The sequence below is a fragment of the Rhodovulum sp. HP10 genome (assembly GCF_047553435.1).
GTDB lineage: Bacteria > Pseudomonadota > Alphaproteobacteria > Rhodobacterales > Rhodobacteraceae > Rhodovulum.
The window spans coordinates 1,407,892-1,465,562 of sequence record NZ_CP180201.1; the positions used below are offsets into that span (position 1 = coordinate 1,407,892).

Consider the following 57,671-nt stretch of genomic DNA (forward strand, 5'->3'; position numbering starts at 1 on the left):
GTGATCGGCCTTCGAGACGTCGAGATCGGGATGGAAGGCCGCCCCTGCGCTGTCCTGGACGCAATGCACCGGCCACAGGATCTGCGATCCATAGGGCATCTCGACCACCTCATAGGGCTTGCAGCCCTCGCGGCTCTCGGCAAACGAGCTGTGATCGGCCGGGTGCCAGTCCTGGGTGAACACCCGCAGCTGGAACTCGTCCAGAAGGGCGTTGACGCGCGGAATGATATCTTCGCCGCCGGCAACGGCAAGCGCGCCGCCGGTGCAGAAGTCGTTCTGGATGTCGACGACGATCAGGGCTTCGTTCGCGGGTCGCATGAGCGTTCCTCCGGTCTCGGTCGATCAGGGGTTAAGGGGCTGGTCCCGTCAGGTCAATGCCCTGCTCTTGCCACAGTCCCGTTGCCTGCGGCCGCGCCCGGCCATGGCTCCCACTCGCGCCTGAAGCGTAGCAGGCGCGCCCCGCATCTGTCGATGGTTGCGGCCGCCGGCTGGACGCAAGCCCGGAGACGGTTAGATTTAAGCTGGTGACAAGCTTGCGGAGCCCTGCCGATGCTTCATCTCGTGACGCCGTCCACCGTGACCAACCGGGCCATCATGCGGATCCGGAAAGTGCCGCGCCAGTTGATCGGGCACGGCATGGGACTGTTGCCGCATGGCTCGTTCGGGCGCGGGATCTTCTGGCGCATGGCGACCGAGATCTCCTTCCTGCGCTATTGCGCCGCGCTGACGCCGTTTCCCGTGGCGATGCTGCTCTTTCCCGAGGCAGCGCTGCCGATCGGGCAGTTCCCCGCCTTCATGTTCCTCGTGGTCTATCTGGTCGAATCGCGGGTGCTGTCGGTCGACAATGCCGAACGCCGCCACCGGCTGATGCCCGAGGAAGAGGCCGAACGCGGCGCCGACATCGCCCGCGCCCGCGGGCGCCAGATCCTGACCCGGATCGCGGCACGGCGCGGCCTGCGCAGCGGCGACCTGCATCTGGTGATCGAACAGTCCTCGCTGGCGCGCATCCCGCCGATAACGCTGGTCTCGCTGCAAACCGCGACGCCCGAGCCGCAGATCCTCGAGCTGGACGAGGAGGAACGCCAGCTGATCCGCGACACGCTGTTCGACGCCGAGTTCACCGAAGAGCGGATGCATGTGACCAGCCTCGCGCTGGGCCGCTTCCTGCATGACGTGACGCTCGACGCCCGCAGCGTCTCGGCCCATGCAAGGCTCGAGGCACTGGCCACGGCGTGACGCCCCGCCTGCCCAACCGGCCTGGACGGACCGACGCCCCCGAAGCGCTGCCGATCCCCCATTGCGGTTTCCCGATGCGCCATTCCGCAGGTCCGCCCCGCCTGCATGGCCTTTCGCGTCTGCTGTTCCGGCAGTGGCGGCGAAGAGGGGCGGTGACGACGGATGCCGCCCGGAAACAACGCCCTTCAGAAAGCGGTAACCACTTAACCTGAACGAGATAGCCGCCCGCCGGGCCCGGACATAGGCTGAATTCGGCGAGGACCGCCCGCAGGGCGGCGGTCGGTCTCTTGCAGCGGCCCCTAGAGACGGAGCGAAGGATGGTCACCATGGTAAGTCTTCTGGGTGTCATGGCTGTCGGCGCCGATCGCGGCGCGGGGGCCTTGCCTCATGGCGAAGACGGAGCCGGCGACAGGGCCGGGCCGGATCGAGCAACCGACGCCCTGATCGCGGTGATGGACCTTCACGCCGCCCTGGGTGAACCCGCGCCCGAAATCGACGGCATGTCGCGTGCCGACGAGTTGCTGTTCTCCTGGCTGTCCGGCGGCCCGGATATCGACGATCTGCCCCCCCTCCCCGATCATGCCGGGGATCTGCTGGCCGGAGATGACGGCCACGATCCGGCCCGGGCTGGGCCAACCGCGGGACCGCGCCTTGCCGAGGCTCTTCCCGGTGCCGGGACCGGGCTCTTCTCGGTGCAGGATCTGTTCGAGGACGGAACGCCCCTGCCCACGGTGATCGACGATTACGACCAGAGCACCGATGCGCTCTTCGTGGTCTATGACAGTGCCGCCCATCCCGCCCCGGTCCTGTCGATCGATGCGACCGAAGTCGGGGACGGGGACGCCTTGATCCGCATCGACGGACAGCCCTTGGCCATCGTCATCGGGGCCGGAGACACGTTGCGGCTCGGGCATCTGAGCCTGGTACCCGATACCATGCTAGCGGAGGTGTTGGCCGCCGGAGCGTGAACCGACCTCCCCGGGCCGAGGCGGACCGGGCCATGGGCGCCCGCATCGCGCGCCCCGCAGGTTCCGCTTTCAAAATCCGCGAGAATCCCCTATATGCCCGCATCCGTCCCGCGCTGGGGCGGCCTTTCTCCAAGGGCCCTGCTGGACGACATCCCGGCTTGCGCCATCACCTTCTCAGACAAGGAGACCCCGATGTCGATCACTGCCGAAGAAAAAACCCGCCTGATCAAGGAATTCGGATCGAAGGACGGCGACACCGGTTCGCCCGAAGTCCAGATCGCGATCCTGACCAGCCGGATCACCACGCTGACCGAGCATTTCAAGACCCACAAGAAGGACAACCATTCCCGCCGTGGTCTGCTCAAGCTCGTCGCCCAGCGCCGGAAGCTTCTGGACTATCTCAAAGGCAAGGAAGAGGCCCGCTATCAGGACCTCATCAAGCGCCTGGGCATCCGCCGCTAAGACCGGCGCATGGCCTGAAACGGAAACCGCGCCCCTCGGGACGCGGTTTTTTTCATGTGTTTTCTCATGTCCCGAGACGCGGTTGCCCGCCCGGGTCAGCTGGCCAGTGCAAGACCCGTCAAGGTGCCGTCATAGTTGAATTCGGCCGCGAAGGCATGGGTCATCGGCGTTTCGCGGAAGCCGAGATCGAGCACCACCACGTTGTCGTCGCGGGTCCAGACCGAACTGAGATCGAGCGCGGTCCAGAGCGCCTCGGCATCGATCCCGGACGGCGCGGCATCGCCGAACATCGCCCGGAAGACCTCGGGCGCGTTCTCATGCAGCCATGACGGAACATTGGCCGCCACTTCCTCGTAATTGTCGAGGAAATGCTCGCGCGCCTTTTCGATATGCCGTGGCAGCCTGTCGAGAAACTGCGCCAGCGCGGCCATCGCCTCGCGATCCTTCAGCGTCGCCAGCGCATCCAGGCTGGCCGGACGCACGATCCCGGGACCCACCGGCAGCGTGGCCTGGCCGTCTTCCAGCGAAATTGTGCCGAATGCTTTCGTTTCCATGGGGTTAACTCCTGTATGCTCGCGCGGATATGTCGATGGTCCCTGATTTGCGGCCAGCATCCATGAAAATTCGATCTGCTCCAGACCTGAACTGGGCATATCCGGGTTTCGGCCCGTGCAACCCGGCACGCAATTCACCAGGACGGTCAAAAAGCCGGGACTGCCCCTGTCCATTAACGACTTCGTCCTTTCCAAACGGCGCGATTTTCCTTATGCCGCACGCATCTGAGACGTTGTGCCCGGACCCCGGCACTCGCGAACGATAGGAGGGGTCGGCGGCAATGGGGCCGCCATTTCAAACGGGAGACCCGGGAGGGCCCGGGAGTGCTCCCTTGCAGGATACGCTGAATGTTCAACGTGACGACCAAATCGATGCAGTGGGGGGAAGAGACCCTCACGCTGGAGACGGGCAAGGTTGCCCGTCAGGCCGACGGGTCCGTGATCGCCACCCTGGGCGAAACGACGGTCATGGCAAACGTGACCTTCGCCAAGGAACAGAAGGAAGGGCAGGATTTCTTCCCGCTCACCGTCCATTACCAGGAAAAATACTATGCTGCGGGCAAGGTGCCCGGCGGCTTCTTCAAGCGCGAGGCGCGGCCGTCCGAAAAAGAGACGCTGACCGCCCGCCTGATCGACCGTCCGATCCGTCCGCTGTTCGTGCCCGGCTTCAAGAACGAAGTTCTGGTGATGTGCACCGTGCTGTCCCACGATCTGGTCAATGACCCGGACATCGTGGCGATGATCGCCGCCTCCGCCGCGCTGACCATCTCGGGCGTGCCCTTCATGGGCCCGATCGCCGGCTGCCGCGTCGGCTTCGTCGACGGCGAATACGTGCTGAACCCCGATGTCGACGACATGCAGGGGCTGCGCAACAACCCCGATCAGCGCCTCGACCTGGTGGTCGCCGGGACCCGCGATGCGGTGATGATGGTCGAATCCGAAGCTTACGAGCTGACCGAGGCCGAGATGCTGGGCGCGGTGACCTTCGCCCATGAGAACATCAAGCCGGTCTGCGACCTGATCGTCAGCCTGGCCGAAGCGGCCGCGAAGGAACCCTTCGACTTCACCCCTCCGGACTATTCGGCGCTGTACGACGCCGTGAAGGCCGCCGGCGAAGACAAGATGCGCGCCGCCTATGCCATCACCGACAAGCAGGCCCGCGTCGCCGCGGTGTCTGCCGCCAAGGACGAGATCAAGGCCACGCTGAGCGAAGAGCAGCTGGCAGATCCGAATCTCGGCTCGGCGATGAAGAAGCTGGAATCGACCGTGCTGCGCTCGGACGTGGTCAAGCATGGCCGCCGGATCGACGGCCGCGCGCTGACCCAGGTGCGCCCGATCGAATGCGAAGTGGGCCTTCTGCCCCGGACCCATGGCTCGGCGCTGTTCACCCGCGGCGAGACCCAGGGCCTGATCGTGACCACGCTGGGCACCGGCGATGACGAACAGATCATCGACGCCCTGCACGGCAACTTCCGCTCGAACTTCCTGCTGCATTACAACTTCCCGCCCTATTCGGTCGGCGAAGTCGGCCGCGTGGGCAGCCCCGGTCGCCGCGAGATCGGCCATGGCAAGCTGGCCTGGCGCGCGCTGCAGGCGGTTCTGCCCGCGCCCACCGACTTCCCCTACACGATCCGCCTGGTCTCCGAGATCACCGAATCGAACGGGTCCTCCTCGATGGCCACCGTCTGCGGCGGCTCGCTGTCGATGATGGATGCGGGCGTTCCGCTGAAAGCCCCGGTGGCCGGTGTGGCCATGGGTCTGGTGCTGGAAGAGGATGGCGAATTCGCGGTCCTGACCGACATCCTCGGCGACGAGGACCATCTCGGCGACATGGACTTCAAGGTCGCGGGCACCGAGAAGGGCATCACCTCGCTGCAGATGGACATCAAGGTGGCGGGCATCACGCCTGCGATCATGGAGAAAGCCCTGGCCCAGGCCAAGGACGGCCGGATGCACATCCTCGGCGAGATGGCCAAGGCGCTGACCGAAGCCGGCGATTTCTCGGCCTATGCGCCGCGGATCGAAACCATGACCATTCCCACCGACAAGATCCGCGAAGTGATCGGCTCGGGCGGCAAGGTCATCCGCGAGATCGTGGAAGTGTCTGGCGCCAAGGTCGACATCAACGACGATGGCGTGATCAAGATCGCCTCGGCCAATGGCGATGCGATCAAGAAGGCCTATGACATGATCTACTCGATCGTGGCCGAGCCGGAAGAAGGCAAGATCTACAAGGGCACCGTCGTCAAGATCGTCGATTTCGGCGCCTTCGTGAACTTCTTCGGCAAGCGCGATGGCCTCGTCCATGTCAGCCAGATCGAGAACCGCCGCCTGAACCATCCTTCCGACGTGCTGAAGGAAGGCCAGGAGGTCTGGGTCAAGCTTCTGGGCTTCGACGATCGCGGCAAGGTGCGTCTGTCGATGAAATGCATCGACCAGGCCACCGGCGAGGAAGCCCCCAAGGAAAAGGAAGCCGAAGCCGACGAATAAGGGCTTCGGAATATCCGGAAGAAAGAGGCGCGGTCCGCGAGGGCCGCGCCTCTTTCCGTTTCGGTCCGGACCGATGCCGGGCTTTCCGGCCCGGGCAGGATCGGGTTTTCCCGGCAATGCTCCGGCTGAACATCCTGACCCGGACCATGCCGACACGATCTGTTCAGGCCCTTTTCACGGCCCTTTTCACGGCGCGAGCCCCTGTCGGCGGGCATGCCGGACGGATGCAGCGCGGATCTCCCGCCGGGCACGTCCTGCATGCCATCCCAGCCCTCCCGGAGAATCCCCGGATCACAGCCAGCATGATGCTCTCTGCGGGTATGGCCGCAGACGGGCGCCGGACCATGGCCTGCGCCGGATCACCGCCGCGATACGGAAGGCGTGGCGGAAAGGCCCCGGTCTGCTAAGAGAGGGGCCGGGCCCGAGGCAGAGGGGAGCGACGCGCCGCAGGCCAGAGAGGCAAGAGGATCGGCAAGGGGGCACCTGCCGGAGACGGAGAGAACAATGCGTATCGATTATGATGCCCTGTCGCAAACGCTTGCGGCGCTGACCGAAGGCGAGACCGACACGGTGGCGCTCATGGCGACCATGGCCTGCGAGCTGCACCATGCCGATGACCGCTTCGACTGGACCGGTTTTTACCGCAATGTCGGTGCCGAAATGCTTAAGATCGGGCCCTATCAGGGCGGGCATGGCTGCCTGACAATCCCGTTCTCGCGCGGCGTCTGCGGCGCGGCAGCCCGCAGCGGCGAGGTTCAGATCGTCGACGATGTCCTGGCCTTTCCGGGCCATATCGCCTGCGCCTCGTCCACCCGCTCGGAGATCGTGCTGCCGGTCCATGACAGGACGGGCGCGCTTCTGGGCGTGCTCGATATCGACAGCGACCGACCGGCCGCCTTCGACGCGACCGATGCCGACGGTCTGGCCCGGCTCCTGGCCCAGACCTTCGCGCGGCGATGAGCCTCGGGGCCTGGGCCGTCTTCGCACTGTTCTGGGCGCTCTTCGTCACCACGCCGGGCCCGAACGCGGTCAACTGCATCACCAATGGCATGACCCACGGGCTGCCGCGCGCGCTTTGGGGCGTGGCGGCGATCCTGACCCAGGCGGCGCTGTTCCTGACCCTGTCGGCGGCGGGCATCACCGCGCTGATCGCATCCAGCCCCACGGTCTTTGGCTGGGCCAAGCTTGTCGGCGCGGCCGTGCTGATCTGGCTCGGGCTGCGGGGCTGGCGCAATGCCGCCATCGCGGTTGCCCCGCGCCCCGCCTCGGGCGCCTCAATCTATGGCCGCGCCTTCCTGATCGCGACGGTAAATGCCAAAAGCGTCGCGGGCTACCTCGCCGCCTTCTCGCAATTCGTCGAACCGGGCGTGCCGATCGCCCGGCAGATGACCGCCATCGTGCCGACCGCACTAACGCTGACGGCGCTGTCCTACAGCACCTATACCGCGCTCGGCGCCTGGCTCGGCAGGCTCGCGCTCGGGGCGGTGATGAATACCCGGCTCCGGCAGGTGCTGGCGGCCTGCTTCATCCTGTACGGGTTCCTTCTTGGCGCATCGGCGCTTTGAACCGCCCGCCGCGCGGCCCCGGCCGACCACGCCCGCCCATCGGCAACCCCATCCCGGTCAGGCCTTCCCGCCGCGGCCTTCCGCAACGGCCTCGCCCTTGACGATGCCATCCGGGGTCCAGAAAACGTCGCTCTTGCGCGCGGCACGGATCAGCGCCTTGTGACGGCGCATCTTCTCGGGGTCGGCATAGCCGCGCGGATGGTCGAGATGGATCAGCGGCGCGGAATAGCGCAGATGCACGCCCGTCACCCCGGCATTGTTCAGCCGCACACCCAGATGCTTGTCCTGCCCGCCATATTTGATGGTCTCGTCATAGCCGTTGATCCTGAGCAGATCCGCCCGCCAGACCGAGGCATTGGCGCCGCAAAGCGCCCGCGTCACCGGCGAGAGCCGGTCGAGCACGGCCATGACCGGCACCGGAAACGGCCGGGTCTTGAGCCAGGTCGACAGCTTGCGGATCGCGCGATGTTCCGACAGCCAGCGGCGATCGAAGACGGTGCCGTCCTGCACCAGCCCGGGGGTGACGGCGGCGGTGGCCTCGGCATCAAGTCGGATCAGGCTGCCGGTCGCGAAGCGCCCCGGCCGGGTCAGCGCCAGATGCCGCCCGACGAAATCTGGATGGATCAGCACATCGCCGTCGATGAAGACGATGATATCGGCTGTTGAGCTGGCAATGGCCTTGTTCAGGATCGCGCCCTTCTCGAAGCCGCGATCCTCGTGCCAGAGATGGCGGAGGGTCAGCTCGGGATGGCGCGCGGCGAAGGCGTCGATCACCGCCTTCGTCTCGGGGCCCGAGCCGTCATCGGCGACGCAGATGCTGCCGGGCGCGACCCGCTGGCAGGCCACAGACTCGAGGCAGAGCGCCAGCGACCGCGGATTATTGTAGGTCGAAAGGATCAGTTCGGATCGCATCGCGGGCCCCCGGGGACGTGACGCCCCCCAGATAGGCGCTCCCCCCGGCAAAGCCAAGCGGGAGGAGCGGCCGGGCTCAGCCAGCCTGCTTGACCTTGCGCAGATAGGGGAAGATCTCCTCGACCTCGCCGAACTTCGCGCGCGCCTCCTCGGTCGAGACCGAGAGGCCAACGATCACGTCCTCGCCGGGGCGCCAGTTGGCGGGCGTGGCGAAGGGGCCGGTCTTGTTGGCCTGGATGGCGTCGAGAACCCGCAGGATCTCGTCGAAATTGCGCCCCACGGTCATCGGATAGATCAGCATCAGCTCGATCTTCTTGTCGGGATTGATGATGAAGGTGGTCCGCACCGTGGCGGAATCGTTCGGCGTGCGGCCGTCGGGCAGATAGGCCTCGGCCGGCAGCATGTCGTAAAGCTTGGCGACCTTCAGCCCCTCATCGGCGATGATCGGGAAGGAGGCGTCGCAACCGGCATGGGTCTCGATATCGGCCTTCCATTTCGCATGCTCTTCGACCGGGTCGACCGACAGGCCGATGATCTTGGCATTGCGCCTGGCGAACTCGCCCGTGAGCCGGGCGGCGGCGGCGAATTCGGTGGTGCAGACCGGGGTGAAATCCTTCGGATGCGAGAACAGGACGGCATAGCTGTCGCCGATCCAGTCATGGAAGTTGATCGGACCGTCGGTCGTCTCGGCGGTGAAATTCGGGGCGGTGTCGTTGATGCGCAAGGACACGGGCGGGGCTCCTTTCGAAATGAGAAACGCGTTCCGCTCTTTAGATAGGTTCCAGTTGCTGCATGTGCATCCCCCTTTTTGCTGCAACTGCAAAAGCGACATGTCGCAGGGGTGTCAGAACGGCGCCCGGGAGGTGAAATTCATGCCTGCGCCGCCATCGGGATGACGCAGCCGCAGCGCCTCGGCATGCAGCATCAGCCTGGGCGCCTCACGCGCATGGCCTTCGGCATAGAAGGGATCGCCGAGGATCGGATGGCCCAATGCCAGCATATGCACCCGAAGCTGATGGCTGCGCCCGGTTTTCGGAAACAGTCGAACCCGGGTCGCGGTCTCTTCATGGCGGACGACGCGCCAGTCGGTGATGGCCGGGCGGCCGTTCTCGGGGTCGACCATCTGCCGCGGCCGGTTCGGCCAGTCGACGATCAGCGGCAGATCGACGGTGCCGGTCTTGGGCTCGAGCCGTCCCCAGACCCGGGCGAGATAGGTCTTCTTCGTCTGCCGCTTTTCGAATTGCAGGCCCAGATGGCGCTGGGCATGGGGGGTCAGCGCAAAGACCATGACGCCCGACGTGTCGCGGTCGAGCCGGTGCACGAGCAGCGTCTCGGGAAAGACCGCCTGCAGGCGCGCCAGCAGGCAATCGGCCAGATCGGGCCCCTTGCCCGGCACGGAAAGCAGGCCCGGGGGTTTGTTCACCACCAGAAGCTCATGGTCTTGATGCAGGATCTCGAGCGGCGTGTCGGGGGGCGCATAGCTGTCCATGCGCCGCGCGGTAGCCGGTTCGGTCCGCCGGTGCAAGTTCCGAGCGCCGGACGGACGAGACACCGGAGATCGCGGCCGGTCCTCTCCTGCGCCGCGCAAGGGCTCGCGCCCCTGGATGGCCCCTCCGTGACATCCGGAATTGCGTCACGCGACGGTCGGGTCTCGCGGAATGGCCGCCCGAAGCGTCTTGGTCTGATCTTCCTGACCTGACGCATCTCGCGGGTCTCACGCCCCGACCCTGCCCTCGTGCCGGTCCTGTCACCTGGACCAGACCTTGTTGCGGAGCCCAATTTCGGAAGGCGCCCCCTTGCCCTTTCCACGAGGAATGCGGCTGCTCGCTCAGGCGGGACGCGTCCCGCGGACGGGACTTTGGGCGGGACTTTGGGCAGGGGCTTTGCAGGCGCCATGCTGTCCCTGCCGGGCCGTGTCGGGGCTCTTTCGCCTCTGGAGCTCTTTCTCGGCTTTGAGGATGTGACCGCCCCCCTGTAACCGGGCGATGAAATCGCTTAAGGCCTCAGGATACGGAGCAGCCGAGAGCCAGTAGCGCGCCCGGTGGCCGGGCGCAGGCGACCGACTGCAGGCGGCCTCAGACGTCGGACCCGCCGGTCCCGGAAGCCCCGCCGATACGGGTCATGAAATGCCGGATGATCAGCGCATAAAGCGCCGCGCACATCGCCAGAGTTGCGAAAAGCTGCAGGATGACGAGGATGGGCGCCTGCGACAGCCCGGTCAGGACGATGAGGTTCAACAGGATGCCGACCCCGAAGATCATCAGGAAGAACGGCGGAATATGGCGGATGGCCTTCATGGGTCGCGAGCCTCTTTCTGTAGCCTTCCCGCAGCCTAGAGCGAAGCGCCGGGCAGGCCAAGGGGAGGCGGCATGCGTCTGACCGCGGAATTCTGGGTGCAGGCCTATCTGGCGCGGCTGAGGCTCGAGGGCATTCCGGCCTTCGTGGTGGCGCATGGCGACGACACGGCCGGGGCGGTTCTGGTAAAGCTCAACACGCTCGACGGGCAGGCCCGCGCCTTTCAGCGCGCCTTCGATCTGAGTTCGGGCGAGCGGCGCTGGATGGAGCTGGCCGAAGGCGACGAGGCCGGGGTCGATGCCGCCATCGGGCGCCAGCGCGGCTTCGATCCGGATCTCTGGGTGATCGAGGTCGAGGACCGTGGCGGCCGCCATCTGCTGGATGCCGACGGGCTTGCGTGACGGCACCGTTGCGTCATGGGTATTTTCGCCAAGAAGAAGACCGAAGCGGGGGTGAGGCGGTGATCGAGTGGCGTGACGAGGGGGTGGTGCTGGCGATGCGTCCGCATGGCGAGAGCTCGGCCATCGTCGATCTGTTCACCCCCGGCCATGGCCGCCATCCGGGCGTGGTGCGGGGCGGTGCGGGGCGGCGGCTGGCGCCGGTGCTGCAGCCGGGCGCGCAGCTCTCGGTGGTCTGGAGGGCGCGGCTCGAGGATCATCTCGGCGCCTTCGCGGTCGAGCCGCTGCGCAGCCGGCTCGGCCATGTGATGGGCGACCCGGCGGCGCTGGCCGGGCTCGATGCGGTGACGGCGCTTCTGGCCTTTGCCCTGCCCGAGCGGGCGCCGCATCCTGCACTTTACGCCCGCTCGGTCGCGCTGCTCGATCTTCTGGGCGAGGGCGGGGACTGGCCGCTGGCCTATCTGCGCTGGGAAATGGCGCTGCTGGAGGAGATGGGATTCGGGCTCGATCTCGGCCGCTGCGCGGTCACCGGCGCGCGCGACGATCTGGTCTTCGTCTCGCCGAAAAGCGGCCGCGCGGTCAGCCGGGCGGGCGCGGGCGACTGGGCCGACCGGCTGCTGCCGCTGCCGCCCTGCCTGATGGGCCAGGGGGCGGCGCTGCCCGGCGAGATTGCCGCAGGGTTGCGCCTGACCGGGCATTTCCTTTCGAAACGGCTGGCGCCCGCGCTGGGCGACCGGCCGCTGCCCGGGGCCCGGGCGCGACTGGCGCGGCTGCTGGCGCGCGCATCGGGTTGAGCGGTGCATTTGCTTTCCCGGGGCGCTGTGCTATCGACGCCGCCGAACGGATGTGAAGGGGCGGCCCGCATGGACGATCTCAGGCAGAAATATCTTGGCGCGATTGCCGATGCGGCCGACGAGCCGGCGCTGGAAGAGCTGCGGCTGCAGGCCGTCGGCAAGAAGGGCGAAGTCAGCCTGAAGATGCGCGAATTGGGCAAGATGACGCCCGAAGAGCGCCAGCAGGCAGGCCCGAAGCTGAACGCGCTGAAGGACGAGATCAATTCGGCGCTGGCGGCCAAGAAGGCGGCGCTGGCAGATGCCGCGCTGAACGAGCGGCTTCGGGCCGAATGGCTGGACGTGACGCTGCCCGGGCGGCCGCGGCGGCAGGGCACGATCCATCCGGTGAGCCAGGTCACCGACGAGATCACCGCGATCTTCGCCGATATGGGCTTTTCGGTCGCCGAGGGGCCGCAGATCGAATCCGACTGGTTCAATTTCGACGCGCTGAACATCCCGCCCGAGCACCCTGCCCGGCAGGAGCATGACACCTTCTTCATGTCCCGCGCCGAGGGCGACAACCGTCCGCCGCATGTGCTGCGCACCCATACCTCGCCGGTGCAGATCCGCGCGATGCAGGAGACCGGCGCGCCGATCCGGGTGATCGCGCCGGGCCGGGTCTATCGTTGCGACTACGACCAGACCCATACGCCGATGTTCCATCAGGTCGAGGGGCTGGCGATCGGCCGCGACATCTCGATGGCCAACCTGAAATGGGTGCTGGAAGAGTTCTGCCGCGCCTTCTTCGAGGTCGAGGGGGTGGAGCTGCGCTTCCGCGCCTCGCATTTCCCCTTCACCGAGCCTTCGGCCGAGGTCGATATCCGTTGCTCCTGGGCGGGCGGCTCGCTGAAGATCGGCGAGGGCGACGACTGGATGGAGATCCTCGGCTCGGGCATGGTCCATCCCAAGGTTCTGAGCGCGGCAGGCGTCGACCCCGCTGAGTGGCAGGGCTTTGCCTTCGGTATCGGGATCGACCGGCTGGCCATGCTGAAATACGGCATTCCCGATCTGCGCGCCTTCTTCGACAGCGACCTGCGCTGGCTGCGCCATTACGGCTTCTCGGCACTCGACGTGCCGACGCTGCAGGGCGGTCTGAGCGCCTGATGCGGGCGGCGCGGCGTCAGCGCCGCGCCCGCACCCCATCGAGCAGCCGGACCGCCTCGTCGTCCCCGACCGGAGCGAAATCGGCGTAATGGGCGGCCGTGCCGCGGAAATCGCGGGGGGCGTCCAGAAAGATCAGCCGGTCGGTCATCCCGCGCATCTTCCAGACCACCTCCTGCGGGCCGACCGGGACCGCCAGCCAGATCTCGAGCGGACCGCGATTGTGCAGCGCCCGCAATGCCGCGCGGACCGAGGCACCGGTCGCAAGCCCGTCGGCGACAAGGATGGCAGTGCGGCCCGAGACCTTTTCGGGCGCGCGGCCGCCCAGAATGCGGCAGCGCGCCTCGGCGATATCGGCAAAGCGGGCCTCGACCTCGGCTGCGAGATCGGCCTGGCTCAGTCCTGCGGCGGCAAGGATATCGGCCTCGAGGACGACCTCGCGCACGGCGCCATCGACCACCGCGCCCACCGCGCGCTCCGGATCGCCCGGCATCCCGATCTTGCGCACGAAGGTCAGATCGAGCGGACAGCCCAGCGCCTCGGCCACGGGGGCCGCGACCGGCACGCCCCCCGGGGGCAGCGCCAGCAGCACGGGGTTTTCCGGGGCCGCAGCCAGAACCTTTTCGGCCAGCAGCCGTCCGGCCGCCTTGCGGGACTGAAACATCGCCTCGTCCTCCCTTGCGCGGTTCAGCGCCGGAGCGTGCCGCCCGTCGCCTTCTCGACCTTGGCCACGATCTTCTGGCCGACCGCCTCGATATCCTTCTCGGTCAGGGTCTTGTCGGTCGGTTGCAGCCGTACGGTGATCGCCAGCGACTTCTTGCCCTCGCCCAGCGCACCGCCGACGAATTCGTCGAAGACCCGGACCTCCTCGATCAGCGCCTTGTCGGCCCCGGCCGCGGCATTGACCACGTTGATCGCCTCGACGCCCGCATCCAGCACGAAGGCGAAATCGCGTTCGACCGCCTGCAGGTCAGAGACCGTCAGCGCATCCCGCGTGGCACTCTTGCGCCGCGGCATCGGCGGTTCCTCGACGAAGACGGTGAAGGCGACCGCTGGGCCCTTCACGTTCATCTCGGCCAGCACCTTCGGATGCAGCTCGCCGAAGGTCGCGAGCACCTTCTTGGGCCCGAGGCAGATCCGCCCCGAGCGGCCCGGATGCCACCAGCCCGGCGCCTCGCGCAGGATCTGCGCCCTGGCGGGGGCGCCGATGGCGGCCAGCACCGCCTCGCAATCGGCCTTGGCATCGTAGAGGTCGACCGGCCGGCGCGAGCCATGGGGGTCGCGCGGCGCCGAGGCCCCGACCAGAAGCCCCGCCGCCTGGATATGCTGCTCGCCCGGCTCGGCGCCCTGGAAGGCAGGGCCGACCTCAAAGAGCGCCAGATCGGCAAAGCCGCGCGCCTGGTTCCGCGCCGCAGCCTGCAGAAGACCCGGCAGCAGGTCGGGCCGCATATGGCTCATCTCGGAGGAAATCGGGTTGTCCAGCGCCATCGCATCGCTGCCGCCGCCGAACAGGGCTGCACTGGCCCGGTCGACGAAGGAATAGGTGACGCATTCATTATAGCCAAGCGCCGCGCAGGTCCGCCGCGCGGCCGAGGACCGGCGCTGCATGGGCGTCAGGATCGCGGTCGGCACGCCGGGCTGCGGCCGCGCCATCGGCCGGCCCTCGAGCCGGGTCAGCGAGGCGACGCGGGCCACTTCCTCGACCAGATCGGCCTCGCCCAGCACATCGGGGCGCCAGGACGGCACATGCGCCATGTCGCCCTCCATCCGGAAGCCAAGGGCCGTCAGCGTGGCGCGCTGGGTCTCGGCCGGGATCTCCATGCCGACAAGGCTTTCGACCCGGTCGGTATCGAGCCGATAGGCCCGCGCCATATCGGGGACAGCCCCCGCGATCACCACATCGGAGGCCTCGCCGCCGCAGAGATCCAGAATCATCCGGGTCGCGGCCTCGATGCCCTCGGGCGTCCAGGCCGGGTCGATGCCGCGTTCGAAACGGTAACGCGCATCCGAATTGATCTTCAGCGCGCGGCCGGTCATGGCGGTGCGGATCGGGTCGAAATAGGCCGCCTCGAGGAAGACATCGACAGTCTCTTCGGTACAGCCCGTCGCCTCGCCGCCCATCACGCCGCCCAGGCTCTCGACACCGGTCTCGTCCGAGATCACGGTCATGCCGGGCTCCATGACATAGGTCTTGCCGTCGAGCGCGAGGAATTCCTCGCCGCCCTCTGCGGCATGGACCCGGAGCCCCCCGGCGAGCCTGGCGATGTCGAAGACATGCAGCGGCCGGTTCATGTCATAGGTGAAGTAGTTGGTGATATCGACCAGCGCCGAGATCGGCCGGAGCCCGATCGCCCTCAGCCGCTGTTGCAGCCATTTCGGCGACGGTCCGTTCGTCACGCCGCGGATTGCACGGCCATAGAAGACCGGGCAGGCGCGCGCCTGGATCTCGGGGGCGATCGTCACGGCAACTGGACAGGGGAAGCTGCCCGCAACCGGCGCGACCTCGACCGGTTTCAGCCGCCCGATCCCGCGCGCGGCCAGATCGCGTGCAACGCCATGGATGCCCAGCGCATCGGGACGGTTCGGCGTGATCGCGATCTCGATCACCGGATCGACCTTGGCCGGATCGTTCGCCGCCAGCCAGTCGACGAAGCTCTGCCCGACCTCGCCCGAGGGCAGCTCGATGATGCCGTCATGCTCGTCCGACAGCTCCATCTCGCGCTCCGAGCACATCATGCCATGGCTCTCGACGCCGCGGATCTTGCCGACCTGGATGGTGATGTCGAGGCCCGGAATGTACATGCCGGGATGGGCGATCACGACGGTGATACCCTCGCGCGCATTGGGGGCGCCGCAGACGATCTGTTTCTCGCCCTGCCCGGTCGCGACCTGACAGACGCGCAGCCGGTCGGCATCGGGATGCTGCTCGGCGCTGAGCACCTTGCCGATGGTAAACTCCTGCAAGGCCCGGGCCGGGTTCTCGACGCCCTCGACCTCGAGCCCGAGGTCGGTCAGCGCATAGAGGATCTCGTCGAGCGTGGCCTCGGTCTCGAGGTGCTCCTTCAGCCAGGACAGGGTGAATTTCATCGTGGATGAGCCTTCTGGGGTCGCGGGTCGGGCCTGTCTCTAGCCCAAAGGGCGCTCTTGCGAAAGGGCCAAGGCCCGACCGGGCATGGCGTCGCAGCCGGGCAGCATCGCATCTGGGCTCCCGGCCCCTCTGGCCGATCCGTGCCGGCGCCCGCCCCTGCCCCGCCCCTGCCCCAAGGGCCAGGCAGCGGGATCTCGTCCCTTCCCGGTTCCCGCACCGCCGGGCGCGGCGGCGGCACCGCAGAGAACCACCTCTTCCATGCCATTCTCCGGTCATTTTCCCCATCTACGATTACCGGACGGTAAGAAATGGCGTCTAGCCTCGCCGACATGTCAGCAGGAGACAGGACGGCATGAAACTGCACTCCCAACTGCGCGGCGACGCTCTTCACATTGTCGTCGACGAGGAGAGGATCGATTCAGCGGTCGCCATCCGGTTCAAGGAAGCCGTGCGCGAACAGGCGGCCGATGGTCCTGCCCGGGTCGTCCTGGATCTCGGCCGCGTCGATTTCCTGGACAGCAGCGGCCTTGGGGCCGTGGTCTCGGTGATGAAACTGATCGGACCGGAGGGCAAGCTCGAGCTGTGCAACCTCACGCCGAATGTCGACAAGGTCTTCCGCCTGACCCGCATGGACCGTGTCTTCACCATCCATGACGACCCGGATACCGCCTTCCCCGAAAGGCAAGGCATCGCATGACCCTGTCGCGCGCGCCCCATGGCGAGGCGCCCCCGGCGGCAAGGAACGCTTCGTCCCGTCGGACCGCCGAAAGCCAGCCTCCGCTCATGGTCGAGGCCACCCCGCTTGGCGTACGGGCCGCCCTTCTGGAAATGCGGGCACGCTTCGGCCCGTCGATGCCCTTTGACGGCTCACTCAGCATGGCCGAGACCGTGCTGGCCGAGGTGCTGAACAACATCGTCGAACATGCCTATTCCAAGGATCGCCGCGGCCCGATCGAGCTCCGTCTTGTCCGCGATGGGGTCTGGCTCCGGGTCGATGTGCGCGATTACGGTCGCCCGATGCCCGATGGCAGCCTGCCCGAGGCAGAGAGGACAGGCGCGGATATTCAGGCCGAGACCGCCCCGGAAGGAGGGTTCGGCTGGTTCCTGATCCGCGCCTTCGCACGCGACCTCGACTACAGCCGCAACGGCCAGCAGAACCGGCTGACCTTCTCCGTGCCGTTGAAAGAAGAAGGCTAGACCGCAGCACAGGCCGCAAAAAAACCGCCAAAACTCCCCCTGCGGGCCCAACTCCGATGAGACACTGCAATCGTAGCTGCAATTGGCTTCCCTCGGCGTCACGTTCAATATCAGCCCCCACCCAGAACGTGGCGCCGAGGTCTTTCCCGATCGGTCCTTGCCCCCAGTCGCGCATGATCAGAAGGCCCCCTTCCCCATGAAGCCCGGCCTGGAGAAGACAGCGCATGAGGGTCGTTGCCGCATCGAGGATTTCAGGCCTTTCAAGGTCGTTGCGCCAGATCTCTGACCGTCGGGGGGTCCCATCGTGGCACCACGCGGTCAGACGAAAGACACAGGCAAACCAGCCCCCACCCGTCATCGCAGTCCGGTCCTGTTATCTCGCTTCGCGGCGCAGGCGCGGGTCAAAGGCGATCCGTTCGGGCAAGCAGACATCCTGGCGCGCGTCGCATGATGGCAGCGCCCTGCGCTGTACTTGGCTGCGACGATCCGTTTTGTCCGTGGGCCAGGGGCTTCGGCGAATTGCCGCCAATGCAGACTGCTGGAATGCGGCCGGCTTGCTGCATCTTGCCCCTTCCCCACCGGCCCCTCTCACGATGGACAATGAGGCACTGACCGCCAGTGGCTCGGGGAGACAAGCGAATGGCATCGCGTTCCCGGGCTACAGTCGATCGCAGGCCCGCAAGCATGCTGCGGCGCCCCGACAGGCGCGGCGCAAGGTCCAGCGGCGATGGATCCCTCCCATTGTGCCCTCCGGACGCGGCCGTCCCTGGCCGAAACGACGACAGCCCGACCGCCCCGGTCCCGCCAGAGCAGGTCCCCGGAGAAGGTCGCTGGCGGCCATCAACGGCAGAACCGCCGATGGCGCCGAAAACGCTCGACGCGGCCCGGCACCTCACGAGCGATCTTGGGAAGAGGCCTTTCTCGATGGCACCGGCCGCATAGCGCCACATGGACGCTGACGGCATCCTGCCCGGCGCGATGACAGAGCCCCGGGCAGGAGCGTTTCAATCGCGCATGACCGCCATCACGGCGCGGCCGATATCCTGCAGGGCACGGTTACGTGTCTGGGCATCGGCATCGACATCCGAGACGAAGATGGTGACGATCCAGGGGGAGGCGTCGACCGGTGTGACCAGCGCAACGAGGTTGCGCGTATGGGTGCCGCTGCCGGATTTGTCGAGGATCACCCAGCCCTCCGGCGCCTCGGCGCGCAACAGATTGCCGGTCACTCCGCCCTGGCTCATCCACGCCGCCAGCTGAGTGCGCGAAGACCGGGACAGGACATCCCCCAGCAGCAGCCCGCGCAGGGTTTCCGTCATGGCCGCCGGGGTCGTGGTGTCGCGCAGATCGGCGGCGTTGAAGGTATTCAGCGCGGGTTCGGTGCGGTCCAGCCGGCTGATCCTGTCCCCGGCGCTGCGGAAGAACCGGGTCACGGCCTGCGGACCGCCCAGATGCTCGGTCAGCAGGTTTGCGGCCGTATTGTCGCTCATGTCGATCGCGGCGAGGCAAAGCTCGGCGATGGTCATTTCGCCACCAGCCCGTTTCTTCGCGACCGGCGCATAGTCCAGAAGGTCCGATTTCCGGACCGGCAGTTCGGTTTGCAGCGACAGCTCTCCGGCGTCGCGACGGGCCAGCACGGCCCCGCAAAGCGGAACCTTCATCGTGCTGTTCATCAGGAAGCGCTCGTTCTCACGATGCGTCCAGGACAGCCCCGAACCGGTATCCACCAGCGAAACGCCGACGCGGGCGCCAAGTCGGCTTTCCACCCGTTCGACGGTATCCGCGAGCGTTTCCAGAGAGGTTTGCGCAAGGGATGCGGAGGCCAGAGACAGGCCGAGAGTGAGCCCTGCCGCGACACGCGACAGGACGGATGCGGTAAAGCGCATGGGATCGTCCTTTTTGAGCTTCGCGCCTGAGGCGCTCGGGGAAAGACATCATGTGATGTCATGACGAACCTCATATTTCGGCTTGAACTTCGGCTTCAAACGACAAATCTTATAATCGGACATTAGAACAGGTAATGCCATGGACCGCCCTGACCTGCCGCTCAATGCCCTGCGGGTCTTCGAGGTCGCGATGCGGCAGGGCAGCTTCACCAAAGCCGCGATCGAGTTGCGCGTGACCCAGGCCGCGGTCAGCCACCAGATCGCGCGGCTCGAGGATCTGCTCGGCGTCGTGCTGTTCCTGCGCACCTCGCAGGGGCTGGTCCCGACCGACGAGGGACGTCTGCTGTTCCCGGTGCTCGAACACGGGTTCGATGCGATGGCGCGGGTGCTGGAGAGACTTGGCGGGCGGCGCGATATCGAGGTGCTGAAAGTCGGCGTGAACACGACCTTCGCGCTCGGCTGGCTGATGCCGCGGCTGGCGGCCTTTGCGCAGGCACATCCCGAGATCGATCTGCGGATCTCGACCAACAACAATCGCGTCGAGATCCTGCGCGAAGGTCTCGACATGGCGATCCGCTTCGGCACCGGTGGCTGGACTGGACATGACGCAATCCCGCTGATCGAGGCCCCGCTGACACCGCTCTGCGCTCCGGCAATGGCCGCACATCTGCTGCATCCGGCAGATCTCGGCCAGATGACGCTGCTGCGCAGCTACCGCAGTGCGGAATGGCCGGGCTGGTTCGAGGCCGCGGGCACAGCCTGCCCGCCGATCACCGGCCCCGTGTTCGACAGCTCGGTCGCGCTTGCCGAACTGGCCGCATCGGGGGCCGGCGCGGCGCTGCTGCCGGTCACGATGTTCGAAAGCTACATCGCGCAGGGCCGGCTGGCACAGCCCTTCGGTGTCACGCTCTCGGCCGGGCGCTACTACCTGGCCTGGCCGTCGGACCGACCTGCAACCCCGGGGATGCGCCTCTTCTCGGGCTGGCTGTCGGGCAAAAGCGCCTTGTAACCCCGCCCCCTCACAAGCGCAGGACCTCTGCATCAAGCCCCCAAGGCAAGCCAACGACGCTGAACTCACGCCCCGACCTCGCTGTCTTAGCCCTTGAACCAAGCGCAGTGAAACATGACGGTCCGCGCCCGGCGGCAGGGGCAGAGACAGTACCCCGCGCGGGAAAACCCGACAAAATCACTCTTGTAATCGCAACCCGGATGGATTTACCGGCTTCTTGACTAGTTTGCCCGCTGATGGAGGCCCCCCCCGATGTCAAGAAAAGCGATCCTTGCGCTTGTAAGCGCTGTACTGGCGGGCTCTGGCATGGCGGTACAGGCCGCAACCGACTACCCCCTGACCATCGAGAATTGCGGCCAGAGCGTCACCTTCAGCCAGGCACCGCAAAACGCGGTGGCTCTGGGCCAGAACAGCGCAGAGATCATGCTGCTTCTGGGGCTGGAAGACCGGATGGCCGCCACCGCCTTCTGGCCGAATTCCGTGTTGCCCGAACTGGCAGAGGCCAATGACGGGGTCGAGGTGCTGACCGTCGAATTCCCGACCCTGGAATCCGTTCTGTCCAAGCAGCCCGATTTCGTTGCCGCCATGCTGACGACGCTGCTTGGCCCTGACAGCAAGGTCGCCAACCGCTCGGATTTCGACGAGCTTGCCATTCCGACCTACCTGTCGCCGAGCGCCTGTTCGACGACGCTCGATGTCGGCGATGCCTACGGCTCGCGCGACGAACTCTGGAACATGGAGCTGCTGTACAAGGAGATCGGGGACCTGTCCCGGATCTTCGATGTGCCTGAACGCGGACAGGCCGTGATCGAGGATTTCAAGACGCGCGAGGCGGCCCTGCGCGCGGAATTCGCCAGGAACGAGGATCTGACCTTCCTGTTCTGGTTCTCCAGCCCGTCGCCCGCCGATGATGCCTATCTCGGCGGCGGCAACGGACCCTCGGGCTATATCGCGGATATCCTCGGCGGGTCCAACGCCATCCGGACAGAGGCGGAATGGCCCGTGCTCGGCTGGGAAGGCATCATCGCGGCGGATCCGACCGTGTTCGTCGTGGCCCAGGTCGATCGCGATCGCTGGGATCTGGACACAGCCGAAAGCAAGATCGAATTCCTGACATCCGACCCTACCGTCAGCCGGATGGAGGCCGTTCGAAGCGGCCGGATCGTGGTCATGAGCGGCGCGGCGATGAACCCCGGCATCCGGACCCTTTACGGGGCCGAGCAGGTGGCCGAACAGTTGAAGGCGCTCGATCTGCCGTGATGTCCACCGACGTTTCAAAAGACGGGGCCGCGCGCCTCTCGGTCTGTCTCGGCCTGTCGCTCATCGCCCTGGTCTTCGCCATCGCCGCCGCAACCGCGCTTGGCGATTACAATATCCCCCTGCGGACGGTCTTCCTGTCGGTCACCAACGAGCTCGGCCTGACCGGTGCCGAGATCCCGCCGATCGAGCAGAGTGTCGTCTGGAACCTGCGCCTGAGCCGCGCGCTGGTGGCGGCCCTGTCCGGGGCGGGGCTGGCGATCTGCGGGGCGATCCTGCAGGCGCTGCTGCGCAACGCACTGGCCGAACCCTTCGTGCTGGGCGTGTCGGCGGGGGCCTCGACCGGGGCGGTCTGCGTGATCGTCCTGGGCATTGGCGCGGGCAGCCTGTCGCTGTCGCTGGGCGCCTTCGCGGGGGCTTTCGCAGCCTTCGCCCTCGTGGCGCTTCTGTCCAACGGCGCGACCAGCGGGCCGAACCACACGATCCTGGCAGGGGTCGCGGCCTCGCAGCTTTTCAATGCGCTGACCTCCTATATCGTCACGACCTCCGGCAATGCCCAGCAGGCGCGGGATGTGATGTTCTGGCTTCTGGGCAGCTTCGGCGGCGTGCGCTGGCCGGATTTCCAGCTTTTGCTGGTCGTGGTCATCGTCAGCCTCGCCATCTGCATCTGGATAGCACGCTCGCTCGACGCCTTCACCTTCGGCGACGAGGATGCCGCGGCCCTTGGCGTGCCGGTTGCCCGTATCCGGCTGGCGCTGTTCGGCGTGACCGCGCTTCTGACCGCGACGATTGTCAGCATGGTCGGCGCCATCGGCTTCGTCGGTCTGGTCGTGCCGCATGCGGCCCGATATGTTGTCGGGCCCTTGCATATGCGGCTGCTGCCGGCCTGCGCGGTGGTGGGGGCGGTCTTCATGGTGATCGCCGACATCGCCTCGCGCATGATCGCGACACAGCAGACCGTGCCCATCGGGGTCGTGACGGCGCTGGTCGGCGTGCCGTTCTTCGCGATCATTCTTTACCGCGCGAGGCCGCAGGTATGAGCATTCTGGCCGAGAACCTGACCTGGGGCGTGAAGCGCAAGACCATCGTCTCGGACGTTTCGCTGAGGGTCGCCCCGGGCGAGACGCTGGGCCTGATCGGCCCCAACGGATCGGGCAAATCCTCCCTGTTGCGGCTGCTGGCGGGGCTGCGGCGCCCGCTGCGGGGCCGGGTCCGGATCAACGGGCAGGACATCGCCCATGTCTCCCGCAGGGCATTGTCGCGACAGCTGGCCTTTGTCCAGCAAAGTGCTGCCACCGACACCAATGTCACGGTGAGCGATGTCGTGCGGCTCGGGCGGACCCCGCATCGCTCGGCTCTGGCGGGCTGGTCCGAGACCGACGAGGCCGCGGTGACACAGGCGCTGGAACGCGTGGAAATGGCATCGCAGAGGAAACAGGCCTGGCAGACCCTTTCGGGAGGCGAGCGCCAGCGGGTGCATATCGCGCGGGCGCTGGCGCAGACACCGCAGGTGATGTTCCTCGACGAGCCGACGAACCACCTCGACATTCACCACCAGATCGAAATACTGGCCATGGTCCGCGACCTCGATCTGACCAGCGTCATCGCCCTGCATGACCTGAACCTCGCGGCCATGTTCTGCGACCGGATTGCGGTTATCGAAGGAGGGGTCATGCGCGCCTGCGGCACACCGGATGTTGTCCTGACCCAGGACGTCCTGCGCGACGTGTTCAGGGTCACGGCGCATGTCTGCACCTATCAGGATGCGCGTCGGCCGCATATCCGGTTCAGCGCGGAATGAGAAGGTCCGTATGGCGCGCGCCCCGGACCCTGGTCCGGATGATGGCAGAATGACGGACCGGTCGGTCTTCGCCGCACCCCCTCCTGCCGGCCGGAACGAGCGGCTGGGCATCACCTTGCGGGTGCTCTCGACCCTCGCATTTGCCATGATGGGCGTCTGCGTGAAGGCGCTTGGCGACGCCGTCCCGCTGGGACAGGTGGTATTCTTCCGCTCGGCCGTGGCCCTGCTGCCCTTGATCGCCTTCCTGTGGTGGCGCGGAGAGTGGCCCCGCGGGCTGGCGACGTCCCGTCCCATGGGACATATCGGTCGCTGCCTGATGGGCGCGGTCGCGATGTTCACCTCCTTTGCGACGATCCGGCTCCTGCCGCTGGCCGAGGCGACGATGCTGTCCTATCTCGCGCCGGTGATGCTGGCCCTGCTGGGCTGGGCTCTGCTCGGAGAGAGGCCGAGCGCAGGCCGGATCGGCGGTGTCGTGCTCGGCCTTGCCGGAGCGGCGGCCTTCTGCCTGCCCGCCTTTGCCGGGGCCTTGCCCGACAGCGGCGCCCTGGGCGTGGCCCTGGGGCTTTTGACCGCGGCTCTGACGGCCGGTGCGCTGATCCAGGTGCGCCGACTGACACTGCTGGGCGAAGGCGCCGGAGCCATCGCCTTCTGGTTCGCCGTGGTCTCGGCCCTGATCGGCCTTGCGACGCTGCCCTGGGGCTGGGTCTGGCCCGGTCCGGCAACACTCCTGCTGTTGATCGGAACCGGGCTGGCGGGCGGTATCGCCCATATTCTGATGACGCTGTCCTTCAGCCATGCCGATGCCTCGGCACTGGCCCCCTTCGAATATCTTTCGGTTCTGTGGGCCGTGGCGCTGGGTTTTGCCTTTTTCGCCGAACTGCCGGGCCTGGCCTTCCTGCTGGCAGGGCCATTGATTCTGACAGGCGCCTTCGTCGCCCGCCCGGCAAGGCGGCAATAGTCCCCGCGAGCTTTGAAGGGCGGCGCCTGTCCTTCCGCCATCCGGACGCCCCTGCCCGGCTCGCCCCGAGCGCAACAGACCGCGCCGGAATAGCGGTTGCGGGCAAAGCCGATGAGGCAGGTCTTCGACCGCGCCGCGGATGCGGCAATAAAGCCACGGAAAAAGCCGTGGAGCGGTCCGGCGAGGCGGATCCGGGCTCCGGTCGCACCCGCGCGGGGCCGCTCCAGCCCGGCGCCGCTCGCCCCGAGCGCATCAGGCGGCGGGACCGCCAAAGGAAGGGCTTTCGTCGTTTCAGGACAGTGACGCCCCGACAGAACGGACAGGCCGCGAGCTCTCGAGGTAAGGTTTTCCGGAATGACGCCTGCGACCGGCAGGCAGTTGACCCAATAGGGGTTTCATGCTCTGTGCTCGGTCGCCGGTTTCCCGTTTGGGAATGAAAAGGGAATTCGCCGCGGGCCAGATGTCCCGCGAACCGAAACTGCCCCCGCAACTGTAGGCGGCGAGCGGCGGTCCGACAACGCCACTGGGCATCTGCCTGGGAAGGCCGGACCGGCGGACGACCCGTCAGTCAGGAGACCTGCCGGCATGAAACCACCATCAACCGGGCGGGGTTGCCCGGGGAAAGGGATGTTCATGCCCGGATCTTTCGGCCGTGCTCAGCCAGGCGCGTCTTGCGCCAGCCAAAGAACTGACATCCGCCCAGCCCGCAAACCCCGGGGCCCGGAAGCCAATTTCCGGAGAGTTTCCATGAACACCAAGACTGCCTTCCTTTCGGCGGCCCTTATGGTCTGCGCGGGCATGGCCCAGGCCACAGACTATCCCCTGACGCTGGAGAATTGCGGCCAGACCCTGACCTTCGACGCCGCCCCCGCGCGCACCGTCACCGTCGGCCAGGCCACGACCGAGATCCTTTACCTGCTGGGTCTCGCAGAGCGGGTGAAGGGCACCTCGGTCTGGTTCACCGATGTCCTGCCGCAATTCGCCGAGCTGAATGCCGGGATCCCGCGGCTGGCCGACAACGATCCCAGCTTTGAAAGCGTGGTGGCCGCGCGGCCCGATCTGGTTACCGTGCAACATGAATGGCATGTCGGCCCCCAGGGCATCGTCGCCACCCGCGAGATGTTCCATGATGTCGGCGTGCCGACCTACGTTCTGCCCAGCGACTGCGCCAGCAAGGATAACAGCCGCGGCTCTGACGGCACCCGGACCGAGATGTTCTCGACCGCCTCGATCTACCGGTCGATCGAGGAACTGGCGCGGATCTATGGTGTCGAGGATCGCGGCGCCGAGCTGGTCGAAGAGCTGAAGGCACGCGAAGCCGCAGCCATCGAACATGCCCGGGCGCTGGATCTGCCCGAAGGGGTCTCGGCGGTGTTCTGGTACTCCTCCGCCGAAATGGACATCGACCCCTATGTGGCCGGACGGAAGGGCGCGCCAGGCTACATGATGCAGGAGCTCGGGATCGAGAACGTCGTGGCCTCCGACGAGGAATGGCCCACCGTCGGCTGGGAAAGCATCGCCAAGGCCGATCCGACGGTGATCGTACTGGCCGAGATGACCCGCCGCCGTTTCCCCGCCGACGATGTCGAGAAGAAGCTTGAGTTTCTCCGCACCGATCCGGTTGCGAAGGAAATGACGGCGGTCCGGGAAAACCGGATCGTGGTGATGGATCTCCAGGCGATGGAAGCGACCGTGCGGGCGATCTACGGGCTGGAGGAGCTGTCCACGGCGCTGGCCGGATTCGATCTGAGCAAATGAGGTCCGGAGCCCGTCGGGCCCGCTGGCACTGGGGGTGGATCGCCCCCCCGGTGCTGCTGGCCGCGCTGATCGCCGGAACCGCGATCGGCGAGACCCGCATACCCGCCGCGACCGTGTTCCAGGTGCTGGGCAACAAGCTGTTCGGCACCCTCTACCCGGTTGCGCGGATCGACGAGGGCATCGTCTGGAACTACCGCCTCGCCCGCGCGGTGGTGGCGGCAGCCTGCGGGACGGGGCTCGCCCTGTCGGGCGTCGTGCTGCAGGCCCTGCTGAGGAATGCGCTAGCCGATCCCTATCTGCTGGGGATCTCCGCCGGGGCCTCGACCGGCGCGGTTGCGGTCACCGTCGCCGGGCTCGGTGCGGGCGCGCTCTCGCTGTCGACAGGCGCCTTCGCCGGGGCGCTTCTGGCCTTCGTCATGGTCGCGGCCCTGGCGCGGGCAGCGGGCGGCGGCACCGGGCTGCAGGCCGCGGGCGTGATCGTTCTGGCCGGGATTGCGGGGGCACAGCTCTTCAACGCGATGACCGCCTTCCTGATCGCGAAATCCGCCAATGCCGAACAGGCCCGCGGCATCATGTTCTGGCTTCTGGGAAATCTCTCGGGGGCGCGCTGGCAGGACAGCCTGATTGCCGTGCCTGCCGCGGCCTTGGGGCTTGGGATCTGCCTCTGGCATGTGCGCAGCCTCGACGCCTTCACCTTCGGGGCTGACAGTGCGGCCTCGCTCGGCATCAACGTGCGCCGGGTGCAGGCGGTGCTGATCGGGACGGCGGCTCTGGTCACCGCGCTGATCGTGTCGCTGGTTGGCGCCATCGGCTTTGTCGGACTGGTGATCCCCCATGCGATGCGGTTCCTGGTGGGCGGGCGGCACCGGCTGCTGGTGCCGGCCTCGGCGCTGGCGGGCGCGGTGTTCCTGATCGCGGCGGATATCGTCTCGCGCATCCTTATCCCGGGACAGGTGCTGCCCATCGGCGTGATCACCGCGCTGATCGGCGCCCCCGCCTTCGCGGCGATCCTGATCCGGGGGAGGGCCCGGAAATGATCCTGAGCGGTGAAGGCCTTGGCTGGCGGGTGCAGGGACGGGCCATCGTCTCTGACGTCACCCTGTCGGTCATGCGCGGCGAAAGGGTCGGGCTGATCGGCCCGAACGGATCGGGAAAGTCGAGCCTGCTGCGGATGCTGGCCGGTATCCGGGCACCAAGCGAAGGCGAGGTGCGGCTGGAGGGGCGCCCCATGAGCCGCCTTCCCCGCCGCGAAGTCGCGCAGCGGGTGGCGCTGGTGGAACAGCAGGCCGAAACGACCGAGCGGATCACCGTCCGCGACGCGGTCGAGCTGGGGCGCACGCCCTGGCTCTCGGCCCTGCATCCGTTCTCGGACGAGGACGAGGCCGCGGTCGAGGCGGCGCTGATCGCCGTCGGCATGCAGGATTTCGCCGCCCGCCACTGGCATACGCTTTCGGGCGGCGAGCGGCAGCGGGTCCATATCGCCCGCGCGCTGGCGCAGCGGCCCGGGCTGCTGATCCTCGACGAACCGACCAACCATCTCGATATCGGGTCGCGGCTGTCGATCATGGCCCTCGTGGAGCGGCTGCCGGTGACGACCATCGCCGCGCTGCACGACCTCAACGAGGCGATGGCCTTCGACCGGCTGGCCGTGTTGCAGGGCGGGCGGCTGATCGCGCTCGGCCCGCCCGGCGAGATCCTTGTCCCGGCGCTGCTGCGCGAGGTGTTCGGGGTCGAGGCCCATCTGTTGACGGATCCGGCGGACGGTGTCCGGGTTCTCCGTTTCAAGCCTGTTTGATGAAAGACGCAAATGATGCGAAGACTTGCTCTCTCTGTGCTGTTGCCCGCCATGATCCTCTCGGCGCCCTTCGCGGCGGCAAAGACGGTCGAGGTGAAGATGCTGAACCGCAACGCCTCGGGCCCGATGGTCTACGAGCCGGATTATCTGGTGATGGAGCCCGGCGATACCGTGCGGTTTCTCGCCACCGCGCCGGGCCATAATGCCGGCACCATCGACGGGATGATCCCGGTCGGGGCAGAGCCCTTCAAGGGCCAGATCAACGAAGAGATCGAGGCGACCCTGACAGAGCCCGGCATCTACGGGATCAAGTGTTCGCCGCATTTCGCGATGGGCATGGTGATGCTGATCCAGGTTGGCGACCGGCCAGCGGCCGAGACGGATCTGCCCGCCGGGCTTCCGACGCGGGCCGACAGGCGCCTGCGCGAGATCATCGCCCGCCAGAACTCCGGGCAGGAACAGGCAGAGCCGCAGACGCCGCACCTGCCGGACACCAAGTGATCCGCCGCGACCGCGCCTGCTGTCCGCAAAGGCAGGAGTTCGCCGCAAGCGGGCGCGGTCTGTTTCCCTTCCCGGGCATCGGGCGCAAGGTCTCGCGGCCCGAACGCGCATAGCGGAAAGCCCGGGAGCCCGTCGAGATGCGCTTCGCCCACCCGAGGCGCATACCCGTGCCTCTCCGCCTTCACCACCGGACACCGACTGGCGCACGAGACGCGTTCGACAGAGCCGCAACCGTCCAGCCGCCCTGCAAGCTCGCCGAACCATCGCGGCAGGATCGCCCGCGGCAAGCCCCGGCAGCGCGTCACCCTGCAGGGTCGCGCGCCATTCGGCCGGAAGCCGCGCCCTCTTCGGAACAGACCCGGATATCGCGCCCGAAGGCCGCGTCGAGCTGCAAAAGCACCTGCATCGTCAACAGGCGCCGGCGGCGCTCGATCTGGCTGGGATAGCCGGGCGAGACGCCCGCCTCCCCTGAGCCTCCCCTTAACCAGGGCCGCCTCGGTCCGCCCGCAGGTCTTGCAAAGCGGCCACCGCATGCCGCCAAGGCCTCACTCACACCAGCCACGCCCTGGAATTCGCAACCTTTGCATATCTCAGGAAAAACCTCGAAGGCCTTCGCATTTTCAGTCCTTTTCAAGGAAAATCTCTCCGATTAATCCAAATGAAACCTCCGGGAAATGCAAAGGTTGCGAATAATGGTTCCGTGCTCACCGCAGAATACAGGCACATCGACAGCCCCCACCCGGGTGACCGCGCTGATCTTTCCCGAGACGGTCAACCCCCACGGCACGCTCTTCGCGGGCGCGGGGCTTGCGATGATGAGCAAGGCCGCCTTCCTCGCGGCCAGCCGCCGCGCCCGCCGCATGGTGGTGATGGCGGGATCCGAGAGGATCGCGTTCCGCACCCCCGTCCTGCCCGGCGAGGCGCTGGAACTGACCGCCATCGTGACCCGCATCGGTCGAAGCTCGATGAGCGTCGAGGTGACCGGCGAGGCAGAAACACTGACGACCGGGGCGCGCCATCTGGCGATGACCGGCCGTTTCGAGATGGTCGCGGTCGACGAGACCGGACGTCCGACCCCGATAGCCATACCCACGGAGGAGAAGACCCGATGAAGGACGGAGCACCGCAGCTCGAGCTGCACCGGCTGCACATGCACAAATCGGCCGATGCACTGGCCCGCGAGGACCAACTGGCCTGGAAACTGGCGGAACTCGCCGCCGATCCGGTCTCGGTTCCCGACGATACGGCCGGGATGATCGTGAACCGGGTGATCGACAACGCGGCGGTGGCGGCGGCCTCGGTGGCGCGCCGTCCCGTGGCCTCGGCCCGGGCGCAGGCGCTGTGCCACCCCTACAGGCGCGGGGCGACGGTCTTCGGGATGCCGCAGGACACCCGCGTCTCGCCCGAATGGGCGGCCTGGGCCAATGGCGTGGCGGTGCGCGAGCTCGACTTTCACGACACCTTCCTCGCGGCGGATTATTCGCACCCGGGCGACAATATCCCGCCGATCCTCGCGGTCGCCCAGCATTGCGGGCTGTCGGGCAAGGCGCTGCTGCGCGGCATCGCGACGGGCTATGAGATCCAGGTCAATCTGGTCAAGGCGATCTGCCTGCACGAGCACAAGATCGACCATATCGCGCATCTGGGCGTCTCGGCCGCGGCCGGGATCGGCACCGCGCTGAACCTGCCCAGAGAGGTGATCTACCAGGCGATCCAGCAGGCGCTGCATGTCACCACCACGACGCGGCAGTCGCGCAAGGGCGAGATTTCCAGCTGGAAGGCCTATGCCCCTGCCTTCGCGGGCAAGATGGCGATCGAGGCCGTCGACCGGGCGATGCGGGGTGAAGGCGCGCCCAGCCCGGCCTGGGAAGGGGAGGACGGCTTCATCGCCTGGATGCTGTCGGGCCCCGATGCGGTCTATCAGGTGCCGCTGCCCGGCAAGGGCGAGCCGAAACGCGCGATCCTCGAGACCTATACCAAGGAGCATTCGGCCGAGTACCAGAGCCAGGCGCTGATCGATCTGGCGCGCCGCCTGCGCGGCGAGATCGGCGATCTGCGCCAGATCGAGAGCATCGTGATCCATACCAGCCACCACACCCATCACGTGATCGGCACCGGCGCGAACGACCCGCAGAAGATGGACCCCACGGCCAGCCGCGAGACGCTGGATCACTCGATCATGTATATCTTCGCCGTGGCGCTTGAGGACGGCGCCTGGCATCACGAGGCATCCTATGCGCCGGAACGCGCCGCGCGGCCCTCGACGGTCGATCTGTGGCACCGCATCTCGACGCTGGAAGATCCGGACTGGACGCGCCGCTATCACAGCCGCGACCCGCAGGAAAAGGCCTTTGGCGGTCGCGTGGTGGTGACGCTGAAAAATGGCCGGGTGATCGAGGACGAGATCGCGCTGGCCGATGCCCACCCGCAGGGCGCCCGCCCCTTCGAGCGACCCAATTACGTCAAGAAGTTCCTGACGCTTTCCGAGGGCATGCTCGACGCAAAGGAACAGGACCGGTTCCTCAACGCGGCCGAGGGCCTCGCGGAGCTCCCCGAGGGCGGGCTGGACGCCCTGAATTTCACCGCCCTGCCGGAGAAACTTGGCACGCATTGCCCCAAGGGCCTTTTCGAGCGGAGCGGATCATGACCGGCATCATCAGGAAACCGAAGAAATCCGTCGCCCTCTCGGGCATCGTCGCGGGCAACACAGCGCTTTGCAGTGTGGGTCAGACCGGCAACGACCTGCATTACCGCGGCTATGACATCCTCGACATCGCCGAGGCCTGCGATTTCGAGGAGATCGCGCATCTGCTGATCCACGGGCATCTGCCCACGACGGCCGAGCTGACCGCCTACAAGGCCAGGCTCAGGCGCCTGCGCGGTCTGCCCGCCGCGCTGCGCCAGACGCTGGAGGCGATCCCGGCCGCGACCCATCCGATGGATGTGCTGCGCTCGGGCGTCTCGGCACTGGGATGCGTGCTGCCCGAGCCCCATGACCAGAACCCGGCCGCGGCGCGCGACATTGCCGACCGGCTGATCGCGGTCCAGGGCTCGATGCTGCTTTACTGGATGCATTACGCCCGGAACGGCCGCCGAATCGACGTCGAGACCGAGGACGAGACCGTGGCGGGGCATTTCCTGCACCTGCTGCATGGTGCGCCGCCCGGCCAGGATCATGTGCGCGCGATGCACACGACCCTGATCCTTTATGCCGAGCATGAATTCAATGCCTCGACCTTCACCGCACGCTCCATTGCGGGCACCGGGGCGGACATCTATTCGGCGATCACCGGGGCCATCGGCGCGCTGCGCGGGCCCAAGCATGGCGGTGCCAACGAGGCTGCCTTCGAGATCCAGAAGCGCTATGCCACACCCGACCAGGCCGAGGACGACATTCGCCGCCGTGTCGCCGCGAAGGAGGTCATCACCGGCTTCGGCCATCCGGTCTATACGGTTTCGGACCCGCGCAACGTGGTCATCAAACGCGTGGCCCGGCATCTGGCCGAGCATGAGGGCGCGACCCGGAGGTTCGACATCGCCGAGCGGATCGAGGAGGTGATGGCCGATGCCAAAGGCATGTTCCCCAATCTCGACTGGTTCTCGGCGGTGTCCTATCACCTGCTGGGCGTGCCGACCGAGCTGTTCACGCCGATCTTCGTGATCGCGCGCACGGCGGGCTGGGGCGCGCATGTGATCGAACAGCGCGCGGATGGCAAGATCATCCGCCCCTCGGCCAATTACATCGGCCCCGAGAACCGCCGCTTCCTGCCGCTCGACCAGCGCGGCGGGCTGCTGACCGATCAGACGGAGGCGTAAATGCCCTATCTCGTTGCAAACGACCTGCCCGACCTCCCGGCGCCCGCGCGGTTCCGCGCGGCTCTGGCCCGGCCCGGGATCTACAGCCTGCCGGGCGCCCATAACGGCATGGCCGCGCTTCAGGCCAAGGCCGCCGCGTTCGAGGGGATCTATCTGTCAGGCGCGGCCATGACCGCCCAGATGGGCCTGCCCGATCTCGGCATCATCACCGTCGACGAAGTGGCCTTCTTCATCCGCCAGATCGCGCGTGCCTCGGGCCTGCCGCTGCTGGTCGATGGCGATACCGGCTATGGCGAGGCGCTGAACGTCATGCACATGGTCCGGACCTTCGAGGAGGCGGGTGCTGCGGCCGTCCATCTCGAGGACCAGCTTCTACCCAAGAAATGCGGCCATCTGAACGACAAGAAGCTGGCCCGCCCCGAGGACATGGCCGCCAAGATCGCCGCCGCCGCCCGTGCCCGGCGCGATCTTTTCATTATCGCGCGCACCGATGCAGCGGCCTCCGAAGGTCTCGAGGGAGCGGTCGCCCGCGCGAAGCTTTATGTCGAGGCAGGGGCCGAGGCGATCTTCCCCGAGGCATTGAATTCGGTCGAGATGTTCCGCGAGTTCCGCGCCCGGCTGCCCGGGGTAAAGCTTCTGGCCAACATGACCGAATTCGGCCGGACGCCTTCGTTGACGGCGGCCGAGTTCCAGGAGCTGGGCTATGACATGGTGATCTGGCCGGTCAGCTCGCTGCGCGTGGCCAACAAGGCCCAGGAGCGGCTTTACGCCGAGCTTGCGCGCTCGGGCTCTGCGGCCCGGCAGATCCCCGAGATGCAGACCCGCGCCGAACTCTACGAGACGATCGGTCTGAACGCCTATGAGGCGCTCGACCGCTCGATCGTGGCCAGCGTGGTACCCGAGCCGGCCTGACCGGCAGGGGCAAAGACGGTCGGGGCAGTGAAGGCTCCGGCCCATCCAGCCCGGCGCGCACAGAGGATGAAGGCGTTCGCCACCGCCTGGGAGCCAGCGTCCCGTCAGGCCGCGCCGGGTCGTCCGAGCACGTTGATATGAAGGCCATGACCGGCATCGCGCAAGGCCTCCATCACCTCGAACTGGTGCCAAAGGCTCTGTTGCACAAAGCCGCTGACGACGGAGCTACCCCTTTCCCGGACACACTTATGCCACGGCCTCGGTCACGGGTATGCCGAGCGCGGTGAAGCCGTTCATGACGGCGACACGAACCTGAAGCTCGGCAACCTGCCGGTCAGGCTCCCGCGCCATCAGGCGTTGACCCAACAGCTTCATGCAGTGCATCTTGGTTTCGGCCCGACTTCTGCGATGGTAGCCACTCCACTTCCGCCAGATCTTCCGGCCCAGGCGTTTCGATGCGCGCAGCGCCTCGTTGCGGGCAATCGCGCCTGCAGCTGCCAGGCTTCCAGGGTTTGGCATTTTTTCGCGGAGGAATGACGGCGTGGGCGCCCCGGTCGGCAATGGTGTCGTGACACTTGCGCGTGTCGTAGGCACCATCTGCGGTGACACTGTCGATCTCCTGATCGAGCGGGATCTGGTCGAGCAGTTCCGGCAGCATGGGGGCATCGCCAATATCGCTGCTGGTGAACTCGACGGCCCGGATTTCCAGTGTTTTCTCATCGATCCCGAGGTGAACCTTGCGCCAGATGCGGCGTTTGGCGCCACCATGCTTGCGGGCATTCCACTCCCCTTCGCCTTCGACCTTGATGCCGGTGCTGTCGATCAACAGGTGCAGCGGTCCCTTCGATCCCCGATACGGGATGTTCACGTTCAGGGTCTTCTGGCGGCGTGACAGCGTGCTGAAATCCGGCACCGACCAGTCCAGCCCGCTCAACTGCAGAAGGCTCTCGACGAAGCCTGTCGTCTGCCGGGTCGACATTTTCGCTCGGACCAATGGCGCTCCAATGTCGACCATGCCAAACAGGACTTTCATCGTCAGGCAGGTCTGGATGGCCGCGTCACTGTAGGTGGGCTGCCGGCCGCGCTTGCCGGTCGGCCTGGCCTCCCACGTCATCTCGGGATCGAACCAGATCGTCAGCGAGCCCCGGCGCTTGAGCGCTTCGTTATAGGACCGCCAGTTCTTGATCTTGTAGGTCGGGGTGGATGGTCTGCTCATCCCCTCCAGCTATCACGCTGGATTCACGAGGTGAATCGCCCACGAGCTTTGTGCAACAGAGCCGCAACAGAGCCTCTTCGATTCAGAAACGACTCCGAAAGAACACCTGATTTTATAAACCAGCGCGAATTCTCCAAATCCGGACATGACTTGTTTACAATAAATACCGGCGGAGCAGAAAAATCACCACATCAACCGCCTCGGCACGCAATCCCGTCTGCGCAACCTCAGCTTACATCTGGCGATTACGCTTTATTAGGCAGCCTCATTTAAATGAGATCCGGCGACACCGCGACGCATCTTCAGTCGTCGCGCGCCCCCTGTTGCTCCGTTCGATGTGCTCACATTGTTCGGTGCGCCCATGAGGAACGAGGCACGCATTGAAAAGACCCGGCGCCCTCCCCTATGTCTCGATCGGAATAGCCTCGCTCTGCATCAACGCGCTATCCTTGGCGGCGCCGCTTTTCATCCTGCAAGTTTACGACCGCATCATCCCAAATCACTCGGAAAATACGGCCGCCCTCATAGGGTTGGGCGTTCTTTGCGCCTTAGCACTTGAGACCGTTCTAAAGATCGCGCGGTCCAGAATTCTGTCGCCCCTTGCAACAGATTATGAAGTCCGGGCCAGCTGTGGCGCCGCACGTCATCTCTTTCACGCCGACCTGGCGGCATTTGAGCGTGTTTCGCCGGGCGCGCATATGGAGCGGCTCGCCGCCGTTGCTCAGCGACGCTTCAATGGGACCGGGCAAACGCTTCTGGCCATCTGCGATTTCCCCTTCCTGTTCGTTTTCATGTGGATGATCTGGATTCTGGGCGGTCCGGTGATCATCGCGCCTGCTCTCGGCGCCATTGCCCTGGCTGTTGCGGCAGCACCGGCAAACCGCTCTGCGCGAGAGGCTCTCGCCCGCGCGCTGTCTTTGGACGACCAGAGATACGATTTCCTGCTCAGCACGCTTTCAAGCCTGCCCTCGCTCAAGGTCGCCAGTCTGGAACGCCCGGTATTGCGCCGATACGAGGCCCTTCAGAAGCGGCGCCTTGCAGCGCAGGGGGAGGCATTCACGGCCGATCAGCGGCTGACCGACCTGTCGCAACTCGTCGTACAGCTCTCGATCATCGGGGTCATCGTGCTGGGCAGTCTGCTGATATTGCAGGGCCATATGTCGATAGGGGGACTATCTGCCTCGACCTTGCTGGCAGGTCGTTTCCTGGCACTCATCAGAAACCTCATTCTTCTGGCTTCGCGCCTGCAGACATCCAGCATCGGGCGCGAGCAGATGGATGCGATTTTCAAAATCCCCGTCAGATCGGCTTCCTCCGGCATTCTGAACGCCAGTCAGGCACCGCCGAGGCTGAGCCTGCGCGGCGTCGTCTTCGACGATAACAATGGCAAGCGGGTGCTCGACGGCGTCAATCTGGACCTTCGGGAAGGTCATACAATCGGTCTTGTCGGAGACAACGGCAGTGGCAAGAGCATCCTGCTGGCCCTTGCCGCAGGCCTGTACTCCCCGACTGCCGGAGAGGTTCTCCTGGGCGGACATCCCCTATCCGACTATACCGACGAAAGCCTGCGCAGGACCATCTCGCTGGTGTCCCAGCAAGAGACCTTGTTCGCAGGCTCAATCCTCGAGAACATTTCGATGTTCGCCCCCGAACGCGTCGATGCCGCGCTCGGAGCCGCAGAGCGAACCGGTCTCACCGAGCTGATCAAGCCATTGCCGAAGGGCTTTGCCACGATCGTCGGCGACGACGCCGCCGACGGGTTGCCACGCGGTGTCGTGCAGCGCATCGCCCTTTGCCGGGCGCTGGCCCTGGACCCGCAGGTCCTGCTGTTCGACGACGCCAATTCGGCAATTGACGACCAGGGCGATGAAAAGGTCGCCGAGCTTTTTGCAGATATCCGCGAACGTTGTGCGATCCTTTTCGTCAGTCACAGGCCAAGCGTCCTGGGCCGCGCCGATGCGATCGTGCGGCTGGCAAACGGACGGATCAGCACCGTCGAGGGCACATTCTGATGGCAGATACCGGAACCGAAAGCCGATCCGGTGGGGCCAATGGGCCCTTGGCCCGTCTCGGCGCGCCCCCTGCCGTGCATGCGCAAGGAAAGGAGCAGGACCCCGTCGACGAAACACTTGCCACCTGCCTGTATGACGCGCTGCGCGATCTCGGCTGGCGGGGCGAGCTTCGGGATCTGCGCCTGTCCTTCGCATTGGATCTCTCGGGCGACCGAGTGCTGGACACGCTCAACGCCGCTGCCCGGCTCGGCTTTGCGGGACATATCAGGCGCGGTCGGGTGTTTTCCGGCAAGGATCTGGCCCGCACAGCCCTCGGACCGGGCGGCATGACGCAAGGCTTGCTGTTCTTGCCCCTCCGTGGAGAGCCTCGCTTTCTGCGGATGCGCACGGGCGATACCCGGGCCTCGGAGCGCCTGGGCAGGGGCACGCTCATTCGCTTTGAACGCGTCGAAACGCCTGCTTCGGAAATCGGGAAATCCTGGCTCGGCCGAAGACTGCGTGCGCAGCTTCCGCTGATCCTGCGCGCGCTGCTGCTGACGTTTTTCGCAAATCTGGCAGCGGTGGCGAACCCACTGTTCGTGATGGCGGTTTACGACAAGGTGGTGGTGTCGGAATCGACCGCCCTGCTCGCCTATCTTGCCGCTGGAGTGGTCGCCGCCGCCTGGATGGAAATGCTGATGCGTCGGCTCCGCGGTCGGATCATGAACCGCGCCAGCCAGCGGTTGGGATATATCGTCGGGAACGCGGTCTTCGGCCGAATACTGACACTGCCCAGTCGCACGACCGAGAGAGCGGGACTGTCGAGCCAGATTGCCAGAGTGCGCGACGTGGATCGAATCCGGGATCTGTTGCGCGGCCCGCTCGAGCAGGCACTGCTCGACACGCCCTTCACACTGCTTTTCATTGCCGCTGTCGCCATCGTCGGTGGCTGGCTGGCCCTGGTCCCGCTCTGCTTCATGATCCTGTTTGCAGCGCTGGCGGCGATCGGTGAGCGGCATATGCGTGGCCGTGGTGCGGAAGTTGCAAAGGCGAACGCTCAACGCCAGCTCGTGACGCTCGAAATGATGCATCGCATGCGTGCGATCCGGGCCGCGGGCGGCGAAACGGTTTGGCTGGAACGCTATCGCGACAGCGCGGCAAAGGCAGCCCGGGCGAGCGAGCGCAATACCACCTCGGCCCAGATTTTGGCAGCCATCGGCCAATCGCTTGGCACAGGAGCAGCTCTTGCGACACTCTTCGCGGGCATTTTCCTGGTGCTCGCCAATGCCATGACGACCGGCGGGCTGATCGCCAGCATGATGCTGGTCTGGCGCCTGATCGCGCCGGTTCAAAACGCATTCCTGGCAGCAACGCGAGTCGGTCAGCTGGTCGCATCCGCCCGCCAGATCGACCGGCTGATGGACACCGAGGCAGAGATCGCCCCTGGCGAAGGCGACGGCGAGCGGCCGCCGATCCGGGGAGAGATCGCCTTCAACCGCGTGACGTTCAGATATGGGCGCGAAACCGAACCGATTCTGAGCGGCGTGAGCTTCACCGCGCAGCCCGGAGAGATCATTGCCATTGTCGGTCGCAACGGAAGCGGAAAATCAACTCTGCTGAAGCTGATCGCCGGGCTATACGACGCGCAGGCAGGCAATATTCGCCTGGATGGCCGAGACCTTCGGCAATTCGACCCGACGCATCTGCGTCGAGCCATTTCCTACGTCCCGCAACTCCCAAGCTTTCATTACGGCACACTCCGCGAAAACCTCTTGATGGCAGAGCCGGAGGCCGACGAACCGGACATTGCCGAAGCGCTGCAGCTCGCAGACGCGGCGACAGCCGTAGCGGCATTACCCGAAGGCTTGGATACCTTCTATGATGCCCAGCTTGTCACCTTGCCTGTCGGCCTGCTTTCACGTCTGTCACTGGCGCGCATGTATCTTCGGAAGGCGCCTGTCGTTCTGTTGGACGAACCGGCGACGGGCATCGATTTCATGGGAGAATTCGCCTTCATCGGCGGACTGGAGCTGCTACGCGCTCGCGGCGCGACCGTACTTATCGTCACCCATAACCGCCAGCATCTCGGCATCGTGGACAAGATCCTGATGCTTGAGGATGGCACTGTACGCTTTTTCGGCTCGGCCGAAAAGGTGCGCGACCGAATTCCCAAGGGGTTGATCTGATGTCTGACGAAGAAAGCGCATCGACCGGGATGAAGAACGGGTTCGCCGTCGAGGATTTCGTCCGCGATACCGGCATCGGCCCTTTGACCCATGCCATGATCTGGACGATCGCCGGAGGTCTTCTTGCATTCCTGGCGTGGGCTGCAATTACGCCGGTCGACGAAATCGCCAAGGGTACAGGAGAATTCGTTCCCGCCGGTGCCGTGCGTTCGCTTGACCATCTGGAAGGCGGCATCGTGGAAGAGGTGTTGGTAAAGGAAGGCGAGGTCGTCGCCGAAGGCCAGCCATTGCTGCGATTGACCAGCACGGCGACCACCTCCAACCGTGACCAACTGATCACTCGGCGGACGACACTGCAACTGCAGGCCGAACGTTTCGCAGCCTTCGCCGAGGGGCGGCGTGCAAATTTTCATCGTTTCACAAACGACGACAAACTGATCGCGGAACAAGAACGCCTTTTAAATGCCCAGATTGGCGTCCGCGTTAGCCAGGAAAACGTTTTTCAGGAGCAGGTCACCGGATTGGAAGCACAGATCGAGGCGGTGGTTCTGCAGAAGGAAACCCTCGCCGAGGCATTGGCCCTGATTGACCGACAGGCCTCCATTCGCGAAGGGCTGGTCGGCAAGGGGTTGAACCCGCTCCTTCAACTGCTCGAGATACAGCGAGAGCAGACCATGGCGGTGGCGGAACTGCGCGAACTGGACCGTAGCATATGGTCCCTTCGCAACGAAATCTCGCAGGTCCACACCCGAATCAGTGAATTTCACGGACGCTTGCTCGAAGAAGCGCTTAACCAACTTCGAACCGCCAATGCAGAGCTTGCCGAGATCCGTGAGCAACTGACCGCTCAAAATGACAGGATCAAGCGACTGCTCATCGTGGCGCCGACGGCAGGTATTGTACAAGAGCTCGCCGTACGCACCGTTGGTGGTGTGCTGAAGCCCGGCGAGACAGCCGCGAGACTGGTACCATTGGATGACGAACTGATCGCAGAGGTTCAGATTTCACCGCGCGACATAGGATTTGTTCGGGTCGGCCAGGCGGTGAAACTGAAGGTCATTGCCTTTGATTTCAGCCGCTACGGACATGTCTATGGAGAGATCTCGAGCATATCGCCCAGCACATTCCTGGACGCCAACAAAGTGCCATATTACCTATGCCGCATACATTTAGATTCTCGCCAGATTGGCTCAGAAGATGAAGCGCGCCACTTTCTTCCTGGAATGACGATTCACGCCGAAATTTTGACCGGAAAAAAGACCATTCTTCAGTATTTTTTAAAGCCGCTCTACACAATAGTCGATGGTACGCTGGGGGAAAGGTAACCCAGGGTTCTGGGGAAGCGTTTGATGGCTGAGGGTGAAAATACTGCGGATTCTCCACTTGGGACAGAGAATGACGCGTTGAGCGCTCAGGTTGCACGGCCTGGCCGCGAGCGCGTCGAAGTTATCGAACGCCCTGTAGACGCAAACGCGGCCATACGTGCCGTCGATGACCGCAGCCTGTCTTTGATCCATCGGGGCGAGGTCGAAGAGCCAACCCTGCTCCGCGCGCCCGCTCCCGCCTCCGTCGGCGAGCCCTTGGCAGAGACCATCGAGGCTTGGCGCGCAGGCGAGACGACAGCCATGTCAGTCTCCGATCTCGGGCCGGTGCCGTTCTTTTCATGGGGTGCCCCCGCCAGCGGGGCCTCGTTTGCCACGATTGGACTCCCTAGTAATGCACTCTCTGGCGGCATGTCGAACGTCGTCGATGGCATGAACGTTGAGGATGCTACCCCTTTCGATATGGCCGAGTTCGCCGCACAATCGGTCCAGACTGTTGACACAATTCCCCCGGCCATACCGGCCGACAGCGTTGAATTTCCCAACGAGGACATCTCCGCCGACGATAGCCCTGTCCCCACCCCGGTCGTCGATGCGCCCGACCTCACCGTCGCGCCCGCCACCGGCACCGAGGACGGTGCCATCGCCCTCGATCTCTCCGCCGCGCTGATCGACCCCGCCCCGGGCGAGAGCCTCGCCCTCACCCTGGCGGGCCTGCCAGAGGGCGCCACCCTCTCGGCCGGCACCGACAATGGCGATGGCAGCTGGACGCTCGCCCCCGAGGATCTCGCCGGGCTCACCCTCACCCCGCCGCCCGATGTCCATGGCGATCTCGCCCTCTCCGTCACCGCCGTCGCCAGCCTCGGCCCCGACAGCCGCAGCGTCACCGCACCGCTCGCGGTCACCGTCACCCCGGTCGTCGATGCGCCCGACCTCACCGTCGCGCCCGCCACCGGCGCCGAGGACGGCGCCATCGCCCTCGATCTCTCCGCCGCGCTGATCGACCCCGCCCCGGGCGAGAGCCTCGCCCTCACCCTGGCGGGCCTGCCAGAGGGCGCCACCCTCTCGGCCGGCACCGACAATGGCGATGGCAGCTGGACGCTCGCCCCCGAGGATCTCGCCGGGCTCACCCTCACCCCGCCGCCCGATGTCCATGGCGATCTCGCCCTCTCCGTCACCGCCGTCGCCAGCCTCGGCCCCGACAGCCGCAGCGTCACCGCCCCGCTCGCGGTCACCGTCACCCCGGTCGTCGATGCGCCGAGCCTCACCGTCGCGCCCGCCACCGGCACCGAGGACGGCGCCATCGCCCTCGATCTCTCCGCCGCGCTGATCGACCCCGCCCCGGGCGAGAGCCTCGCCCTCACCCTCGCCGGCCTGCCAGAGGGCGCCACACTCTCGGCCGGCACCGACAATGGCGATGGCAGCTGGACGCTCGCCCCCGAGGATCTCGCCGGGCTCACCCTCACCCCGCCGCCCGATGTCCATGGCGATCTCGCCCTCTCCGTCACCGCCGTCGCCAGCCTCGGCCCCGACAGCCGCAGCGTCACCGCCCCGCTCGCGGTCACCGTCACCCCGGTCGTCGATGCGCCGAGCCTCACCGTCGCGCCCGCCACCGGCGCCGAGGATGGCGCCATCGCCCTCGATCTCTCCGCCGCGCTGATCGACCCCGCCCCGGGCGAGAGCCTCGCCCTCACCCTCGCCGGCCTGCCAGAGGGCGCCACCCTCTCGGCCGGCACCGACAATGGCGATGGCAGCTGGACGCTCGCCCCCGAGGATCTCGCCGGGCTCACCCTCACCCCGCCGCCCGATGTCCATGGCGATCTCGCCCTCTCCGTCACCGCCGTCGCCAGCCTCGGCCCCGACAGCCGCAGCGTCACCGCCCCGCTCGCGGTCACCGTCACCCCGGTCGTCGATGCGCCGAGCCTCACCGTCGCGCCCGCCACCGGCACCGAGGACGGCGCCATCGCCCTCGATCTCTCCGCCGCGCTGATCGACCCCGCCCCGGGCGAGAGCCTCGCCCTCACCCTCGCCGGCCTGCCAGAGGGCGCCACCCTCTCGGCCGGCACCGACAATGGCGATGGCAGCTGGACGCTCGCCCCCGAGGATCTCGCCGGGCTCACCCTCACCCCGCCGCCCGATGTCCATGGCGATCTCGCCCTCTCCGTCACCGCCGTCGCCAGCCTCGGCCCCGACAGCCGCAGCGTCACCGCCCCGCTCGCGGTCACCGTCACCCCGGTCGTCGATGCGCCGAGCCTCACCGTCGCGCCCGCCACCGGCACCGAGGACGGCGCCATCGCCCTCGATCTCTCCGCCGCGCTGATCGACCCCGCCCCGGGCGAGAGCCTCGCCCTCACCCTCGCCGGCCTGCCAGAGGGCGCCACACTCTCGGCCGGCACCGACAATGGCGATGGCAGCTGGACGCTCGCCCCCGAGGATCTCGCCGGGCTCACCCTCACCCCGCCGCCCGATGTCCATGGCGATCTCGCCCTCTCCGTCACCGCCGTCGCCAGCCTCGGCCCCGACAGCCGCAGCGTCACCGCCCCGCTCGCGGTCACCGTCACCCCGGTCGTCGATGCGCCGAGCCTCACCGTCGCGCCCGCCACCGGCACCGAGGACGGCGCCATCGCCCTCGATCTCTCCGCCGCGCTGATCGACCCCGCCCCGGGCGAGAGCCTCGCCCTCACCCTCGCCGGCCTGCCAGAGGGCGCCACACTCTCGGCCGGCACCGACAATGGCGATGGCAGCTGGACGCTCGCCCCCGAGGATCTCGCCGGGCTCACCCTCACCCCGCCGCCCGATGTCCATGGCGATCTCGCCCTCTCCGTCACCGCCGTCGCCAGCCTCGGCCCCGACAGCCGCAGCGTCACCGCCCCGCTCGCGGTCACCGTCACCCCGGTCGTCGATGCGCCGAGCCTCACCGTCGCGCCCGCCACCGGCGCCGAGGATGGCGCCATCGCCCTCGATCTCTCCGCCGCGCTGATCGACCCCGCCCCGGGCGAGAGCCTCGCCCTCACCCTCGCCGGCCTGCCAGAGGGCGCCACACTCTCGGCCGGCACCGACAATGGCGATGGCAGCTGGACGCTCGCCCCCGAGGATCTCGCCGGGCTCACCCTCACCCCGCCGCCCGATGTCCATGGCGATCTCGCCCTCTCCGTCACCGCCGTCGCCAGCCTCGGCCCCGACAGCCGCAGCGTCACCGCCCCGCTCGCGGTCACCGTCACCCCGGTCGTCGATGCGCCGAGCCTCACCGTCGCGCCCGCCACCGGCACCGAGGACGGCGCCATCGCCCTCGATCTCTCCGCCGCGCTGATCGACCCAGCCCCGGGCGAGAGCCTCGCCCTCACCCTGGCGGGCCTGCCAGAGGGCGCCACCCTCTCGGCCGGCACCGACAATGGCGATGGCAGCTGGACGCTCGCCCCCGAGGATCTCGCCGGGCTCACCCTCACCCCGCCGCCCGATGTCCATGGCGATCTCGCCCTCTCCGTCACCGCCGTCGCCAGCCTCGGCCCCGACAGCCGCAGCGTCACCGCCCCGCTCGCGGTCACCGTCACCCCGGTCGTCGATGCGCCCGACCTCACCGTCGCGCCCGCCACCGGCGCCGAGGACGGCGCCATCGCCCTCGATCTCTCCGCCGCGCTGATCGACCCCGCCCCGGGCGAGAGCCTCGCCCTCACCCTCGCCGGCCTGCCAGAGGGCGCCACCCTCTCGGCCGGCACCGACAATGGCGATGGCAGCTGGACGCTCGCCCCCGAGGATCTCGCCGGGCTCACCCTCACCCCGCCGCCCGATGTCCATGGCGATCTCGCCCTCTCCGTCACCGCCGTCGCCAGCCTCGGCCCCGACAGCCGCAGCGTCACCGCCCCGCTCGCGGTCACCGTCACCCCGGTCGTCGATGCGCCGAGCCTCACCGTCGCGCCCGCCACCGGCACCGAGGACGGCGCCATCGCCCTCGATCTCTCCGCCGCGCTGATCGACCCCGCCCCGGGCGAGAGCCTCACCCTCACCCTCGCAGGCCTGCCAGAGGGCGCCACCCTCTCGGCCGGGATGATCGCCGCTGTCGCGGCCGACGGCTCTACGACCTGGTCCCTGAGCGCGGCCGATCTGGAGGGCTTGACCCTGATCCCGCCCGCAAGGTTCACAGGCGATTTCGATCTGGAAGTTGTCGCCATTGCCAGCGATCCGGTCGGCGGCGTCGCGTCCACCACCCTTTTGCTACCGGTGACAGTCTTTGCAGACGAGCCTTCGCTGCCACCGCCGTCGCAGGTGATCGCGCTGAACGGATTGACCACCCAGGAAGACACGGCCGTGGCGCTGGAGCTCGGGCAAGCCTTCCTCGATGCCACCGGCTTCTCGAACCTGAATTCCGCGACGATTTCCGGCTTGCCGGAAGGAACGACCCTCTCTGTCGGCGAGTTGCAACCGGACGGAAGCTATCTGGTTTCCGCAGCGGACCTCGAGGGGCTCTTGCTGACGCCTCCCAATGACTCGGATGTCGACATGCGCATCGCCGTCCGCTTCGAGCTCACGGATGGCGCCGAGGTCAACGCGGCTTTCGATCTGCAGGTGGAGGCCGTGGCCGACATGCCGACGGTCACGATCACCGGCGCCTCGAGCGATGACGTCTCGATCATTCCCTTCAATATCGGGGGCGGACTGAGCGATGTCGACGGGTCGGAGACACTGACGCAGTTCGTGTCCGGCCTGCCGGAAGGCGCACGCCTGTCGGCAGGCACTTATGCGGGCGATGGCCTCTGGTCATTGACGCCAGAGGATCTGGCGGGACTGACATTGCGCCCCCCGACAGATTTCTTTGGCAGCTTCGGCTTCACGACGACAGCCGTAGCCACAGAATCCAGCAATGGCGACGTGGCTGTCTGGAACCAGAACGTCACCGTGACTGTCTCGGGAGGGCAGGAAGGAGAGGTCTGGCAGAGCTATGACGTACGCGGAGAGGAAGACACGCCAATAGATCTGGGGAGCTTTCTGCTCCTCTTCGATCTGGCCGGGCTCGCTTCCATCAGTATCGCGGGCGTGCCGGAAGGCGGGACATTGTCGGGCGGCTATCTCGATGAAAACGGCGACTGGATCATCGCCGTCAGTCTGCTTGCCAACCTGACCTATACGCCGCCCGAGCATGATGCTTCCGACGTCACGTTGACGGTTGTCGGCAAGATTCTGTCCTTTCCGATCACCCTTGCTCGCATCGATGTTCTGGTTGACGCGGTCGCGGATGCGCCCGACCTGTCGGTCGGCGCGCCCGACGGGGTCGAGGATCAGGCGCTGAGCCTGACCGTCGCCGGCGCGCTCATCGACACCGATGGTTCCGAGACCCTGTCCTTCGCCGTTCTCGGGTTGCCCGAGGGCGCGGTGCTGAGCGCGGGAACGCGCGACCCGGCAAGCGGGACCTGGATCCTGACAGCCGAGGATCTTTCCGGTCTCACCCTGACGCCGCCTCCCGATTTCAGCGGCCAGCTGACCTTTGACGTGAGAGCGATCTCGCTGGAAGACGAGGGTGACGCGGCCATCACGACAGAGACGATCTCGATCGCAATCGCGCCCCTGACCGATACCGCCTCGCTCATCGTCCAGGCCGCGCAGGGGGATGAGGACCAGCCCATCCCCCTGAGCATAGCATTGAGCTCGGGCGATACGGACGGGTCGGAAAGCGTGACCTCCATCGTGATCTCGGGCCTGCCCGACGGAGCGGTACTGAACGCCGGAACCGATCTCGGCGGGGACCGTCATGCGCTGCTTCCGGAGGATCTCGCCGGCCTGACGATCACGCCGCCGCCCAACTTTTCGGGACAGTTCGAGCTGCAGATCGAGGCGACATTGCAGGATGGCACCGCTGATCCCGTCTCGGTTTCCAGCTCGGTAACGGTGACGGCGGCACCGGTCGCGGACGCGCCGATCCTGACTGTGGTCGACGCCCTCGGTGTCTTCGACGCACCGGTGGATCTGAACATCTCGGCCGCCACGGTCGTGCCGGACGGGACAGAGGCGCTTTCCATCACTCTGAGCGGACTGCCCGAAGACGCCTATCTTACGGCCGGACGCAACATCGGCGGCGGGGTCTGGTCGCTCGAAACCGGACAGCTCGACGGATTGCAGCTTCTTCCGCCAGCGGACTGGTTCGGCACATTATCCCTGACCGTCGATGCCTATGCCACAATCCCCGGTACGGGCGACATCGCCCAAACCACGGCGACCTTCGATGTCCAGGTTCCCGAGCCTGCCCCCGTGCAGGTATCGGTTGCAATCGCTCCCGACTTCACGATCGACAGTATCGACAGCGTATCCCGGGTCGTCGTCACACTGACGGAGGATGTGCTTTTCCCCGACGATACCCTTGCCCTGTCCGACGAAGCGGCCTCCGATCCGGTGCTGTCAGCTGCCCTGAGCGAAGGGGCTCCCAGCCTGCGCTTCGAAAACGGCGGGCGGGACGCGATCCTCGAGGGCGACGCGCCAGTGGAGATCTTCGAGCAATTGGTGCGCGGCCTGCAGTTGCAGACCTTCTCGGATCAGGGCGGCAGAACGGTCTCGATCGATGTGTACGATGCCGCCGGCGATCTCGCCCCGTTCGAGTCCGAAAGCCTGACCTTAAGGCCGAACGAACCCGCCGCGTCGTCCGACCCTGGCGATCTCGCCAGCACAGATGCAAGCTTCGACGTGACATCCGATCCGATGAGCCCGAGTTGGGACTCGGGCGGCGATGCCCAGGATCCTCTGCCAGCGGAGGATCCTGCACCTTCCCAAGACATGACGGCCTAGCAGGGAGGCACGGATGGAAATTCTTGTCGTCGACGACGACGATCTGATCCGGGAACTGATCATCCACAGCATAGGGCAGCTCGGCCATATTCTGCACGCAGCGGATAGCGCCGAGAATGCCCTGAACCAAATTCAGGCCGGCCTGAACGTGGATCTGGTGATCAGCGACTGGATGATGCCCGGGATGACAGGCGTCGATCTTTGCGCCGAGATCCGCCGTAAAACGAGGCAAAGGCACGTCTTTTTCCTGCTTCTGACCGCGCGCGAAAGCCGCGAGGACTACTTGTCGGCCATGGAGGCCGGCGCCGACGACTTTCTGGTCAAGCCCTTCGATCCGGAAATGCTGGCCGCCAAGGTCCGTGCAGCTGAACGCATATTCGACCTGCAAACCCAGCTGGCGCTCAGCAACACGCAGTTGACGCAAAGCAACCAGGAACTCGACGACGCCATTCGCAAGCTGAAGAACGACATCAACGCAGCCGCCAAGCTTCAACTTGGATTACTGCCGCCTGACAAGGTGCGTTTTGGCCGTTTCAAGATGTCGGCCGCCTTGCTGCCATCCTCTGCGGTGTCGGGAGATATCTACAATTATTTCAGCCTGGGCGACGAAACCTTCGGGCTCTATTCGCTCGACATCGCCGGACATGGCGCACGCGCCGCGATGATGACCTTCGCGATTTCCCGCTACATCATCGACCTGGGGGTCGTCAGCAATTTCGAACAGTCTCGGACTTTAAGCAGCTATGTGCAGGAATTGAACGAGATCTTCCAATCGATCCCGCCGGACAACGACTATTTCACGATGCTGCTGGCGACAGTCTCTGCAGATGAGAAAATGCGGGTGTGCCAGGCCGGACATCCTCACCCGATCGCCACGCCGATCGACGGCGGCCCGCCTTTTCCGCTGGGCGAGGGCGGATTCCCGGTAGGGCTGCAGGAGGGCGTCTCATATGAGGAATTCCTCGTGGATCTCAAACAGATCCACCGGGTCGTCTTCTATACCGACGGCATCACCGAATGCGGTGGCCCGAACGGAGAATTGTTCGGCGTCGAGCGCTTTCAGCGGCTGTTGCATGAGGCGGCGAGCAGTCCCCTGGATGACGTCGTTCCGGCTGTCAAGCAAGCGATGGTAGACTGGCATGGAAGCGACGAATTCGATGACGATATCTCAATAATTGTCCTCGAGAATAGCAAGGCAACGTCGGAGGTCCCATGATCAAAACCGAAACCTCAGCTGGAGTGGTCATCTTCGTGATCGACACGCAGCGCCTGGACGCAAGCAATGCGACTGCCTTTCACTCGCAGTTGTCACCGCTGATCAAGGGCCACGACCGGATCATACTGGATTTCACCTCCGTGGAATTCATGGATTCAACCGGGATTGGCGCGCTCGTCGGCGTCACCAAGGGAAAAGACACTGATGCACGCATTGCCATGTGCGGCCTGACCCCGGCAGTCGAGACAATCTTCAAGCTGCTGCGCATGGACATGTTTTTCCTCGTTGCCGCCGATCGCTCCGATGCCATCGCGCTGCTCGAAGCCTCCTGACGGGCGCGCGACATGCCCGGTCGCTTCATATTGAAGTACGATTTCCTGGAAGCTCCCCGAATCTGGGACGCTATATGCCACGAAGTCAGCGAAAATTATTCGCCGGACGAGCAGATACGACTTCGTCTTGGCATGACCGAGATCATCAACAACATCGTTGAGCACGCTTCCACTGGGCGGGAGGATGCGCGGTTCTCCCTTCGGGTTCTGAAACTTGACGGGCGACTGTTTCTATGCCTGTCGCATGAAGGCCCCACTTTTGTGCCGTCGCCGGAGGCCATGGACCCCGACAAAGTGCTTGCAAGTGAGCGAACCCGCGGACGCGGCCTGTGGCTCATCTCTCAGTGTTTCACGGAGGTGAGGTATCGCGATCGCGGCCTCACGCAAAGGATTATCGCGCGACTATAGGCCGCTCAATCGACGCCAGATCAGAACGCATCGGATAGCGATAGAGGCGAACCTTAAGAGATCAAACATGTTTGCCGGCGATTATGCTGCCGTTCAGATGATGCGGGACGCCTCCAAATGAGCTTTCTCAGGCCCAGAAAATCCCTGCCCAGGCATCCGGTGATGGCGGGAATGATCGTCTTCCTGATCGTCCTGGCGGCTGCCAACGGGGCGATCACCATAGAGAAGCGGGCTCTGCTGGAGGCGGAACGCGATCTGGTGGCTCAGGAGGTCATGACGTTTTCAGCTCGTTTGCAGACAGAGATCAACTCGAACGTATATCTTGCAAACGGACTCGTTGCATTCATCACGGCAAGCAAGTCCGTCGACCCACAGGAGATGCAAGCGGCAATGGCGTCACTACACGGGGCGGGACGCAACATTCGCAATATCGGCATGGCCCCCGGAAACCGTATCAAATACGTATTCCCCGCACCCAGCAATTCTTCCGTCATCGGCCTGTATTATCCCGACATCAAGGAACAATGGCCCGCTGTAAAAAAAGCCATTGACAGAAAGACAACTATTGTGACCGGACCTCTCAACCTCAAGCAAGGCGGTGTTGGCCTGATAAGCCGGACACCGGTATTTCTTGGGGACGGCTCCTATTGGGGTATTCTGAGCCTGGTTCTGGACGCGGAGAGCGTGTTTGCACAGGCTGGCATGCTCCCTCTTGAGAACCACCTGGATATCGCTCTGCGCCTGAAGGCTGACGATGGCGATCCGGGTCGGGTCTTCAGAGGTCAGGAACAGCTTTTCGCGCCGACCTCCATCTTACGAGACATCGTTCTGCCGGGGCTGGTTTGGCAAATCGCGGCCACACCACGCGGTGGGTGGACACACAGCCTCGGTCATTTGCAACTGCTTCGAGGACTTTCCTTGCCACTGGCCCTGTTTCTCGGAGCGCTGGCGACAGGGCGCCAACGCCAGGTACTGAACCTGGCCCGTACTGAAAGGCGTCTGGCTTCGGTGGCAAAGGCGATCCGCGATGCAATCGTGGTCGTCGACGAATCCGGAGAGGTCGTCGAACTGAACACCGCAGCCGAGACCATGTTCGGCAGGTCGGCCGCGCAAGCCAAATCGATGCCCGTCTCAGGGATATTCCCGGTCGAGGCAGTCTTGGCCAATCCCTCCACCCCGTCAATTGTGCATGGCCGGCGAGCAGACGGTACGGAGCTTTGTCTTGAGATCAGCTCAAGCAGCGTTGAGCTGCAGGGCACATCAAAGACCATCTACTCGATCCGCGACGTCGGCGATCGCATGGCGATAGAAAATGCCCTGAGACAGAGCGAAGAGCGTTTCCGCAATATCACCAGTCAGGTTCCCGGCGTAATCTACCAATGGCAGGAGGGCCCGGGGACCCGCCACGGTTTTACCTATGTCAGCCCCCGCTCCTACGAAATTCTCGGCCTTGAAGCAGACGCTCTTGTCGAGGATTGGAGCTTGTTTCAAATCCATCCTGACGAAATCGATGCCTGGGTCGCGAGCATCTCGCATTCGATATCGACTGGCGAAGACTGGCAATTCGAAGGCCGCTTTCTGCGTGACGGCGAAACTCGATGGTGGCGCGCCTTCTCAAGACCTCAGCGCGCCGCCGACAGCCCTGATGATACCGTCATCTTCACTGGCGTGATATTCGACGTGAGCAGTGTCAAGGCTGCCGAGCAGGCTCTGATCGCCAAAGAGCGGGAGCTGGCAGTCGTTCTCGAGAGTGCGTTGGACGGGATCATTTCCATTGACATGCGTGGAGTGATCCTTTCCGCAAACGCCGCGGCGGCACGAATATTTCAATATCGCGCTGCAGAACTCGTCGGCCAGAACGTATCGATTCTGATGCCCGAGGCGGTCGCCAACAGGACTGGAGCCTATTCGGAGACCGAGGCGCTGGGCGTCATACGGAAGGTCGTCGGCATGTCGCGAAGGCTGACGGGACGACGCCGAAATGGCGAAGAGTTTCCCGTCGAGCTAAGCGTCTCTGAGATGATGACCGAGTTCGGTTCCGCCTATACGGGCGTCTTGCGCGACATCACCGATCGCGTCGCGGCGGAACGTGAGCTGGAGGCGGCGCGCCTCGGCCTCGAGCAGAAAGCCAACGATCTGGAAATTCTGGCAGATCAGCGAGACCGCGCCCGCCGGGACGCGGAGCGCGCCAGCGAAGCAAAATCGAGCTTCCTCGCCGTCATGAGCCACGAGTTGCGCACACCAATGACTGGAATCCTGGGCATCGCCGACTTGCTGCTTGCGGAAACCCAATCGGTTCGCCATCGCAACTGGATCGACACGTTGCGACGTTCAGGGGTGAACTTGCTTGCCCTGCTCGACGACATTCTCGATTTCTCGAAGATCGAAGCGGGCAAGCTCAGCCTCGAGGCGATCGCCTTCTTGCCGGATACCGTGATCGCAGATATTTACGAGCTGCTGTCCGGCACCGCGCAGAAAAAGGGGCTGGATTTCAGGATTGAGCATCGGATATCTCCATCGCCGACGCTCATGGGCGATCCGATGCGGCTGCAGCAGATATTGCTGAACCTGACCACAAATGCCTTGAAATTTACCGACAAGGGCAGGGTAACTCTGAGTTTGAGCGGGGCCGAAAAGCTTCCGGACGGACGGTGGCGCGTGGAATTCGAGATTGCGGATACCGGCATCGGTATTCCATCCGATCTTCAGGCGAATTTGTTCCAACCCTTCACACAGGCCGAGGCCTCGACCACACGCCGTTTCGGCGGTACCGGATTGGGGCTGGCGATCTCGGGACGCTTGGCGCAAGCGATGGATGGCGAAATCAACGTTAGCAGCGTCGAGGGAGAAGGCTCTGTTTTTCGGCTGACGATCAGTTTGCCCGAGGCGACCGAGGCAACGAAAATCATCATTCATCCCGCGCACATCGCGCTGGAACCTGCCCATGGCAGACCTCTTAACATCCTGATCGCAGAAGATAATGAGACCAACCGCCTCCTGCTGAACGACGCCCTCGAGATGTGCGGTCACACGGTTTCCACAGTCGAAAATGGCGCCGAGGCTGTCACTGCAGTTAAAGAGGGTGATTTCGACGCTATCATCATGGACATGCAAATGCCGGTGATGGACGGTATGACCGCAGCCCGAGTGATCCAGGCGGAGAACGAAAATGGGCCTCCCATCATTTTGCTGACAGCCGATGCGCTTGCTCGGCAGAGTTTCGAAAAGGAAAAAGCATTCTCGGCAGTCCTGACCAAACCCATAGACTGGAATAGACTTTTTTTCGTTCTGGGCAAATTCACGGGAGGATCCGATGAATTATCGACCACCGCGCAGCAGCATGATATGCTATCCAATTCTATCGGAATTCCGACGAATAATTCTGATATACGCGAAAAAGTCTCCGCAACCGAACCGCCTACACTTTCACTGGAATGGCTAGATGTATTACGTCAGACGATACCACCCGAGCGCGTCCGCTCTATCTTTGCCTCGCTGATTGAAAAGCTGGACCTCCAGTCGCAAGACCTGCGTGCTCGCCTTAATGACGGCGATCTTGAAGGAGTCGAACGCACGCTGCACAGCCTTCTGGGATTGAGCCGTCAATTCGGTTTAGGACGGGTCTCCGCATGTTGCCAGAAGATATCCATTGCTTCGAAGTCAGAAAGCATTGCAAGCCAAAGCTCCTTGCTAAAACAGTTCGACACTGAGATCTCATCGGCCCGTAAAGCTCTCGAAGCACATATTTCTAGCCCACCTCAGTCCTCTTCATGATGTCTTGGTCTCGTCTTGTGCCTGTTTCCCCGGGCGGATCTGCCCCTCGGTCACAGTGACGAGTAAACTAGGCTGCAGCCCCATTGATTTCAGGCATTTGGCATGATTCAGGCTCCGCAAGGAGACCTGATCGATGAGCAATCTTTACTGGCTGAGCGATGCACAGATGGAACGCCTGAAGCCGTTCTTTCCCAAGAGCCATGGTAAGCCCCGCGTCGATGATCGTCGCGTCCTCAGCGGCATAATCTTCATCAATCGCAATGGGTTGCGTTGGTGCGATGCGCCGAAGGAATACGGCCCGGCGAAGACCCTCTATAACCGTTGGAAGCGCTGGAGGTGAGTGGTTGAACGCCATTGGTTCGAGAGAAGCCACGAACACGGGGTTGTACACTTAACCTTCTTGGCTAACGAATGACATTACGGTTTCGATGGGACGTCGCCCCATGTTTCGGTAACCCAGATGCGGGCGCTCGGTGTTGTAGTGGACGAGCCAGGCGTTGAGATCTGCCTGGAGGGCCTCGACAGTCTCGTAGAAGGTCTTGCGCATCTTCACGCGGAAGAACTCCTCCAGCACCGTGCCGTTGAACCGCTCGACGAAGCCGTTGGTCTTCGGCGTGCGGACCTTGGTGCGGCGATGCTCGATTGCGTTGAGGTCGAGATAGAGCTCGTAGGGGTGACGCTCGGTGCCGCAGAATTCGCGGCCGCTCGCCATTGGGCTCGAACCAATGGCGCCTTCAATGGCTCGCTCGGTCAGCACCGCTTTCACCGGCAGGTCCAGGGCGCGGTAGAAGGGCAGGACGTCGTTGTGCAGGACCGCGACCGCCGCCTCGGGCTGCTTGGAAACGTGCAGGAAGCCGAAGGCGTAGCTGCCGAAGGTGTCGACGACCGCGTGCAGATAGACCTTGCCGATCCCCTTCAGCATGCCGACGAAGAACGTGTCGGCCGAGAGCAGCTCGCCGGGAGTGCCTGATTCCACGTGTCGTTCCCGGAAGCACGGGTTCTGCTTCTCGAGGAAGGCGGCCTGTTCGGCAGTGATCTCGATGGTCTGGCCCGCATGGGCGTCCTCAAGCGCCAGCCAGCGGTCGTAGCGCGTGCCCAGGCGGTTTTCGTTCAGGATCTTCTGGATGGTGATCGAGGAGACCCGCACGCCCTCGAGCGCCAGCATCGCCTCGAAGCGGTTGCAGCCATAGGCCGGATGTTCGAGCGCCAGCGCCTTGATCCGCTCGACCGTCTCGGGCGGGGTCGTTTGCGGGTGGGTCTTGTGGATCGGCGGCAGGTCCTTCAGCCCCTCGAAGCCCGTTCTCGGGCTTACGCAGCGCCACCGGCGCCACGGTCCCTCAAACCCAAAACCGACGTTTCCACTCGTAGAAGCTGGTGCGGTCCATGCCGCGCTGGCGACAGGCCTCGGCCACGTTGCCGAGTTCTTTCGCCAGTTCCAGAACGCTCATGCGGGTTTGCGCGAGCTTGGTCTTCGCATCACGAGCCTTGGGTTTCGTCGCTTTCGGTGTTCCATCCATGGCGGGGTCCTCCGTTCCCAAAATAGCATGGAAAGAAGGTTAAGTGGACACATATTCTCATGTTACTCTGGAGCTATGCCCGATTTCAGATCACGGAGCCTGATCAGGCAGCGCGGGTATCGGGTTCGCGCACGGCCACACCGTCAGTGAATCTGGCGCCTTCGATGACCTGTGGCAACGGACCCGCCATGGTCTGCACCACTTGAGTGGTGCGGTTTGAAAGTTATTGGATGAAGGGCCTCTGGTCCATCGGGAGGGCGGCCGCAGGGTCCGGCCGGCCGCGACGCGGACCGGGGGACTCCGCCTTGATGCCGTATCCCCCCACCTTGGTGCACAGATGCCATTGGGGGCGGATACAGCATCAAGGCCCATTCAGGGGTTTCCCATCTGCCGGGAGGTCTTCTTCAAGATGGAAAACGGAGGCGATCTTGGGCGGGCGGACGCTGATAAACATGCAATGGGCGCGGATCATGGGGCATCTGCCGGGACGCGATGGGCTGCCGAGGCGGCGCCGACAATCGATGGTTTGTAGATGCAGGGCTGTGGCTGGCGCGGACGGGCGCGCCTTGGCGGGATCTGCCACCCGCCTTCGGCAAGTTTAAGGGAACGCAGGCGCGGGGCCGCAGATGGGCGATGGCGGAGGGAGCGCATTTTCAATGAGACGGGCGTGGAACCCGACTTCGAATACGCCCTCATCGACAGCGCCGTTTGCAAGGCCCCTGCGGGTACGAGAGACAGAGGGGGCTCAGGGGATCGGGCGTTCGCGTGGCGGCCCCATGCCACCGCCGATGTTCCGGGGCGCCCGCTGCGGCCGATCCCGACCGCCGGACAGCGCGACGAGTGCCTGCAGGCTGCGGCGCTGATCGACGGGGCCGCGGGCCTTTGCCACGTCATCGCCGATGGCAGGCGCTCTGCGCAGGAAGATCGCAGACGGGGGCGAGGCCGAGGCCCAGATCCAAACGAACCCGCCCCGCGCGGTCGGGCCCCTCCCCGCTCCCGACCTCCATGCTGAACGCCCCAAAGCCGAGAATTCCTATTGCCAGATCAATCGCTTCCGCCGGATCGGCTTGCGATGCGAAAAACACCCTCAAGCTTCATGGGGCTCGTCTTCCTCGTCTCGGCACTCGATTGTCTCGGATAAAGGAAGACAGGGCCTGAAGGCGCCGGGCCGTCACTCGGCCCGTTCGATCCGCACGAAAATCCCGCGCTCGGCGACCCAGACCCCGTAGGACGACACAACCTGCGCCTGGGTCAATCCGTCATGATTGGCGGGCGCCGTTTCCGGAGCCAGCTCGCGCGAGGGCCAGAACCAGGCGCCGCAGGGCCTGCGCGCACCGCAGGCGACGCGCCCGGCCTCGGCGAAGGCCGCCTCGTCCCGCGGACCGCTGCACACCACCACGGACACGATCCGGGAGCTGTCCACGATCGCGCATTGCGACGGCATCTCGGCGGAAACGGTCTGTTGCGCGACCTCCTGGGCCTGCAGTCCGGTCGCCGAGATCAGCCCCGCAACGGCTGCCAGAGCATATCAAACCATCGGATTTCGACTCCCCCACTTGCGGCAGGCCCTGCCCGAGGCCAAGTTTGCCATCCCTCATCGCGACAACTATAACCGTCCCGACATCAGAAAGGTATCTGCAAGTGACCGAGAAACGACATGTCCGCGTGCTGATCATCGGGTCGGGCCCGGCGGGCTATACCGCTGCCGTCTATGCCGCGCGCGCGATGCTGGAGCCGGTTCTGATCCAGGGCATCCAGCCCGGCGGCCAGCTCACCATCACCACCGAGGTCGAGAACTGGCCCGGCGAGACCGAGATCCAGGGTCCCGATCTGATGGTCAAGATGGAGGCCCATGCCCGCGCCATGGGGGCCGAGATCGTCTCGGACTACATCTCGCGGCTCGACCTGTCGAAACGGCCCTTCACCGCCTTTGCCGACAGCGGCACCACCTATACCTGCGACGCGCTGATCCTCGCGACCGGCGCCCAGGCGAAATGGCTGGGCCTACCCTCGGAAGAGAAGTTCAAGGGCTTCGGCGTCTCGGCCTGCGCCACCTGCGACGGCTTCTTCTATCGCGGGCAGGAGGTCGCGGTGATCGGCGGCGGCAATGCAGCCGTGGAAGAGGCGCTTTTCCTGACCCGCTTCGCCTCGAAGGTGACGCTGATCCACCGCCGGGGCGAGCTGCGCGCCGAGAAGGTGCTGCAGAAGCGGCTGTTTGCCAATCCCAAGGTCGAGGTGCTGTGGAACCACGCGCTTGACGAGGTGACGGGCACCGACGCCCCGCTGGGCGTCGAGGGCATCCGGGTCCGCCATGTCGAGACTGGCGAGCCCCGCGAGATCGCCTGCAAGGGGGTCTTCATCGCCATCGGCCATGCGCCTGCCTCGGAACTGGTCAGCGACCAGCTCGAGACCCATATGGGCGGCTATGTCGTGACCGCGCCCGATTCCACCGCCACCTCGATCCCCGGCGTCTTCGCCGCGGGCGACCTGACCGACCACAAGTACCGCCAGGCGGTGACCTCGGCCGGCATGGGCTGCATGGCCGCGCTGGAGGTCGAGCGTTTCCTGGCCGAGGCCGGGCTCGACGAGGGCAAGGAGACAAGCCTGCCGCTGGGCTACGGGGCCGAAGTTCCGCAAGACGCATGATCGCCTTTCGGGGCCTCGTCTGGCGGCTGATCGCGGCCGAGCAGTCGGAGGCACCCTGCGCCCCCGTCTCAAGCCCCGAGGGCCGGTTTCATCATTCCGGCCAGGCCGTGCTTTATGCCTCGCTCACGCCCGAGGGCGCGGGCGTGGCCATCGCCCGCTACCTGACACCGGACGCCCCGGCGCGGGCGCTGGTCCCGCTTGCGGTCGCGGCCGACCGGATCGTCGATCTGCGCGCCCTGCCCGACCCCACCCGCGCCTCGGTCGTCTGGCAGGATCTGCGCAGCGCCGGGGCGCCCTCTCCGACCTGGGCGTTTTCCGATGCCGCGCGGCGGGACGGCGCCCAGGGGATGCTTTACCCCTCGCGCAGCCGCCCCGACCTGACCCATCTGGTGCTGTTTGACCCGGCTCCGCCGCTCGTGCGCGCTGCGGGCCCGGCACGGACCTGGCCCTGAGCCACCGCCCCCGTTCCGGGGCCCGCGCACGCGGCACTCCGGCGTTTCGCCGGGGCCGCGACAACCGGGAAGATGGTCCGCCATCGGCGGAAAAGCGACGCGGTCGGCCTTTTTCCCCGAATTGCCGAGCCGCCGCTTGCACCGCGCGCAGATTGCAGGCTAAGCCCCGGCCATCCGGGCTGCCCGGCCCGCACCGCCGCGTATTTTGGTTGAACCATCAGGTCCCGTCATGTCGATTTCAAACCTCGCCCCGATCCCCGAACTGTACGTTTCCCACGAGAGTGCCCAGAAGCTGAAGACGGAGGCCGGGGAGCTTCCGAGCTGGGATCTGACGGCACGGCAGATCTGCGATCTCGAACTCCTGATGAATGGCGGGTTCAACCCGCTGAAGGGCTTCCTGAGCCAGGCCGACTATGACAGCGTCGTGGAACGGATGCGTCTGGAGGACGGCACACTCTGGCCGATGCCGATCACCCTGGATGTCTCGACCGAGTTTGCCGACGGGCTGGAAATCGGCCAGGACATCGCCCTACGCGACATGGAGGGGGTGATCCTCGGCACGATGACGGTCACCGACCGCTGGGAGCCCGACAAGCATCGCGAGGCCGAGAAGGTGTTCGGCGCCGACGACATCGCCCACCCGGCGGTGAACTATCTGCATCACACCGCGGGCCGGATCTATCTGGGCGGGCCGGTCACCGGAATCCAGCCGCCGGTGCATTACGATTTCCGCGCCCGCCGCGACACCCCGAACGAGCTGCGCGCCTATTTCCGCAAGCTGGGCTGGCGCCGGATCGTGGCGTTCCAGACCCGCAACCCGCTGCACCGCGCGCATCAGGAACTGACCTTCCGCGCCGCCCGCGAGGCCCAGGCGAACCTCCTGATCCATCCGGTCGTGGGCATGACCAAACCGGGCGATGTCGATCACTTCACCCGGGTGCGCTGCTACGAGGCGGTGCTGGACAAGTACCCGCAATCGACCACCACGATGAGCCTTCTGAACCTCGCGATGCGGATGGCGGGCCCGCGCGAGGCGGTCTGGCACGGG

The 57,671-nt window shown here is 65.5% G+C and carries 46 protein-coding genes, 3 pseudogenes and 1 riboswitch (2 of these 50 only partly in view); of the genes and pseudogenes, 37 read left to right on the forward strand and 12 right to left on the reverse strand.

Going from position 1 to position 57,671, the window contains the following annotated elements; genetic code table 11:
* Positions 1-318, reverse strand: partial view of a bifunctional nicotinamidase/pyrazinamidase gene (gene pncA, locus ACK8CO_RS06490; protein ID WP_080615257.1) — the 5' portion only. The gene continues 291 nt to the left of window position 1, outside the view; the window shows 318 of its 609 coding nt (coding positions 1-318); the start codon lies at positions 316-318; its stop codon lies off the left edge, out of view.
* 231 nt (positions 319-549) lie between these two features.
* On the opposite strand from pncA, the gene ACK8CO_RS06495 reads away from it, so the two are divergent.
* The 3 genes from ACK8CO_RS06495 to rpsO all read left to right on the forward strand — a co-directional run bounded on the left by ACK8CO_RS06495 (position 550) and on the right by rpsO (position 2,666).
* Complete coding sequence (locus tag ACK8CO_RS06495; protein ID WP_080615256.1) at positions 550-1,236, forward strand: hypothetical protein; 687 nt, start codon at positions 550-552, stop codon at positions 1,234-1,236.
* Positions 1,237-1,553: 317 nt separating this feature from the next.
* Positions 1,554-2,204, forward strand: a complete 651-nt coding sequence (locus ACK8CO_RS06500) for a hypothetical protein (protein ID WP_414898585.1) — start codon at positions 1,554-1,556, stop codon at positions 2,202-2,204.
* A gap of 192 nt (positions 2,205-2,396) precedes the next feature.
* Positions 2,397-2,666 carry a 30S ribosomal protein S15 gene (gene rpsO, locus ACK8CO_RS06505; RefSeq protein ID WP_080615254.1) on the forward strand — a complete coding sequence of 90 codons (270 nt, stop codon included), beginning with the start codon at positions 2,397-2,399 and terminating at the stop codon, positions 2,664-2,666.
* Positions 2,667-2,761: 95 nt separating this feature from the next.
* Here rpsO and ACK8CO_RS06510 read toward each other — a convergent pair whose 3' ends face one another.
* The gene (locus tag ACK8CO_RS06510) at positions 2,762-3,220 is read right to left on the reverse strand and encodes a hypothetical protein (RefSeq protein WP_080615253.1); all 459 of its coding nucleotides are present in this window, start codon (positions 3,218-3,220) and stop codon (positions 2,762-2,764) included.
* Between the two features lie 348 nt (positions 3,221-3,568).
* Between ACK8CO_RS06510 and pnp the strand changes: the two genes are divergently transcribed.
* The 3 genes from pnp (at position 3,569) to ACK8CO_RS06525 (ending at position 7,275) form a co-directional block, all read left to right on the forward strand.
* Positions 3,569-5,710: a polyribonucleotide nucleotidyltransferase gene (pnp, locus tag ACK8CO_RS06515; protein WP_414898586.1), complete on the forward strand. Its 2,142-nt coding sequence runs from the start codon at positions 3,569-3,571 to the stop codon at positions 5,708-5,710.
* A 504-nt stretch (positions 5,711-6,214) separates the two neighbouring features.
* Positions 6,215-6,670 carry a GAF domain-containing protein gene (locus tag ACK8CO_RS06520; RefSeq protein WP_080615251.1) on the forward strand — a complete coding sequence of 152 codons (456 nt, stop codon included), beginning with the start codon at positions 6,215-6,217 and terminating at the stop codon, positions 6,668-6,670.
* Positions 6,667-7,275, forward strand: a complete 609-nt coding sequence (locus ACK8CO_RS06525) for a LysE family translocator (protein WP_414898587.1) — start codon at positions 6,667-6,669, stop codon at positions 7,273-7,275. The genes ACK8CO_RS06520 and ACK8CO_RS06525 overlap by 4 nt, the downstream gene beginning before the upstream one ends.
* Before the next feature lie 57 nt (positions 7,276-7,332).
* Here ACK8CO_RS06525 and ACK8CO_RS06530 read toward each other — a convergent pair whose 3' ends face one another.
* The 4 genes from ACK8CO_RS06530 to ACK8CO_RS06545 form a co-directional block, all read right to left on the reverse strand.
* On the reverse strand, positions 7,333-8,187 hold the full coding sequence (locus ACK8CO_RS06530; protein ID WP_080615249.1) for a glycosyltransferase: 855 nt from the start codon (positions 8,185-8,187) through the stop codon (positions 7,333-7,335).
* 76 nt (positions 8,188-8,263) lie between these two features.
* A complete protein-coding gene (locus ACK8CO_RS06535) occupies positions 8,264-8,917 on the reverse strand; it encodes a peroxiredoxin (protein WP_414898588.1) in 654 nt (217 codons plus the stop codon).
* A gap of 114 nt (positions 8,918-9,031) precedes the next feature.
* A complete protein-coding gene (locus ACK8CO_RS06540) occupies positions 9,032-9,676 on the reverse strand; it encodes an RluA family pseudouridine synthase (RefSeq protein ID WP_414898589.1) in 645 nt (214 codons plus the stop codon).
* Positions 9,677-10,262: 586 nt separating this feature from the next.
* Positions 10,263-10,484 (reverse strand): hypothetical protein, encoded by a 222-nt coding sequence (locus ACK8CO_RS06545; protein ID WP_414898590.1) that lies wholly within the window; start codon positions 10,482-10,484, stop codon positions 10,263-10,265.
* Between the two features lie 72 nt (positions 10,485-10,556).
* On the opposite strand from ACK8CO_RS06545, the gene ACK8CO_RS06550 reads away from it, so the two are divergent.
* From ACK8CO_RS06550 to pheS, 3 genes are all read left to right on the forward strand, one after another.
* A complete protein-coding gene (locus ACK8CO_RS06550) occupies positions 10,557-10,883 on the forward strand; it encodes a DUF1491 family protein (RefSeq protein WP_080615245.1) in 327 nt (108 codons plus the stop codon).
* Between the two features lie 62 nt (positions 10,884-10,945).
* Complete coding sequence (recO, locus tag ACK8CO_RS06555) at positions 10,946-11,674, forward strand: DNA repair protein RecO (protein ID WP_414898994.1); 729 nt, start codon at positions 10,946-10,948, stop codon at positions 11,672-11,674.
* Between the two features lie 69 nt (positions 11,675-11,743).
* Positions 11,744-12,817 carry a phenylalanine--tRNA ligase subunit alpha gene (pheS, locus tag ACK8CO_RS06560; RefSeq protein ID WP_414898591.1) on the forward strand — a complete coding sequence of 358 codons (1,074 nt, stop codon included), beginning with the start codon at positions 11,744-11,746 and terminating at the stop codon, positions 12,815-12,817.
* 16 nt (positions 12,818-12,833) lie between these two features.
* Here pheS and ACK8CO_RS06565 read toward each other — a convergent pair whose 3' ends face one another.
* Complete coding sequence (locus ACK8CO_RS06565) at positions 12,834-13,478, reverse strand: phosphoribosyltransferase (RefSeq protein ID WP_414898592.1); 645 nt, start codon at positions 13,476-13,478, stop codon at positions 12,834-12,836.
* 23 nt (positions 13,479-13,501) lie between these two features.
* Positions 13,502-15,901 (reverse strand): phenylalanine--tRNA ligase subunit beta, encoded by a 2,400-nt coding sequence (gene pheT / locus ACK8CO_RS06570; RefSeq protein ID WP_414898593.1) that lies wholly within the window; start codon positions 15,899-15,901, stop codon positions 13,502-13,504.
* A 353-nt stretch (positions 15,902-16,254) separates the two neighbouring features.
* Between pheT and ACK8CO_RS06575 the strand changes: the two genes are divergently transcribed.
* Positions 16,255-16,599, forward strand: coding sequence for an STAS domain-containing protein (locus ACK8CO_RS06575; RefSeq protein ID WP_080615241.1), 345 nt, complete (start codon positions 16,255-16,257; stop codon positions 16,597-16,599).
* Positions 16,596-17,099 (forward strand): ATP-binding protein, encoded by a 504-nt coding sequence (locus ACK8CO_RS06580; RefSeq protein ID WP_414898594.1) that lies wholly within the window; start codon positions 16,596-16,598, stop codon positions 17,097-17,099. The genes ACK8CO_RS06575 and ACK8CO_RS06580 overlap by 4 nt, the downstream gene beginning before the upstream one ends.
* A 1,004-nt stretch (positions 17,100-18,103) precedes the next feature.
* Here ACK8CO_RS06580 and bla read toward each other — a convergent pair.
* A complete protein-coding gene (gene bla / locus ACK8CO_RS06585; protein WP_414898595.1) occupies positions 18,104-18,985 on the reverse strand; it encodes a class A beta-lactamase in 882 nt (293 codons plus the stop codon).
* Positions 18,986-19,124: 139 nt separating this feature from the next.
* On the opposite strand from bla, the gene ACK8CO_RS06590 reads away from it, so the two are divergent.
* The 13 genes from ACK8CO_RS06590 to prpB all read left to right on the forward strand — a co-directional run bounded on the left by ACK8CO_RS06590 (position 19,125) and on the right by prpB (position 32,792).
* The gene (locus ACK8CO_RS06590; RefSeq protein WP_414898596.1) at positions 19,125-19,994 is read left to right on the forward strand and encodes a LysR family transcriptional regulator; all 870 of its coding nucleotides are present in this window, start codon (positions 19,125-19,127) and stop codon (positions 19,992-19,994) included.
* 252 nt (positions 19,995-20,246) lie between these two features.
* The gene (locus ACK8CO_RS06595; RefSeq protein WP_414898597.1) at positions 20,247-21,254 is read left to right on the forward strand and encodes an ABC transporter substrate-binding protein; all 1,008 of its coding nucleotides are present in this window, start codon (positions 20,247-20,249) and stop codon (positions 21,252-21,254) included.
* Positions 21,254-22,291 (forward strand): FecCD family ABC transporter permease, encoded by a 1,038-nt coding sequence (locus ACK8CO_RS06600; RefSeq protein ID WP_414898598.1) that lies wholly within the window; start codon positions 21,254-21,256, stop codon positions 22,289-22,291. Before ACK8CO_RS06595 ends, ACK8CO_RS06600 begins: the two co-directional genes overlap by 1 nt.
* Complete coding sequence (locus ACK8CO_RS06605) at positions 22,288-23,052, forward strand: ABC transporter ATP-binding protein (RefSeq protein WP_414898599.1); 765 nt, start codon at positions 22,288-22,290, stop codon at positions 23,050-23,052. The genes ACK8CO_RS06600 and ACK8CO_RS06605 overlap by 4 nt, the downstream gene beginning before the upstream one ends.
* A gap of 49 nt (positions 23,053-23,101) precedes the next feature.
* Entirely contained in the window at positions 23,102-24,010 is a 909-nt protein-coding gene (locus ACK8CO_RS06610) for a DMT family transporter (protein ID WP_414898600.1), read from the forward strand.
* A 399-nt stretch (positions 24,011-24,409) separates the two neighbouring features.
* Positions 24,410-24,610, forward strand: a riboswitch (cobalamin riboswitch).
* Between the two features lie 147 nt (positions 24,611-24,757).
* Positions 24,758-25,768 (forward strand): ABC transporter substrate-binding protein, encoded by a 1,011-nt coding sequence (locus ACK8CO_RS06615; RefSeq protein ID WP_414898601.1) that lies wholly within the window; start codon positions 24,758-24,760, stop codon positions 25,766-25,768.
* Positions 25,765-26,805, forward strand: a complete 1,041-nt coding sequence (locus ACK8CO_RS06620; protein WP_414898602.1) for a FecCD family ABC transporter permease — start codon at positions 25,765-25,767, stop codon at positions 26,803-26,805. Before ACK8CO_RS06615 ends, ACK8CO_RS06620 begins: the two co-directional genes overlap by 4 nt.
* Positions 26,802-27,563 (forward strand): ABC transporter ATP-binding protein, encoded by a 762-nt coding sequence (locus tag ACK8CO_RS06625; protein WP_414898603.1) that lies wholly within the window; start codon positions 26,802-26,804, stop codon positions 27,561-27,563. Before ACK8CO_RS06620 ends, ACK8CO_RS06625 begins: the two co-directional genes overlap by 4 nt.
* 12 nt (positions 27,564-27,575) lie before the next feature.
* Entirely contained in the window at positions 27,576-28,064 is a 489-nt protein-coding gene (locus tag ACK8CO_RS06630) for a pseudoazurin (protein ID WP_414898604.1), read from the forward strand.
* Between the two features lie 743 nt (positions 28,065-28,807).
* Positions 28,808-29,176: an acyl-CoA thioesterase gene (locus tag ACK8CO_RS06635; protein WP_231119208.1), complete on the forward strand. Its 369-nt coding sequence runs from the start codon at positions 28,808-28,810 to the stop codon at positions 29,174-29,176.
* Positions 29,173-30,711, forward strand: a complete 1,539-nt coding sequence (locus ACK8CO_RS06640) for an MmgE/PrpD family protein (RefSeq protein WP_414898605.1) — start codon at positions 29,173-29,175, stop codon at positions 30,709-30,711. Before ACK8CO_RS06635 ends, ACK8CO_RS06640 begins: the two co-directional genes overlap by 4 nt.
* Positions 30,708-31,880 carry a 2-methylcitrate synthase gene (prpC, locus tag ACK8CO_RS06645; protein WP_080615227.1) on the forward strand — a complete coding sequence of 391 codons (1,173 nt, stop codon included), beginning with the start codon at positions 30,708-30,710 and terminating at the stop codon, positions 31,878-31,880. Before ACK8CO_RS06640 ends, prpC begins: the two co-directional genes overlap by 4 nt.
* Complete coding sequence (gene prpB, locus ACK8CO_RS06650; RefSeq protein WP_414898606.1) at positions 31,881-32,792, forward strand: methylisocitrate lyase; 912 nt, start codon at positions 31,881-31,883, stop codon at positions 32,790-32,792. It abuts the gene before it with no gap.
* Between the two features lie 246 nt (positions 32,793-33,038).
* Here prpB and ACK8CO_RS06655 read toward each other — a convergent pair.
* Positions 33,039-34,008 (reverse strand): annotated as a pseudogene (locus ACK8CO_RS06655) (IS5 family transposase).
* A 380-nt stretch (positions 34,009-34,388) separates the two neighbouring features.
* On the opposite strand from ACK8CO_RS06655, the gene ACK8CO_RS06660 reads away from it, so the two are divergent.
* From ACK8CO_RS06660 to ACK8CO_RS06700, 9 genes and pseudogenes are all read left to right on the forward strand, one after another.
* Complete coding sequence (locus ACK8CO_RS06660; protein WP_414898607.1) at positions 34,389-36,020, forward strand: peptidase domain-containing ABC transporter; 1,632 nt, start codon at positions 34,389-34,391, stop codon at positions 36,018-36,020.
* Entirely contained in the window at positions 36,020-38,185 is a 2,166-nt protein-coding gene (locus ACK8CO_RS06665; protein WP_414898608.1) for a peptidase domain-containing ABC transporter, read from the forward strand. Before ACK8CO_RS06660 ends, ACK8CO_RS06665 begins: the two co-directional genes overlap by 1 nt.
* Positions 38,185-39,510, forward strand: a complete 1,326-nt coding sequence (locus ACK8CO_RS06670; protein ID WP_080615222.1) for an HlyD family type I secretion periplasmic adaptor subunit — start codon at positions 38,185-38,187, stop codon at positions 39,508-39,510. Before ACK8CO_RS06665 ends, ACK8CO_RS06670 begins: the two co-directional genes overlap by 1 nt.
* A 429-nt stretch (positions 39,511-39,939) precedes the next feature.
* A complete protein-coding gene (locus ACK8CO_RS06675; RefSeq protein ID WP_414898609.1) occupies positions 39,940-46,278 on the forward strand; it encodes a hypothetical protein in 6,339 nt (2,112 codons plus the stop codon).
* A 13-nt stretch (positions 46,279-46,291) separates the two neighbouring features.
* Complete coding sequence (locus ACK8CO_RS06680) at positions 46,292-47,494, forward strand: PP2C family protein-serine/threonine phosphatase (RefSeq protein WP_414898610.1); 1,203 nt, start codon at positions 46,292-46,294, stop codon at positions 47,492-47,494.
* Entirely contained in the window at positions 47,491-47,826 is a 336-nt protein-coding gene (locus ACK8CO_RS06685) for an STAS domain-containing protein (protein WP_414898611.1), read from the forward strand. Before ACK8CO_RS06680 ends, ACK8CO_RS06685 begins: the two co-directional genes overlap by 4 nt.
* A 12-nt stretch (positions 47,827-47,838) precedes the next feature.
* Positions 47,839-48,234 (forward strand): ATP-binding protein, encoded by a 396-nt coding sequence (locus tag ACK8CO_RS06690; protein ID WP_414898612.1) that lies wholly within the window; start codon positions 47,839-47,841, stop codon positions 48,232-48,234.
* 117 nt (positions 48,235-48,351) lie between these two features.
* The gene (locus ACK8CO_RS06695) at positions 48,352-52,008 is read left to right on the forward strand and encodes a PAS domain S-box protein (protein ID WP_414898613.1); all 3,657 of its coding nucleotides are present in this window, start codon (positions 48,352-48,354) and stop codon (positions 52,006-52,008) included.
* Positions 52,009-52,141: 133 nt separating this feature from the next.
* Positions 52,142-52,342, forward strand: a pseudogene (locus ACK8CO_RS06700) (transposase); the annotation flags it as partial.
* Between the two features lie 57 nt (positions 52,343-52,399).
* On the opposite strand, the pseudogene ACK8CO_RS06705 reads toward ACK8CO_RS06700, so the two are convergent.
* Positions 52,400-53,525: pseudogene (locus ACK8CO_RS06705) on the reverse strand (integrase core domain-containing protein).
* A 492-nt stretch (positions 53,526-54,017) separates the two neighbouring features.
* On the opposite strand from ACK8CO_RS06705, the gene ACK8CO_RS06710 reads away from it, so the two are divergent.
* Positions 54,018-54,185, forward strand: coding sequence for a transposase (locus ACK8CO_RS06710; protein ID WP_080615214.1), 168 nt, complete (start codon positions 54,018-54,020; stop codon positions 54,183-54,185).
* A 511-nt stretch (positions 54,186-54,696) separates the two neighbouring features.
* Here ACK8CO_RS06710 and ACK8CO_RS06715 read toward each other — a convergent pair.
* A complete protein-coding gene (locus ACK8CO_RS06715; protein WP_414898614.1) occupies positions 54,697-54,948 on the reverse strand; it encodes a hypothetical protein in 252 nt (83 codons plus the stop codon).
* 218 nt (positions 54,949-55,166) lie between these two features.
* Here ACK8CO_RS06715 and trxB point away from each other — a divergent pair, with 218 nt between their 5' ends.
* The 3 genes from trxB to ACK8CO_RS06730 all read left to right on the forward strand — a co-directional run.
* Entirely contained in the window at positions 55,167-56,171 is a 1,005-nt protein-coding gene (gene trxB / locus ACK8CO_RS06720; RefSeq protein ID WP_414898615.1) for a thioredoxin-disulfide reductase, read from the forward strand.
* A complete protein-coding gene (locus tag ACK8CO_RS06725; RefSeq protein WP_414898616.1) occupies positions 56,168-56,623 on the forward strand; it encodes an RES family NAD+ phosphorylase in 456 nt (151 codons plus the stop codon). Before trxB ends, ACK8CO_RS06725 begins: the two co-directional genes overlap by 4 nt.
* Before the next feature lie 229 nt (positions 56,624-56,852).
* Positions 56,853-57,671 carry the 5' end (the start) of a bifunctional sulfate adenylyltransferase/adenylylsulfate kinase gene (locus ACK8CO_RS06730; protein WP_414898617.1) on the forward strand. The gene runs 891 nt beyond the window's last position, so only the first 819 of its 1,710 coding nucleotides appear in the window; its start codon is at positions 56,853-56,855; its stop codon lies off the right edge, out of view.

Coding starts and splice junctions, on each gene's coding strand:
- ACK8CO_RS06675 (WP_414898609.1), top strand. CDS start 39,940: ATGAACGTTGAGGATGCTACCCCTTTCGATATGGCCGAGTTCGCCGCA.
- ACK8CO_RS06530 (WP_080615249.1), bottom strand. CDS start 8,187: ATGCGATCCGAACTGATCCTTTCGACCTACAATAATCCGCGGTCGCTG.
- pheS (WP_414898591.1), top strand. CDS start 11,744: ATGGACGATCTCAGGCAGAAATATCTTGGCGCGATTGCCGATGCGGCC.
- ACK8CO_RS06625 (WP_414898603.1), top strand. CDS start 26,802: ATGATCCTGAGCGGTGAAGGCCTTGGCTGGCGGGTGCAGGGACGGGCC.
- ACK8CO_RS06540 (WP_414898589.1), bottom strand. CDS start 9,676: ATGGACAGCTATGCGCCCCCCGACACGCCGCTCGAGATCCTGCATCAA.
- ACK8CO_RS06600 (WP_414898598.1), top strand. CDS start 21,254: ATGTCCACCGACGTTTCAAAAGACGGGGCCGCGCGCCTCTCGGTCTGT.
- ACK8CO_RS06685 (WP_414898611.1), top strand. CDS start 47,491: ATGATCAAAACCGAAACCTCAGCTGGAGTGGTCATCTTCGTGATCGAC.
- ACK8CO_RS06565 (WP_414898592.1), bottom strand. CDS start 13,478: ATGTTTCAGTCCCGCAAGGCGGCCGGACGGCTGCTGGCCGAAAAGGTT.
- ACK8CO_RS06670 (WP_080615222.1), top strand. CDS start 38,185: ATGTCTGACGAAGAAAGCGCATCGACCGGGATGAAGAACGGGTTCGCC.
- prpB (WP_414898606.1), top strand. CDS start 31,881: ATGCCCTATCTCGTTGCAAACGACCTGCCCGACCTCCCGGCGCCCGCG.
- ACK8CO_RS06595 (WP_414898597.1), top strand. CDS start 20,247: ATGTCAAGAAAAGCGATCCTTGCGCTTGTAAGCGCTGTACTGGCGGGC.
- ACK8CO_RS06725 (WP_414898616.1), top strand. CDS start 56,168: ATGATCGCCTTTCGGGGCCTCGTCTGGCGGCTGATCGCGGCCGAGCAG.
- ACK8CO_RS06500 (WP_414898585.1), top strand. CDS start 1,554: ATGGTCACCATGGTAAGTCTTCTGGGTGTCATGGCTGTCGGCGCCGAT.
- ACK8CO_RS06630 (WP_414898604.1), top strand. CDS start 27,576: ATGATGCGAAGACTTGCTCTCTCTGTGCTGTTGCCCGCCATGATCCTC.
- ACK8CO_RS06580 (WP_414898594.1), top strand. CDS start 16,596: ATGACCCTGTCGCGCGCGCCCCATGGCGAGGCGCCCCCGGCGGCAAGG.
- ACK8CO_RS06695 (WP_414898613.1), top strand. CDS start 48,352: ATGAGCTTTCTCAGGCCCAGAAAATCCCTGCCCAGGCATCCGGTGATG.
- ACK8CO_RS06590 (WP_414898596.1), top strand. CDS start 19,125: ATGGACCGCCCTGACCTGCCGCTCAATGCCCTGCGGGTCTTCGAGGTC.
- ACK8CO_RS06710 (WP_080615214.1), top strand. CDS start 54,018: ATGGGCTGCCGAGGCGGCGCCGACAATCGATGGTTTGTAGATGCAGGG.
- ACK8CO_RS06640 (WP_414898605.1), top strand. CDS start 29,173: ATGAAGGACGGAGCACCGCAGCTCGAGCTGCACCGGCTGCACATGCAC.
- pnp (WP_414898586.1), top strand. CDS start 3,569: ATGTTCAACGTGACGACCAAATCGATGCAGTGGGGGGAAGAGACCCTC.
- ACK8CO_RS06510 (WP_080615253.1), bottom strand. CDS start 3,220: ATGGAAACGAAAGCATTCGGCACAATTTCGCTGGAAGACGGCCAGGCC.
- ACK8CO_RS06520 (WP_080615251.1), top strand. CDS start 6,215: ATGCGTATCGATTATGATGCCCTGTCGCAAACGCTTGCGGCGCTGACC.
- ACK8CO_RS06575 (WP_080615241.1), top strand. CDS start 16,255: ATGAAACTGCACTCCCAACTGCGCGGCGACGCTCTTCACATTGTCGTC.
- bla (WP_414898595.1), bottom strand. CDS start 18,985: ATGCGCTTTACCGCATCCGTCCTGTCGCGTGTCGCGGCAGGGCTCACT.
- ACK8CO_RS06545 (WP_414898590.1), bottom strand. CDS start 10,484: ATGAAGGCCATCCGCCATATTCCGCCGTTCTTCCTGATGATCTTCGGG.
- ACK8CO_RS06620 (WP_414898602.1), top strand. CDS start 25,765: ATGAGGTCCGGAGCCCGTCGGGCCCGCTGGCACTGGGGGTGGATCGCC.
- ACK8CO_RS06525 (WP_414898587.1), top strand. CDS start 6,667: ATGAGCCTCGGGGCCTGGGCCGTCTTCGCACTGTTCTGGGCGCTCTTC.
- ACK8CO_RS06665 (WP_414898608.1), top strand. CDS start 36,020: ATGGCAGATACCGGAACCGAAAGCCGATCCGGTGGGGCCAATGGGCCC.
- ACK8CO_RS06615 (WP_414898601.1), top strand. CDS start 24,758: ATGAACACCAAGACTGCCTTCCTTTCGGCGGCCCTTATGGTCTGCGCG.
- ACK8CO_RS06610 (WP_414898600.1), top strand. CDS start 23,102: ATGACGGACCGGTCGGTCTTCGCCGCACCCCCTCCTGCCGGCCGGAAC.
- ACK8CO_RS06690 (WP_414898612.1), top strand. CDS start 47,839: ATGCCCGGTCGCTTCATATTGAAGTACGATTTCCTGGAAGCTCCCCGA.
- prpC (WP_080615227.1), top strand. CDS start 30,708: ATGACCGGCATCATCAGGAAACCGAAGAAATCCGTCGCCCTCTCGGGC.
- ACK8CO_RS06550 (WP_080615245.1), top strand. CDS start 10,557: ATGCGTCTGACCGCGGAATTCTGGGTGCAGGCCTATCTGGCGCGGCTG.
- ACK8CO_RS06605 (WP_414898599.1), top strand. CDS start 22,288: ATGAGCATTCTGGCCGAGAACCTGACCTGGGGCGTGAAGCGCAAGACC.
- pheT (WP_414898593.1), bottom strand. CDS start 15,901: ATGAAATTCACCCTGTCCTGGCTGAAGGAGCACCTCGAGACCGAGGCC.
- rpsO (WP_080615254.1), top strand. CDS start 2,397: ATGTCGATCACTGCCGAAGAAAAAACCCGCCTGATCAAGGAATTCGGA.
- ACK8CO_RS06495 (WP_080615256.1), top strand. CDS start 550: ATGCTTCATCTCGTGACGCCGTCCACCGTGACCAACCGGGCCATCATG.
- ACK8CO_RS06680 (WP_414898610.1), top strand. CDS start 46,292: ATGGAAATTCTTGTCGTCGACGACGACGATCTGATCCGGGAACTGATC.